This is a genomic window from Nocardioides islandensis, from assembly GCF_015352455.1.
In the GTDB taxonomy this organism is placed as follows: domain Bacteria; phylum Actinomycetota; class Actinomycetes; order Propionibacteriales; family Nocardioidaceae; genus Nocardioides; species Nocardioides islandensis.
This window is the reverse complement of the sequence record NZ_JADKPN010000006.1, coordinates 1-57,062: the sequence shown is the minus strand read 5'-3', so window position 1 is coordinate 57,062 and position 57,062 is coordinate 1. Positions and strand designations below refer to the sequence as shown.

The following is a 57,062-nucleotide window of genomic DNA, read 5'->3' as shown; positions in this document are numbered from 1 at the left end:
AGCAGCCGGCTGGCCATCAGCATGTTGATCAGCGCGGTGTTGGCGACCGCGAAGACCGCCAGGAACGGGAAGATCCGGTCGATCGGGATGTCCGGGGCGCCGACCTTGACCACCTCGAGGAGGACGCCACCCTCGGGTGCCTCCCCCATCTGGTCGGAGGTCAGGATCGCCACGCAGGACACGGCGACGAGCATGTAGATGATCACCGCGATGCCCAGGCCGGTGAGCATGGTCCGGGGGAAGATCCGCTCGGGCTCCTGGGTCTCCTCGACCATGTTCACCGAGTCCTCGAAGCCCACCATCGCGAAGAACGCGATGGACGTGGCCGCGGTGACGGCGAGGAACAGGCCCTTCTCGCCGGAGTCCTCGAACGTCGTGACGCGGCTGAAGTCCGCGTCGCCCTGGGCCATCGCGAAGAAGCCGACGCCGATCACGATCGCCAGCGCGGTGATCTCGACGAGGGTGAGCACGACGTTGAACTTCACCGACTCGCCCACGCCGCGCAGGTTGACCAGCGCGAGCACGATCATGAACGCCAGGGCGATGGCGGTGTTCACGCCGGTGCTGGCCTCCGACCCGATCCAGTCGTTGACGAGCAGGCCGCCGGTGAAGTTCTGGGCGAGCACGTTCGAGGAGGTCGACGCGCTGGCGATGCCCGAGCAGATCACCGCGAACGCCACCAGGAACGTGACGAAGTGGATGCCGAACGCCTTGTGCGTGTAGAGCGCGGCGCCGGCGGCCTGGGGGTACTTCGTGACCAGCTCGAGGTACGAGAGGGCGGTCAGCGTGGCGACCACGAAGGCCACCAGGAACGGCAGCCAGGCGATGCCCCCGACCACGCCGACCAGCTGGCCGGTCACGGCGTAGACGCCGGCTCCGAGGATGTCCCCGACCACGAAGAGCAACAGGAGCTTCGGCCCCATCACCCGCTTGAGGTCCGGTTCCGGGCCGTTGACGTCCCGTTCGGGTGTGGCGGTCTGCGTCGTGCTCATGCGCGGCTCCCTGGTTCCGAGTGACAGGTGGCCACATCGTGACCCAGATCCGGGTGGGGTGCCACCCACCACCCCAGGCGCCCCTCAGTCGAGGTGCCGCACGTCCGCCCAGATCGCCGACCACGACCGCAGCGGACCGCGACACACGGCGACCGGCTGGCCCTGCTCCTCGTTGTCGACGTCGTGCCCGTTGTCGAGCCGGTCGACCACCTCGCAGGAGGTGAACCACGACCGCAGCAGGGCCACCTGCCCGCCGACCACGACGACGACGTCGGTGCCGTCCGGGGGCCGGCCGAGGTCGGCCAGGCTGTTGTGACCCGAGTACACCGCGGGCAGCCCCTCACCGAGCCGGACGAGGGCGCCGGCCTCGCCGTAGTTGCTCGCCAGCACCACTGCCCCGGCGCGCTCGTCCGCCGGCAGCGCGGCGTACGCCGCCTCGACCTGGTCGACGTACTCGGGCCAGCCGACGGAGTCGGCCGCCAGCAGGTTGATGCCCGGCACGGGCGTGCTGCCGAGGACCGACAGCGGGAGCAGCGGCAGCGAGATCACCGCGGAGACGGCCGTGTTGAGCGCCAGCCAGGGCCAGGCGAGCCGGACCCCGGCGGCGCAGCCGGCCGCGAACAGCACCACGAGCAGGAACGTCGGGTAGTGCGGCTGGCTCCCGCCCACGAACGTGAACAGCACGACGACGGCGAACGCCGGCACCAGGAACCGCACCGGCCGCCACTCCGGGCGCCGCCACAGCTCCACGATCCCGCGCACCCACACCCAGACGAGCGGCGGCCCGAGCACGATCAGCAGGAACACCCACATGAACCACCGCACCTCGCCCGCGTTGTGCTCGCTCAGAGCGGCGCCCATCCGCAGCTGCGGGAGGTCGTGGGTGGACTGGTAGACGAGGTTGGGCAGCGTCACCAGGACCGCGAGGAGGCCACCGCCGAGCACGTGCGGCGACCGCAGCCGCGAGCGGGGACCGGCGACGAGCAGCCCCACGACGATGCCGACCAGGAGCACGGCGACCAGCAGCTTCACGTACGCCGCCAGGCCGGCCACCACCCCGGCGACCAGCCACAGCCGCGGCCGGTCGCGCAGCTCGGCCCGCACCACCAGCCAGCAGACCAGCGGCCAGGTCACCAGCTCCGGGGTCGAGGTCAGCAGCACGTGGCCGAAGTTCAGGCAGGCCGCGGTGCCGGCGTACGCGACGGCGGCGAACACCTGCGCGCGCCGGTCGCCGCCGAGCTCGCGGACCAGCAGGCCGAGCACGACCACGGAGGCGGCGGCGCACAGCGTCGCCGGGACGCGCAGCAGCACGACGCTCGCGCCGAGCGCGTGGGCGACCAGCGGGACGAGCGGCGGCTGGTCGACGTACCCCCAGGCGGGCGGGAGCATGGCGAAGTACAGCTCGTCGCGCTCCCAGCCGTAGAACGGCGAGCACGCGGTGAGCACCACCGCGACGACGCCGGCGACCAGCCAGACGCCGCGCGCGAATGGTGCCATGCGGGACTGTCTAGCCGAAGAAGACCTCGGCCTCCGCATATTCGGCGGGGCTCACCAGCTTGAGCTCGCCGGTGCCCTCGATGAGCTTCACCCGCTCGATATTCTTGCCGCGCAGCGCGACCATCACGCCGAAGTCGCCGTCGGCGACCGCGTCGATCGCGTGCAGCCCGAAGCGGGTGGCCAGCCAGCGGTCGAACGCCGTCGGCGTGCCGCCGCGCTGGATGTGGCCCAGCACCACGGCGCGGGACTCGGCGCCGGTGCGCTGCTCGATCTCGGCGGCCAGCCGGTCGCCGATGCCGCCGAGGCGGACGTGCCCGAATGAGTCGAGCTCCTGGGACACCAACGTCATGTCGCCGCCCTCGGCCGGGACGGCACCCTCGGCGACCACGATGATCGGGGCGTACTGCGTCTCGAAGCGCCTCTTGACGTGCTCGCAGACCGCGTCGATGTCGAAGGGCTGCTCGGGAATGAGCACGGTGCTGGCGCCGCCGGCGATGCCGGAGTGCAGCGCGATCCAGCCGGCGTGCCGGCCCATCACCTCCACCACGAGCACCCGGTGGTGCGACTCGGCGGTGGTGTGCAGCCGGTCGATGGCCTCGGTGGCGATGTTGACCGCGGTGTCGAAGCCGAAGGTGAAGTCGGTGCCGGACAGGTCGTTGTCGATCGTCTTGGGCACCCCGACGACGTTCACGCCCAGGTCGGCCAGCTGGGTGGCCACCCCCAGGGTGTCCTCGCCGCCGATCGCGACCAGGGCGCCGACGCCCTCGGCCGCCAGGTTGTCCTTGATGCGCTCCACGCCGCCGTCGATCTTGAACGGGTTGGTGCGGCTGGAGCCCAGGATGGTGCCGCCGCGCGGCAGGATCCCGCGGCACTGCTTGATGCCGAGGTTCATGGTCAGGCCCTCGAGCGGGCCCTTCCAGCCGTCGCGGTAGCCGACGAAGTCGAAGCCGTGCACGGTCACGCCCTTGCGGACCACGGCGCGGATGACGGCGTTGAGGCCGGGACAGTCCCCGCCTCCGGTGAGCACTCCGACCTTCATGTGAGGCCATCTCTCCTTGATTGGATCGTTCCAGGGGCCTGTCGAGCCTAGAGCAGTCACCGGTGCCCTGCCAGGTGTCCCGGCGGGTGGACCGGGGACGCGGCCGGCGGCATGGGGGGCGGAGCCGGTCTGGACCGATCCCGTCGAAATGCCCCGCGATCACCACCGATCTGGCAGTCTTGCGGCGTGGATCCGGGGGGATCCGCTTGGGGATGATCTGGGGGGATCATGTCACTCGTCTGCGCCGTACCGTCGTTCACCGACCTCACGGCCGTCACCGGCCAGGACGTCATCGTCATCGGGTCGGGTCACTCGGCCACCCGGCTGCGCCTGGACCAGGTGCTGCCCGACCGCCGCGGCGGCAAGGTCTTCTTCCGCGCCCTGCTCAGCGGCGCGGAGGGCACGGACGTGCGCAACGGCACGCACCTGAGCCGGGTGGGCGACTACCTCGTCCGTCTCCGGCTCAACCGGATGGAGTCCGAGGACGGCACCCCGCAGTACGAGGCGCACGCCCAGGCCGACCTCGACCAGTTCGAGGGCCAGTTCGACCTGGTCGGCGCTAGGTAGCGACCTCGGCCCGGTTGGTGACCACGCGGTCCGCGTGGTCCAGCCGCCGTCGCATCGGTACCGTCGCCGCGGCCCCGGCGAGCGCGATCGCGGCCATGCCCAGCCACGCCGGCCCGGTGCCGCGGTCGAGCAGCCAGGCGTACAGCAGCGGGGCGACGCCGGTGGCGACGTTCCAGGAGAGCTGGTACGTCGCGAGGTACCGGCCCCTCAGCGCGGCCGGCGGTGACTCCGCGGCCAGGGTCGCGAGCACCGGTCCGGAGATCAGCTCGCCGAGCGTGTAGACCACGGCGCCCGCGAGCACGACGGCGACGGCCGCCACGACGCCGAGGCGTTCGGCGGCGAGCAGGACCACGAACGACGCGGCCGAGCACAGCAGCCCGAGCGCCACGATCCGCGACCGGAGGGCGCCGGTCATCCGCACGACGACCAGTCCCTGGCCGACGCCGATCATGAGCGTGTTGATGACGAACACGGTCGCGGACACCCACCCGGGCAGCCCGAGCATCTCCACGACGTACACCGGGATCGCCACGTTGAGCGCGGCCGACGCCATCGCGTAGGTGAAGTTGGTCCCGACCAGCCACGCGTACCCGCGGTCGCGCAGGACCGTGCTCCACCCGCCGACGACCTCGGACGGGTGCGCGTGCGGCGCGCGCTCGGGCTCGTGTGCGGCGACGCCGGCGAGGAGCACGAAGGAGAGCAGGTACGACGCGGCGTTCAGCAGCGCGACCGCGTAGTAGAGCCACAGCGCGTCGACGGTGAGAGCGGCGCCGGCCACCACGCCGCCCACGGCGAACCCGGCGTTGCGCATCGCGCCGAGGAAGCCGAACCACTTCTCCCGCTCCCCCGGCGGCGAGATGAGCGTGACCATGGGCGAGTACGAGCCCCAGAACGCCGTCCGCCCGATCACCGACGCGCTGACGACGAGCGCGACCGACCAGACGTGGTCGGCGAACGGGTACAGGACGAAGCTCGCGCCCTGCAGCAGGTTGCCCGCCTGGAGCACCGTCTTGGAGCCGAACCGGTCGACCTGCTGACCCACCAGCACGGCGGCCGGAAGGGAGAGCAGCGACGACAGCGAGAGCGCGAGCCCGACCTGGACGAGCGACAGGTGCGTGGTCGCCAGGAAGAAGATCATCGACACCGGCATCCAGATCCCGGACCCGACCGCGTCGATGCCGATCGCCGTCACGAAGCGGCGGTGGTGACCCACCTGCGGGAACCCCAACCCGGACGCCAACCTGTTCAGCACGCTGCCATCGTGCAACCTCGAGTCCGGTCGAGGGCAACCGCTTTGCCGCGGGCCGACGGCACGGTGCCGGTGGCACGGACGGTGACCCTGCCCGTCGCACCGCACCCGGACCCGGTCGCCCAGCCCTCGTCAGGCCGGTGGCGTCGGCGCCGAGGTCAGCCGGAGGTCGATGGTGCCGGTGCCCGTGCCGGGCGCCACGAGCACGGTGTCCCCGCAGCAGAAGGCGTCCGACCAGCCGTTGAGGTCCGGCATGGTGCCGATCTCCCCGAACGTCGCGAGGATCGTGCACCCCTCCGACGTGTCCCCCTCACACGGGTAGGTCAGCGGTCCGGCGTAGGCCAGCCACGGGTCGGAGAGCGTGACGTTCTCCGCGGTCAGGGTCTGGTAGCCCTCCAGGTTCCCTCCCTCGAACGAGGCGACGGCCCAGCGGCCGTCCGGCCGGGCGGCCACCCGGAGCGGTGGGCCGTCGATCTGCAGCTCACCCACGTCCACGAGGCTGTCGACCTCGACCTGCCGGGGAGGGAATGCGCGGGTCCGCGGGAACGAGACGACGCGGTACCGGCCGGTGTACGGAAGGCGATGGACGCCGCGGTTCTCCCAGCCCGTGAACGCCGGCGCCACGAACCCGCTGCGGGGGCCGGTCAGGACGAAGCGCTGCCCGAACGAGTCCTCCGCACCGGGAAAGGCGAGGTGGTCCCTCTGGTCGCCAGGTGCGTGGATGCGAACGAGCCGGCCGGCCCGGCCGTGGAAGGAGACGGTCGAGACCGTCCCGAAGCGCGTGGTGCCCGCCGGAGGGGCGTCGACCGCCGTCGACGCGGGCCGGGCCCGCCGGACCGCCACCCGGCCCGACTGGCCGTGCCGGACGTACACGACGACCCCGTTGCGTGCGGCCAGGCTCTGCGCCAGGGGTGCTCCTCCCCAACGCCACCCGAGGACGCCGAACCCCGCACCCATGACCACGCTGTGCCCGAGGTCGCTGCCACCCTTGCCCTTCGCCACGACGGCGGCCAGGTCGGGACCGGTGACCCCGAGGAACTCGTCGCGCGGGGTGAGGACCCGGAATGCGCGGACGAACCCGCGGCGGTCGCGCACGACCGCGGAGTGGCCGGGACGGAGCGTCTGCACCTGGAGGAGCTCCAGCAGGTACTGCCCCGGTCCCCCGTCGTAGCGGAGGGTGAACCAGCCCGAGGACGGCAGTCTCAGGAAGCCGGCGGGGTCGATGGCGACGCGCGTCGGCGTCTCCCGGTCGTCGAGGAGCTTCAGCTGACGTGAGTTGATGAGCGGGTCGACGTGCACGCCACCCAGGGTCACCCGGTCCCCCTCGCGACCCTGGAAGCGCAGGAAGAGCACCTGGTTGCTGCCGACGGCCACCGGCTTCCCGCCGTAGGTCCGGACGACGTGCTTGTCCGCCGTTCCGTCCCCGCCACCACCGGCCCGCGCGGCGGGACCGGGGGCGAGGACGCCCGTGACCAGGGCGGCGGACGCCACCAGAACCCACGCTCGACGCATGACGACCCCCTCGCTCCTGTGGAGGGTACGACGCCGCGAGCGGCCGCGCAGTCCGTTCCGGGCGAGCCGCACTAGGGTCGCGCCATGACGTTCTCGATCGTGGCCCGCTCCGCCGACGGGGAGTCGTGGGGCGTGGCCGTGGCCTCCAAGTTCCTGGCGGTCGGGTCGGCCGTCCCCGCGGCCGTGGCCGGTGTCGGCGCGATCGCGACCCAGGCCGACGCCAACGTCGCGTACAAGGGGCAGGCGCTCGCGCACCTCGACGACGGGGCCACCGCGTCGGTCGCCCTGCAGCGGTTGCTGGAGGAGGACCCGGGCCGCGACGCGCGCCAGGTCGGGCTGGTCGACGTGGACGGCGGAGCGGCCAGCCACACGGGGCCGGCGTGCATGGAGTGGGCCGGGTCGGTGACCGGGGACGGGTACGCCATCCAGGGCAACATCCTGGCCGGCGAGGAGGTCGTGCAGGCCATGGAGGCGGCCTGGCAGAACAGCGACGACGACGCTCCCCTGGCCCGCCGGCTGCTGGCGGCGCTGACCGCCGGCGACGACGCGGGAGGCGACAAGCGCGGGCGGCAGTCGGCCGCACTGCTCGTCGTGCGCGAGGGAGCTGGGTACGGCGGCGGCGACGACATCGCCGTCGACCTCCGCGTCGACGACCACGTCGACCCGGTCACCGAGCTCGCGCGGCTGCTGGACCTCAACGACCTGTACCTGACCGCCTCGACCGAGGAGGAGAAGGTCTGGCTCACCGACGAGCAGAAGCGCGAGGTCGACGAGAAGGTCACGGCGCTCGGCTTCCCCGACCTCAACGCGTGGGTCGGCACCGAGAACTACGAGATGCGCGCCGACCCCGACGGTGAGTGGCTGGACGAGCGGATCCTCGAGATCCTGCGTGACAGCGGGTCGTCGGAGGCCTCATGAGCATCCTGGCCATCGACGCCGGCACGACCGGCGTCACCGCACTGGTCGTCGACGAGGCGGGGTCGGTGGTGGCCAAGGGCTACCAGGAGTTCGCGCAGCACTTCCCCCAGGCGGGCTGGGTCGAGCACGCGCCGGAGGAGATCTGGCAGGCGACGCTCGAGGCGGTCCGGGCGGTCCTCGGCCGCGTCGACGCCTCGCAGCTGCGCGGCGTCGGCATCACCAACCAGCGCGAGACCGTGGTGCTCTGGGACCGGGAGACGCTGGGCTCGCCGCGACGCGCGATCGTCTGGCAGGACCGCCGTACCGCCGCCATCTGCGACCGCCTGCGCGCCGACGGCCACGAGGCGCGGGTCGCCGAGCTGACCGGGCTGCGGCTCGACCCGTACTTCTCCGGCACGAAGCTCGTGTGGCTGAAGGAGAACGAGCCGCACACCTGGGCACTCGTGGAGTCGGGGCGGTACGCCGTCGGGACGGTCGACTCGTACCTGATCGCGCGCATGACGCGAGGTACGTGGCACGTCACCGACGTCTCCAACGCCTCGCGCACCCTGCTGTTCGACCTGGCGGCGGGTTCGTGGTCCGACGAGCTCTGCGGCCTGTTCGGCGTACCTCGCGACGCCCTGCCCGACCTGGTGCCCAACTGGGGCGAGGTCGGCTCGACCGAGCCGTCGGTGTTCTGCGACCTGTCGCTGCCGATCGCGGGCATCGCCGGCGACCAGCAGTCGGCACTGTTCGGGCAGACCTGCTTCGACCCGGGCGACGCCAAGTGCACCTACGGCACCGGCTCCTTCATCCTCACCAACACCGGCACCTCCCTGGAGCGCTCCGACGCGGGACTGCTGTCGACGGCCGCGTGGCGGTCGCCGTCCGGCGAGCTGACGTACGCGCTCGAGGGCGCGATCTTCGTGACCGGCGCCGCGGTGCAGTGGCTGCGCGACGGCCTGCAGATCGTCGGCTCCGCGGCCGAGACCGCTGCGGTCGCCGCGACGGTCCCCGACTCCGACGGCGTGGTGTTCGTGCCCGCCCTCACCGGCCTCGGCGCCCCGCACTGGGACCCGCACGCCCGCGGCACGATCCTCGGCATCACCCGCGGGACGACGCGCGCCCACGTCGTCCGCGCCACGCTCGAGGCCATCGCCTTCGAGGTACGCGACGTGCTGGAGACCATGCCGTCCGACTCGACTCCGCTGCGTGTCGACGGCGGCGCGGCCGCCAACGACCTGCTCTGCCAGATCCAGGCCGATCAGCTCGGTCGCGTCGTCCAGCGTCCCCGCATCGTGGAGACGACCGGCCTCGGCGCCGCCTTCCTCGCCGGCCTCGGCGTCGGCGTCTGGGACTCCACCGACGACCTCCGCGAGACCTGGCAGCTCGACCGGTCCTTCGACCCCGCCGCCGACCGCACCGCCGCCGACGCCGCTCACGCCCTCTGGCTCAAGGCGGTCGAGCGGGCGAAGTCCTGGGCCTGAGGACGAGGCGGTCTATCCAGGCCGTCATTCGTTCGGACAGTTCTTGGCGATTCGCACCCCAGACAGGGGCGTCCAGCCCTACCGTCCCCGCATGCGCGGAGGGTCTCGAGGGAGTCGCGTGCCTGCCCTGGACGGCGTACGCGGCATCGCGATCCTGCTGGTCATGCTCGGCCACCTCATCGCCACGCGGTGGACCGACTGGATCTCCACCTCCGGGGTCACCCTCTTCTTCATCCTGTCCGGCTACCTGATCACGGGCCGCCTCCAGGCCGGGCAGCCGCTCGGGACGTTCTTCCGCAACCGGGCCCGTCGCCTCCTCCCGGCGCTCGCGATGATGCTCGCGGTCACGGCACCGTGGTTCCTGGTCCGTGGTCAGGCGACGTGGTGGCAGCTCCTCGAACCCGTGCTGTACGTGCGGGACATCACCGTCGCGCACTTCGGGGCGCCCTGGTCGCCGTGGACGCACACCTGGTCCCTCGGGGTCGAGGAGCAGTTCTACCTGCTGTGGCCCTTCGCCCTCCTCGCCTGGCGGCAACCGCGACGGGGCGTCGTGCTCGTCGGCTCCCTCTCGTTCGTGGCCATGCTCCTGGCGTTCGCCGCCGGCAACGTGTCCCTGGCCCTCTGCTCGCCGTTCACGCAGGCGTGGGCCCTGTGCCTGGGCAGCGCGCTCGCCCTCTACGGCTGGTCGCCGCGGTGGCCGGCCTGGACGTCCGCCGCCTGGCTGCGGTGGTGCGGCATCCGGTCCTACTCCATGTACCTCTGGCACTTCCCGCTGATGGTCGTGCTGGAAGGCTGGATGCCCGACCGGGTCGGGTTCCTGCTGGCGTCCTTCCTCAGCGCCGGCATCGCGGCGCTGTCCTGGAAGTACGTCGAGGCGCCCTTGCTCTCGCGGGGGACGGTGGTCCGCACCCCGGCCAGGACCCCGGTGACCGTCTGACGGAGCTCCCCGGCCCGGGCCGAGCCAACCGACACTCACGCGCCGCTCCTCGCGCGCAGGCGGCCGGGCGGTGGGCCCGTGCCGGTCTGACCCGGACAAACCGACCCTCACTCACCGCCCCTCAGCGCGAGCCCTGGCGGCGGTGAGCCTGACACCCTTCTCGCCGGTCGAACGGTGCCTGGCTCACCGGCGCCCGGCGGTCCGGCGCAGCCGCGGTGAGCCAGTGCCGGTCTGATCCGGACAAACCGACCCTCACGCACCGCCGGTCGCGGAGACCGCCCGAGCTACGACTGCTTCCTCAACCGCCCCACCGCGGACTCAGCTTGCTCGCGCGCCTGCTCGGCCTTCCGCAACTCGGTCCGGGCCTCGGTACGGGCCTCCTCGGCCTCGTCGAGCTCCTCGTCGACCTCCTCGGCGGACTCCTCGAGCTCGACGAGCCGGCGCTTGAGCTCGTCGATCTCGGCCTGGAGCTGCATGGTGCGGGCCTCGAGCTCGGTGACGGCACCGTCGGCCTCGTCGTACGTCGCGCGCGCGGCCTCCTCGGCCGAGGACGCGGCCTCGAGGGCGGCCTCGGCGGCGGCGAGCTTCTTGGCGTCGGCATCGGGGTCGGGGACGACCTTCAGATCGGGTCGGCCCGAGGGCGCGGCCGGCGCCGAGGTCGCCGAGAACCCCAACGCCGCCGGCAGCGCGACCGCCGCGCCGGCCGTCGACTCGCCGACGCCGGTGGCGGCCATCGCGGCGACGAGCAGGCCGCTGCGCAGGGCCTTGGCGCAGTCGGGGTCGAGCATCGCGGCGGTCAGCGAGTCCTCGACCTGGTCGGCGACGGACTGGGTGACCTTGACGCCGAGCGAGGAGGCCACGCCCCGGGCTCGCGCGGTCACGGCGTTCGTCAGTTGACGGCGCTGCTTGGTCAGCTCGCGCATCTCCTTGCCGTCCAGGGAGGTCGCCGCGTCGCGCAGGGCGGCGCCGACGGCGAGCACCTGGTCGACCTGCTCGGTCTCGTGGCGGACCAGCATGTTCACGACCCAGGCCGCCAGGGACGGCTTCTTCAGCGCCTTCACCGGCCCGGCCAGCTCGGTGCCCTTGAGCTCCTTGGCCTTCGCGTCGCGCGCGGGCGTGAAGTCGTTCATCGGCAGCCCGTACAGCTCGTCGGCGATGTCCAGCAGGTCGTCGCTCACGACCGCGACTCCATGAACGCCCGATGGCCGGTCAGCTGCCGGTCGAACAGCCCGCGCAGCTCCTCGTCCGCGATCCCCGTCAACGACAGGCCGCAACCGTCCGCGACGGCCGAACGCCAGTCGTCGTACGTCGTCAGCTCGGTCTCCGACTGGCCGTCGGGCGTGATCGTGTGGGCCAGGCAGCCGCGGACGACGTCGATCTCGGAGGCCCGTCGTCGCTGGACCACCAGCACGCGGGCGAACCGGCCGTCCGGCGGGGTCGACAGCCGCTCGTGGCACTGCTCCACGTCGACGGCGGACGGACCGGGTGAGGTCTCGACCCCGGCGAACGAGCCGTGCTCGTCGGCGACGAACGACCAGCCGTCCTCGCGCACCTCGGTCAACGCGTAGGAGAACCCGCCCTGCTCGTACTCGCCCGCGACCAGCGGCAGCGGCTCCGCGATCGCGTCGCCGAGCCCGACGTCCGGCCACCACTCCCCGGTCGGGTTGTCCGTCGTCGGCAGCCCCGACACCACGAGCACGAGGTGGTTGAGCTCGCCGCTCCACCGGTCGTCGGGGCCGGAGTACACGTGCCCGGCGCGGCGCGTCACGGCGTACCCGAGCTCGACCAGGGCCGTCTCGAGGGCGCCGTTCTGGTGGAAGCAGTACCCCGCCCGGCCGACCTGGCTCACCCGCGCCAGCGAGTCCAGCGGGTCCACGGAAGGTGGGCGGCCGAGCAGGATCTCGAGGTTCTCGTAGGGCACCGCCGCGAGGTGCCGGCGGTGCAGCTCGCCGAGCTCCTCGACGGAGACGCCGGGCCGCTCGTCGTACCCGAGGAAGGCGAGGTACGCCGCCACCAGCTCACTCGTCGTCATCGTCGAGCCCCTGCTCGATGGCGTACCGCGTGAGCTCGACGCGGTTGTGCATCTGCAGCTTGCGCAGCGTGTTCTGCACGTGGTTCTGGACGGTGCGGTGCGAGAGCACCAGCCGGTCGGCGATGGCCTTGTACGACATCCCCTTGGCCACCATCTTGAGGATCTCGGTCTCGCGCTCGGTCAGCTCGGGCACCATCGGGTCGCGGGTGGCCGGCTCCGAGAGGCGGCGGAACTCCCCCAGCACCAGGCCGGCGAGGCCGGGCGTGAACACGGTGTCCCCGGCCGCCACGCGCCGCACCGCGTCGACCAGCTCGCCGCTGTGCGCGGACTTCATCAGGTACCCCGTCGCCCCGGCCTTCACGGCTTCGAGGACGTCGTCCTGCTCGCCGGACGCCGACAGGATCAGCACCCGCGCCGACGGGTCCTGCTCGAGGACGCGCGAGGTCACCTCGACGCCGTTGGGCCCCGGGATCTGCAGGTCGAGCACCACGACCTGCGGGCGGGCCGCCGGGAACCGCGCCAGCGCCTGGTCCCCGTCGGCGGCCACCGCGACGACCTCGAACCCCGCGGCCGCCAGGTCGCGCTCGACCGCGTCGCGCCACATCGGGTGGTCGTCGACGACCATCACCCGCGTGCGCGGCTCGGCCGTGGGCTCCGTCATGGCGGGCACCCTAGTCGGGCGAGCCGTCGAGCGGCCTGAGGTAGCGCCCTCGCCGATGGATCAGCGGATCGTCCTCCCCGACGGTGACCTCCTCGACCACGGCCGTGACGAGCGAGGACCAGCCGACGGGCGTGGCGGACTCCAGCTGTACGCCGGCCCACGTGGCCACCCGGGTCAACCGCGGCCCCCATGGGCTGCTCGTGAACTCGGCCTGCCGGAAGGGCCCACCCGGCGCCGGTGCCGTCCCGGCGAAGGCGTCGGCCAGGTCGCGGTCGTCCCACGTGAGCACGGCGACCACGGCCCGGCCGGTCGCCTCCAGGACGTCGGCGAACGCGCTGTCCGGGTCGACCAGCGCCAGCAGCCGGGCCGGCTCGCCGTTGGCGACCAGTACCGAGGTGACGGTCAGCCCCGCCCACTCGAAGACGTCCTCGCCCTCCCCGGCGGTCCACAAGGTGACCGCCCCGCCCAGGCGACCGCGCAGCCGGCGTACCGGGTCGGCCTCGGGGTCCCGGAACGGGTGCGAGGAGTGGATGGTCACCACCCGAGGCTAGGGCTCGCAGTGGTCTGATCCACCCAGGGGAGGGGGTGACGTACCCCCTCCCCGCCTCGCATGATGGCGACGTCGTTGGGGGACGACAGTGCCGGGGGGCTGGTATGACGCAGTGGCAACGCGGTCGCGTGGCGTTGCTCGCTGCCCTGGTCGGTCTCGGCGCGTTCGTCGCGTTCGCCCTGAGCGCGTCTCACACCAAGGTGAGCGTCGACGTGATGGCGGCCGACTACTCCGCCTGGACGATCACCCGCACCGGCTCACCCAGGATCGACTCAGGTGACCTGTACGCCGGCTATCCGCTGCGCCACCAGTTCGTCCGGGAGACGTCGAGCGGCCACGAGGTCGTCGGCCGCTCGCCCGGGGTCGTCGCGGCCGCGCTGCCGGCGTACCGGGCCTTCCACCCCGGCGCCATGACCGTCGTGCCGGGTGCCCTGACCGCCGCCGCGCTCACGGCCCTGGCGCTGACGCTGTTCTTCCTCCTGCTCGCCCGCGACCTCGCCCGCCAGACGGCGGTGTTCGCCAGCCTGGCGCTGGGTTTCAGCACGCCGGTCTGGAGCGTGGCGGCCAACGGCATGTGGCCGCACACGCTCACCGTGCTCGGGATCCTCGGCCTGGCGTGGGCGGCGCGCAGGGAGCGGTGGTGGCTCGCCGGAGCCTTCGGAGGCGTCGTGCTGTGGGGACGTCTGCACGCGGTGCTGATCGTGGTCGTCGTGGCCGTGCTCGTCGCGCTGTGGCGCCGAGACGTCCGGGTGCTCACCCGCCTCGCAGTGCCGTCCGTGGCGGCCCTCGTGGCGATGTGCGGCTGGAACGCCTGGGTCTACGGCTCCTGGAGCCCGACCGCGGCGTACCAGACCTCGCAGTTCTCGCGGTACGCCCTCGAGCACGGGCTCAGCGTCGTCAACCAGCTGGGCTTCTGGGTCTCCCCGGACCGGGGCCTGCTGGCCTGGACGCCGGCGCTCGTCGTCCTCGCCCCTGCGGTGGTCCGCTCGTGGCGCGACCTGCCGGACTGGTCACGGGCGCTCGTGTGGGGCGGCCTCGCGTACACCGTCATGCAGGGGGTGCTGGACGGCTTCACGGGCGGGGCCGGCTTCTACGGCTACCGCCTCGGCCTGGAGATGCTCGCGTGCCTGGCGCCGGCCGTCGCCCTGTCCCTGGCGCGGACCCGACCACTGGAACGCCGCGTGCTCGGGCCGGTGCTGGGCATCCAGTTCTTCGCGATCGCGACCGGCTCGGTCGTCGAGCGCTTCTACCTCTCCGCGCCTCGCGCCTGGACGGACAACGCCTTCGCCCACGTGATCAGCGAGGCCGGCCTCGTCGGCTACGCCCTGGTGGCGTTGGCCGCCGCGATCGGCGTGTTCGCGGGCCATCTGTGGGCCCGCCGCTCCACGCCGATGCCGACGCCCACGCCGGTTCAGGCGCGCGGGACCGTCAGCTCCCACTCCGTACCGTAGCTGCCTGTCGTCAGCTCGGCGTGACCGCCGAGGTCCTTGATGCGACCTCGGATGGACTCGGTCACGCCGAGGCGGCCGTCGGCGGCCGCCGCGTCGAGCCGGCCGGCGGGGATGCCGGGCCCCTCGTCGCGCACCGAGACCACGACCCGCTCGGGGAACGCCTCGAGCAGCACCCACGACCTGGCGCTGCGGCCGACGTGCACCAGGGTGTTGGAGATGCACGCCGACACCGCGGCCACCACCTCGTCCACGACGTCGGCCTTCATCGGTACGGCGACACCGGGCAGCGACACCGTCACGTTGCCGTGCTCCTCGAACCGCGCCAGCTCGACCGCCAGGTCGACGGAGTCGCCGAGCTGGGGTGGCGTCATCGAGTCCTGCGCCCGGATCAGCCCACGCAGCCGGGTCTCCTGCTCGCCGGCGAGCCGGCCGAGCTCCGCCGCCTCACCTCCCAGCTCGGCACCCCGCCGCTGCACGAGGGCGAGCACCTGGAGGACGCCGTCGTGCACGGCACGGGCCAGCCGGGCCCGCTCGGCCTGGGCGGCCGCCGTGCGCTCGACGGCCGCGACGGCCATCCCCGACCGCTGCAGCGAGTCGGCGACGTACCCGACCAGCGGACCGCCGATCATGAGCAGGAACAGGTTGCCGTAGTTGCTCTGGGTGATGTGGTCGCGGGAGGCCACGTCGGCGCAGACCAGCACCAGGGCGGCGACGAGGCCGCCGACCACCCGCCACTGGATCGACCACACCAGCATCGCGCCCATCACCCAGAAGCCGCCGACGGTCGCGTTGAAGTCGGCGCCCTTGAGCCACGGCGAGACCACCAGCCCCGCCACCGCGAAGGCCAGGTCCACGACGAGCAGGAGCGGCGTACGTCGACGCGGCTCGGCGTACGCCCACAGCGCGAACACCGTCCAGGCCACCAGCACCACGACCACGACCACGGCCGCGGTCGGGTGCTCGAAGGCGTCGCGCCGGTAGACGTTGAGGCCGATCATGTTGGCCAGCAACAGGGCCCGCAGCACGCCGAGGGCCTTCAGCAGGCGACCCCGGACCGCCCGCGCTGCCGGGTCGTCGTACGTCGCGAGCAGCCCGGCGGGACTTCTCAGGACGCCTTCTTCTGCTGCGGCTTCTGCTCCGCCCCGGCGACGGGCAGCTCGGTCGCATCCTTCTTGGCCTTCGCGGCCAGCTCCTTGGCCTTCGAGGCGTATTGGTCGACGTACTCCTGGCCGGAGAGCCGCATGATCTCGTACATGATCTCGTCGGTCACCGAGCGCAGGATGTAGCGGTCGTTCTCCATGCCCTCGTAGCGGCTGAAGTCGAGCGGCTTGCCGAACCGCACGAGCGGGCGGGTGAGGCGGCCGAAGGTCTTGCCGGGCGGCGCCACCACGTCGGTGCCGACGACGGCCACCGGGATGACGGGGACCTGGGTCTCCAGCGCGAGGCGGGCCACGCCGGTCTTGCCGCGGTAGAGCCGGCCGTCGTGCGAGCGGGTGCCCTCGGGGTAGATGCCGAAGAGGTCACCCTCCTCCAGGATCTTGCGGGCCGACGACAGCGCGCCCTCGGCGGCCGAGCCGGAAGCCCGGTCGATCGGCACCTGGCCGGATCCGGAGAAGAACAGCTTCTGGAACCAGCCCTTGATGCCCGGCGAGGTGAAGTACTCGGCCTTGGCCACGAAGGTGACCCGCCGCGGCAGCGTCAGCGGCATGAACATCCAGTCGGAGTACGACAGGTGGTTGCTGGCGAGGATCGCGGGACCGGTGTCCGGGACGTTCTCCGCGCCTTCGACGACGGGGCGGAAGATCAGTCGCAGGAAGGGACCGAGCGCGATCCACTTCAGGAACCAGTAGAACAACCGCCGCCTCCTCCCGTGAGCCCCCGGCCGGCCGACCACCAGGAAGCCTAGACCCGTTGGTGCACAATGCCGCCCATGGCGCCGTCCACCCCACTCCCCGAGATCGCTCGCGAGACGCTCTCCGCACCGGCCCGGCCCGAGCTGACCGGCGGTCGCCGGATCGGCGTGCTGCTGAGTCACGGCCTCACCGGCAACCCGACCTCGATGAACCCGTGGGGCCGGTACCTCGCCGACCAGGGGTACGCCGTCGAGGTGCCGCTGCTCCCGGGCCACGGCACCACGTGGGAGGACGCCAACAAGACGAGCTTCGCGGACTGGTACGGCGTCATCAACGCGACCTTCGACAGGCTGCGCGCCGACGTGGACGCCGTCGTCGTCGGCGGCCTGTCCATGGGCGGCGCGATCGCGCTCCGGCTGGCGGCCGACCGGGGCGACCAGGTCGCCGGCATCGTCGTCGTGAACCCGGCGCTCGCCAGCCGCCGCAAGGACCTGCTGGCACTGCCGCTGCTCAAGCACGCCGTGGGCGGTTTCCCCGCGATCGGCAACGACATCAAGAAGCCGGGCGGCAACGAGTACCCGTACCCCAAGACCCCGCTCAAGGCGCTCCACTCGTTCGTCCAGCAGTGGAAGCCGCTGATCGCCGATCTGCCCCGGATCACCCAGCCGCTGCTGGTCTTCCGGTCCGTCGACGACCACGTCGTCGACTCCTCCTCGGTGCCGATCATCACCCGCGAGGTGTCCAGCCGGGACGTGACCGAGCGACTGCTCGAGAACAGCTTCCACGTGGCCACCCTGGACAACGACGCACCGCTGATCTTCGAGGAGTCGGCGGCCTTCGTCGCGAGGGTCACCGCCGACGTACGGTAGTTCCGTGACGGGGCCCAGGGACACCCACGGCGAGGACGCCGCCTGGCGCGACATCGTGGACAACTACGGCGACCGGCCGCTCCTCGAGCCCGAGCCCACGCCGCCCGCGCCCCAGCCCGACGACCAGCCCGACGACCACCCCGAGCTCGCCACGGACGACCCGTGGCTCGAGGAGCGGTTCGTGCCGCCGCCCCCGCCGCCGCTCCCGCGCCTGCCGTTCGACCGGCTGCTGGCCTGGTCCGGCGTCTTCGTCTCGCCGCTCATCCTGCTGGTCGCCACCGTCCTCCAGCTCCACCTGCCGACGATGGTCGCCTGGCTGCTCGTCGGCGGCTTCCTCGGCGGCTTCGGCTACCTCGTCGCCCAGATGCCCCGCGGCCCACGAGACCCCTACGACGACGGAGCCGTGCTCTAGGGCTCGGTCGGCCACTCGGTGGTTGAGGTGCGAGGAGCGCCAGCGACGAGCCTCGAAACCACTGCTCGACGAGGGGTGGTTTCGAGGCTCGGCCGTGACCGGCCTCGCACCTCAACCACCGATCTGACGTGCCAGCAAGGCGGCACCCACCAGGCCGGCTTGGGGACCGAGTGCCGCCGGTACCAGGGGCGGGATGACGCGGTCGGCGGCGCCGACCAGCGAACGAGCCAGCGCGGCGCGGGCGGGGTCGAGGAGCAGGTTGCCCGCGGCGGAGACGCCTCCGCCGACGACGAGGAGGGCGGGGTCGAGGGAGGCCACCAGGTTGGCGAGCCCGACACCGAGCCAGTCGCCGACCGAGCGGAACGCCTCCAGCGCGACCGCATCCCCCTCGGCCGCGGCGGCGGTGACCATCGCGCCGGTCAGCGCGCGGGGGTCTGCGTCGGTGATGCGGGTGAGGACCGGCGACGCGCCCAGGCGGGCGCGGGCGTGCCGGACGAGGGCGTTGCCGCTGCAGTACTGCTCCCAGCACCCGCTCCGGCCGCACTGGCACGGCAGTCCGCCGGGCACGACCTGCTGGTGACCGAACTCCCCCGCCATCCCGCCGACCCCGCGCCAGAGCTGGTCCCCGAGCATCAGCGCGCCACCGATGCCGGTGCCCAGCGTGACCAGGACGGTCGAGGACGAGCCGCGCCCGGCGCCGTACTCCGCCTCGGCCAGCGCCGTGCAGTTCGCGTCGTTGTCCATGATCACCGGCACGCCCCACCGTTCCGACAGCACCGCGACCACGTCCTCGCCGTGCCACGGGAGGTGCGGCGCGAAGAGCACCCGGGTGCGGGTGGCGTCCACGAACCCGGCCGCCGCGAGGCCCACGGCCTGCAGGGGCTCGTCGCCCACCGCCTCCATGACCGCCTCGGTCAGGGCGTTCTCGACGAGGTGGGCGGGCACGCGGCGTCCCGGGGTGAAGCGCAGCGCCGTACGCCGCACCTCGCCGTCGGCGGTCACGGCACCGGCCAGCACCTTGGTGCCGCCGATGTCGACCCCGACGATCACGCCCGGGTCACCGGTGCCTGGCCAGGTCGGCCGCGCCGATCAGGCCGGCCCGGTTGCCGAGCACCGCCGGACGTACCTCGGCCAGCGGACGGTGGCCGCGCCCGGTGAGCTGGCGGGCGAACGCCGCGCGGATCGGGTCGAGCAGCAGGTCGCCGGCCGCGCTGACGCCGCCGCCGATCACCACCACGGCGGGGTCCAGCACGGCGGCCAGCGACGCGATGCCGTCGCCCAGCCAGGTGCCCAGGTTCGCCAGCTGCTCGACGCAGAACGGGTCGCCCGCCTCGGCGCACTCGGTCACCAGCGGGCCGGTGATCGCCGCAGGGTCCCCGCCGGCCCGGTCGAGGAGGGTGCGCGCGAACGGCGAGCCGGTGGTCGCGACCGCGCGCGCCTCACGGACCAGGGCGGACCCGCTTCCGTAGGACTCCAGGCAGCCCCGGTTGCCACACCCGCACAGGATCCCGTCGGGCACCACGCGCATGTGGCCGATCTCGCCGCCCACCCCGTATCCGCCCCGGAACAGCCGGCCGTCGTGCACGATGCCGCCGCCCACGCCGGTGCCGACCGTGACGAGGAGCAGGTCGTCGAACTCCTCGCCGGCGCCGTAGCGGAACTCGCCCCACGCCGCGGCGTTCGCGTCGTTCTCGACCACGAACGGCAGCGGCACCCGCTCCTCGAGCTCGCGGCGCAGGTCCAGGTCGCGCCATGCCAGGTTCGGCGCGAACATCACCACGGAGCGCCCCTTGTCGATGTACCCGGCCGCCCCGACGCCGACGGCCTCCACCGCGTGCCGGCCCGACAGCTCGACCACCAGGCGGGTGATGGCCTCCTCGATCGCGGCCACGTCGGTCGCCGGCGAGACGACCCGCAGCTCCTCGAGGACCTTGCCGTCCTCGTCGACGACGCCGCCCAGGATCTTCGTACCGCCCACGTCGACGCCGATGGTGAGGCTCATGCGTCCTCCTCCGGCCAGTCCTCCGACACGTCGATGTGCTCCACACCGGGGTCGCGCCCGTCGGCCGGCGAGCTCGAGAGGTACGTCGTCGCGGCCTGCGCCAGCGACGAGATCGCGCTGGCCAGGTGCTCGCGCACCTCGGGCGAGGCGGACCGCACGACCTGGATGCCGCGGCACAGCGGGCAGTAGCGGCAGTCCTCGCCGTTCGCGAGGTGCTCGTTCACGTCGTGGGTCAGGACACCCCAACCGTCACCCAGGCCGTCGACCCAGCCCGGTGTCCCGTGCTCGCGGGCCCAGTCGCCCATCGCGCCGAGCAGCTTGGCGGCCTCCTCGGCCACCGTGCCGACCGGCTCGTGACCGGGCTGGCTACCGGGCTCGTTGCCGGGCTCGTCGGGGGTCTCGGTCATCCTCCGACTCCCTCGCTGGTCCCTTCGCTGGCATCCACGAACCGCACCTGCAGCTCGCCGTCCTGCACCCGAGCGCCGGCAACCCGGTGCCGCGCCAGGCCGGCGGGCACCGTGAGGAGACGACGATACGACCCGACGGTGACGACCAGATCGTCGCCATGGCGGGCGAGATCGACCTCGGCCCGCGTGACGCCGGGAAGCGCGAGGTGGAGCACCGCGCCGCGCGGGTCGCGGGTCAGCCGGAGCGGCCCGTCGCCGTCCGGCACCGCGAGCGGGTCGGCGCCGCCGTACGCCTCCTCGGCCAGCGTCGTCAGGGCGCGTACGCCGACGGGCTCGGCGGGCCGGTACTCCGACCGCCACACGGGCAATCCCGCGAACGACTCGGCGACCTGCTCGAGCACCTCGTCCTGCGCCACGACCCAGCCGGCCCGCCAGTCGTCGGCGCCGCCGGCCGGGAAGAGCCGGTTGGCGACGACGCCGTCGACCCTGTAGCCGAAGAGGGAGAGCGTCGTGTAGGACCGTCGCGCCTCGGCCAGCACCACGGCCTCGGGGGTGAGCACCAGCCGGACCGTCGAGCCCGGGCCGGTGAGCAGGGTGCGCACCTCGGCGAGCTCGGCGTGCAGCCGCTCGACGGCGTCGAAGACCGAGTCGCCGGGCATCGGCACGCCGGCGGCCCGCGTGAGCACCGGGCGCAGCGCCTTGACCACCCGGCGCTCGACGGGGAGGACGCGCTGCATGTACCAGCCCAGCGCCTCCGGGAGCGCGAGCAGCCGCAGCGTCTCGGCGGTCGGCGCGCAGTCGACGACGACCACGTCCCAGCGACCGGACGCGGCGTGCAGCCTCAGCTCGAGGAGCGCGAGCACCTCCTCGGCGCCCGGCACGACGGTCAGCTCCTCGGCGGCGACCGGGTCCACTCCGGTGGCGTCGAGGACGGACAGCAGGTACCGCTGGATGGCTGCCCACGACTGCTCGAACCGCAGCTGGGCGTCGACCTGCTGCACCCAGAGGCGCTCGGCGACCTCCGTGGGCTCCCTGAGCGGACCGGTGATGCCGAAGGCGTCGCCCAGCGAGTGCGCGGCGTCGGTGGAGAGCACCAGGGTGCGCTCGCCGGCCGCGGCGGCGAGCGCCGCCGTACCGGCGGCCAGAGTGGACTTGCCGACGCCGCCCTTGCCGGTGAAGAGGAGGACCCTCACCGGCTCAGGCCAGCGACTCGACGCGCTGCTTGAGGCCCTTGAGCGCGGCGTCGATCAGGATCTTCTCGCCCTTGCGCTTGATCATGCCGATCAGCGGGATCGAGACGTCCAGCGCGAGCCTGTAGGTCACCTCGGTGGTGCCGTCGCCGCGGTCGTCCAGGATGTAGGAGCCGTCCAGCGCCCGCAGCATCTTGCCCTCGGCCAGGGTCCAGGAGACGTCGCGGTCGCCGTTCCAGATGTAGGCGAGGGTGTACTCGTCCCTGATCGGGGCGACGTCCAGCGCGAAGAACACCTCGGCGGCGCGGCCACCGGTCCCCGCGGAACGGACGGTCGCCACCTTCACCCCCTTGGCCCAGGCGGGGTACGCCGGGAAGTCGGCGATCACGTCCATGACGGCCGCCGGGGTCGCGTCGATGACGATCGACGAGGAGGTCTGCTCGGCCATGGCCCGGAGGCTAGCCGATGGCACGGGGGCTCCCGAGCGGTAGCCTCGCCCGCGGATCAGCCCCCGAGCCCGAAGTCCCCAGGAGGTTGCCGGCTTGCGCGAGTACTCCACTCCCCTGACGGTCGCGCTACCCGCGACGGGCAACCTCACCGACGACGTCGTGCGCAACGCCGAGGAGGCTCCCGACGCGGCGGTCCTCACCCGCCGGTCACCGGGGTCGGAAAACTGGGAGGACGTGACCGCAGCCCAGTTCCTGGCCGAGGTTCGCGCGGTCGCCAAGGGGCTGGTGGCCTCGGGCGTCGAGGCCGGTGACCGGGTCGCCCTCATGTCGCGGACCAGGTACGAGTGGACGCTGGTCGACTACGCGATCTGGTTCGCCGGGGCGGTGTCGGTGCCGGTGTACGAGACCTCGTCGGTCGAGCAGGTCGGCCACATCCTGCGCGACTCCGGCGCCCGCGCCGCCGTCGTCGAGGGGCCGTCCCACCTGACCAGGATCGCCGAGGTGCGCTCGGACCTGGACGAGCTGCGGCACGTCTGGTCGATCGAGGACAACGCGGTCTCGGTGCTGACCAACCTCGGCGCCGACGTCGCCGACGCGGACCTCGAGACGCGCCGTACGACGGCCACGCCGCTCGACCTCGCCACGATCATCTACACCTCGGGCACGACCGGCAGCCCCAAGGGCTGCATGCTCACCCACGGCAACTTCATGACCGAGCTGGGCGTGGCCGTGCCCGAGCTCGACGAGCTGTTCGCCGTCGACGACGCCGCGACGCTGCTCTTCCTCCCCCTCGCGCACGTGTTCGCCCGGATCATCGAGGTCGGGGCGGTCAAGGCCCGGGTCCGGCTCGGCCACAGCGCGGACGTCCGCAACCTCGTCCGCGACCTCGGCCAGTTCCGGCCGACGTTCGTCCTGGCCGTGCCGCGGGTGTTCGAGAAGGTCTTCAACACCGCCGCCCAGCAGGCCACCGCCGACGGCCGTGGCCGCATCTTCGAGCGCGCCGCGGAGGTCGCCATCGCGTGGTCGCGTGGGCTGGACTCCCCCCGGGGCCACGCGTCGCCGGCCGTGCGTGCCCAGCACGCGGCGTTCTCCCGGCTCGTCTACGGGCGCCTGCGCACCGCCCTGGGCGGGCGGTGCCTGTACGCCGTCTCCGGTGGCGCGCCGCTCGGCGAGCGGCTCGGCCACTTCTACCGGGGCATCGGGCTGACCGTCCTCGAGGGGTACGGGCTGACCGAGACGACGGCGGCCCTGACCGCGAACACCCCCGGCGCGGTCAAGGTCGGCACCGTCGGCCGGCCGCTGCCCGGCACCTCGGTCCGGGTCGCCGACGACGGCGAGCTGCTGTTCCAGGGCGGCCAGGTGTTCGCGGGGTACTGGCAGGACGAACCCGCCACGGCTGAGGTGCTCGAGCGGGACGGCTGGTTCCACACCGGCGACATCGGCGAGATCGACGACGAGGGCTTCGTCCGGATCACCGGGCGCAAGAAGGAGATCCTGGTGACGGCCGGCGGCAAGAACGTCGCGCCCGCCGTGCTCGAGGACCGGCTCCGCGCCCACGCCCTCGTCGACCAGTGCATGGTCGTGGGCGACGGGCGGCCCTTCATCGCCGCGCTGGTGACCCTCGACGAGGAGGCCCTGACGGCCTGGGCGACCGCGCATGACAAGCCCACCAAGGTGGCCGACCTGGTCGACGACGCGGACCTCCGGGCCGAGCTCGACGAGGCCGTGGAGGACGCGAACAAGGCCGTCTCCCGGGCCGAGTCGATCCGCAGGTACGCCGTCCTGCCGGTCGCGTGGACCGAGGAGGGCGGCCAGCTCACGCCGAGCCTCAAGCTCAAGCGCGACGTGGTCATGCGCGAGCACCGCGAGGACGTCGCGGACCTCTACGGCTGAGCATCCGTCTCGCCTGTCGATCCGCCAGACGGACGCGCGCGCACATTCTTTACGAAAAGCCCTCCCGGCCCGAAGCGCGCCTTTACGATTCCAAGCGGCGAGCCGGAACGGTCGCCTAATCCCCACTCAACAGCACAGACGTTCGCTCAACCACTCGCAAGCCTCATTCCAGCGCTGGGGGGTGCTGGGTCGACCGCCAGGCCACCGAAAGGGTCACAGCCGATGGATCGCCGCAGGGTCCTCCTGATCATCGCCGCAGTCGTCGCCGCTCTCGGCACGCTCCTCGTCTTCCTCTACGTCCGCAGTGCGGATGCCCGCGCGCAAGACAGCGTGGACGCCGTCACGGTCCTCACCGCCGCCCAGCCGATCGAGTCCGGTGAGAGCTACCAGGCCGCACTCGACGCCGGCAAGATCGTGCCCAAGGGTGTCGCTCGCAGCCAGCTGCTCGCCAACGTGCAGACCAGCCCGGACGCCCTCAAGGGCACCGTGGCGCTGCAGAACATCCTCCCGGGCGAGCAGATCGTCGCCGACAAGTTCGGCGCGAACGCCGCCGACGCGGCCTCGCCGCTCGGCATCCCGGCCAAGATGATGGCGATCTCGGTCAACCTCACCGACCCCGACCGCGTGGCCGGCTTCGTCAACCCGGGCTCGGAGGTGGCGATCTTCGTGACGTCCACCAACGCCGCCCAGACGAGCGCCGACCCGAACGCGCCCGCCGCGGTGGCCGCCAAGACCAAGCTGCTCCTCGACCGCGTCACCGTGCTCGGCGTCGGCAGCACGACCCCGGTGACCACCACGACGACCGCCGAGGACGGCACCCAGCAGACCGAGCAGCTCCCGCGGACCCTGTTGACGCTGGCCCTCACCCAGGATCAGGCTCAGAAGGTGATCCTCGCGTCCAAGACGCTGGACGTCACCTTCGCCCTTCTGACCAAGGACAGCACGGTCGCCGAGGGTCAAGAGACCACCAACACCGACGTGCTCCCCTGACCTCTCCACCACTCCGGAAGGTAGTCCATGCCCGTCATCGTCGATCCCGACGGCGGTAGCGTCCGCCGGCTCCTCGGTGCGCTCCCTCCCGGGTGCCAGTCCGTCGACTCCACCGACAGACTGCTGCCCTGGTTGGCCCAGCACACCGACGAGTACGTCGTGGTTCTCGGCCCGAACGTCCGGTTCGACGACGCGGTCGCGGTCTGCGAGGGCCTGCGGGTCAGCAGGCCGATGACCGGAGTCGTGCTGGTCAGGGAGAGCTTCGACACCCAGACCCTCGCCCGGGCCATGCAGGCCGGGGCGAGGGAGGTGGTCGCCCTCAACGACCTGGACAGCATCGCCGGGGCCGTGACGCGGGCGCACCAGTTCTCGGTGGCCCTGCGCGGTCCTTCGGCCTCCGAGCACCACGGCACCGTGATCTCGGTGTTCTCGCCGAAGGGCGGCGTCGGCAAGACCACCATCGCGGTCAACCTGGCGCTCGCGCTCACCGACAAGGGCAACCGCCAGGTGTGCCTGGTGGACTTCGACCTCGCCTTCGGGGACGTGGCGATCACGCTCCAGCTCTTCCCGACCCACACCATCGAGCACGCCGTGGGCTCCGAGGACAACGTCGACGTCGCGCTCCTGGACTCGCTGCTGGCCCGGTACCAGGACTCCCTCAAGGTGCTCCCGGCGCCGAGCCACCCGGACGTCCGCGACCGGATCAGCCCGGCTCTCATCAGCCAGACCCTGCGGACGCTGCGCACGATGTTCGACTACATCGTGGTCGACTCCGCGCCGGCGTTCGACGAGCAGACCCTGACCGTCCTGGAGGACACCGACGAGTGCGTGATCATCGCGACGCTCGACGTACCGACCCTCAAGAACGTCAAGGTCGCCCTCGACACCCTCGAGATGCTCAACATCGGGCGCGGGCACCGGCACCTCCTGCTCAACCGGGCCGACGACGCCGTCGGCATCGACGCGCAGAAGGTGGAGTCCATCCTCGGCATGGACATCTCCACCCAGATCACCACCTCGATCGACATCGCCGCGTCCACCAACTCCGGCGTCCCGATCCTCACCTCGTCCCCCAACCACCCCTCGAGCGCGGCCATCCGCAACCTCGCCGCCATGTTCACCGGTGAGCCCCTCTCCCCCGCGTCCGGCCCCGGCCGGCACCTGGAGGAAGAGGGCGAGCGCCGGTCCCGCATCTTCAGGATCAGGAGGTAGGCCATGAGCAGCCTTGCCGAACGCCTTGCCGCCGCCCGCCGTCAGGCGGAGGCGAGCCAGGCGACCACCCCGACGGCCGATCCCGCCGCCGAACCCGCCGCCGAGAACGGCGCGCCGGGTCCCGCGGCCAGCAACGGCTCGACGGCCACCGACCCCGGCCCCGCTCCTGGCGGCGCACCGGGCGCCGCACCGGGCGGTGCGGCGGGCGGTGCCCAGTCGGCCGGTCCTGCCCCCGGCGCCGCGAAGGAGTACACGTCGACGGCCGCCGAGGCCGACGCCCGTCGCCGTGCCGCCCAGAAGCCCGCCGAGCCGACCTCGCGCCGCCGCGGGGCCGGCGCCGAGACCGAGCGGATCGAGGAGCTCAAGGGCCACGTGCACACCGAGCTGGTCAAGCAGCTCGGCCCGCACCTGTACGCCGCCGACGTCGACCAGGCCGACCTGGAGAGCCGGGTCCGCCAGGTGCTCAGCGACGTGCTGTCGCGCCAGGAGCGCCCGATCAGCAACGCCGACCGGCAGCGGATCACCCAGGAGATCAGCGACGACATCCTCGGCTACGGCCCGATCGAGCCCTTCCTGCGCGACTCGGACGTCACCGAGGTCATGGTCAACGGCCACGACTCGATCTACCTGGAGAAGGACGGCCGGCTGACGCCGGTGAAGGCGCAGTTCGCCGACGAGGCCCACCTGCGCCGCACCATCGACAAGATCGTGTCCCGCATCGGCCGCCGCGTCGACGAGTCCAGCCCGATGGTGGACGCCCGCCTCCCTGACGGCAGCCGTGTCAACGCGGTCATCCCGCCGCTGGCGATCGACGGGTCCTGCCTGACGATCCGCAAGTTCGCCACCGACCCGCTGACGGTGCACAACCTGATCGACTTCGGGTCGATCTCGGACAAGACCGCCGACTTCCTCGACGCGTGCGTCCGGGGACGTCTCAACATCATCGTGTCCGGGAGCACCGGCGCCGGCAAGACGACCACCCTCAACGTGCTGTCGTCGTTCATCCCCGGCGACGAGCGGATCGTCACCATCGAGGACGCCGCCGAGCTCCAGCTGAAGCAGGACCACGTGGTGCGCCTGGAGTCCCGCCCGAACAACATCGAGGGCAAGGGCGCGGTCACCATCCGCGACCTGGTGAAGAACTCCTTGCGTATGCGCCCCGACCGCATCATCGTCGGTGAGGTCCGCGACGCCTCCGCGCTCGACATGCTCCAGGCCATGAACACCGGTCACGACGGCTCGATCTGTACCCTCCACTCCAACGGCCCGCGCGACACGCTCGCCCGCATGGAGACGATGGTGCTGATGGCCGGCATGGACCTCCCGGTCCGCGCCATCCGTGAGCAGGTCGCCTCCGCGGTGGACCTGATCGTCCACCAGACCCGCTTCAAGGACGGCTCGCGCCGGGTCACCCACGTGACCGAGGTGGAGTCGATGGAGGGCGACGTGATCACCCTCCAGGACATCTTCGTCTACGACCACTCCGCCGGCTTCGACCACCAGGGCCGTGCCCTCGGTGGCCTGATCCCGACCGGTCTGCGGCCGAAGTTCCTGGAGAAGATGACGCACTCCAACGTCACCGTCGACCCGCTGATCTTCTCGCGGGGCGCTCGATGACCCTGCAGCTCACCACCCACGTGACCGCCCACCTGTCTGCCTGGGCCATCACCGACATGCCGGGCTGGGCGTTGTACGCCGGCCTCGGCGCGCTCGGGCTCGGGCTGCTCGGCGTCCTCACCATGGCCATCCCCTACGAGCGCGAGATGACCGCCGAGGAGCGGGTCAGCCGCTACACGCAGGGCGTGAACCCCGGCCTGGTCTCGGCTCGACCCGATGACCAGCTCGCCACCGCGAAGTCGGCGGCCGCGAACGTCCTCAGGCGCAACAAGGGCCTCGAGATGCGCATCGCCGCGCGGCTCGAGAGCGCCGGCAGCCAGCTCAACGCGTCCGAGTGGCTGCTGGTGCACACCGGCATCATGCTGGCGGCCGGATTCCTCGGCACCCTCATCGGCGGCGGCAGCCTCGGCATCGGCCTGCTCTTCCTCGCGTTCGGTGCCATCGGCCCCTGGTTCTACCTCGGCTTCCGCCGGCGCCGCCGGTTCAAGGCGTTCGCCTCGCACCTGCCCGACACGTTGCAGCTGATGTCCGGCTCGCTCTCCGCGGGTCTGTCGCTGGCCCAGTCGGTCGACACCATCGTCAACGAGGGCGTGGAGCCGATCGCCTCGGAGTTCCGCCGGGTGCTCGTGGAGACGCGGCTGGGCGTGGGCCTGGAGGTCGCTCTCCAGGGCGTGGCCGAGCGGTTCCAGAGCAAGGACTTCGAGTGGGTCGTGATGGCGATCAACATCCAGCGTCGCGTCGGTGGCAACCTGGCCGAGCTGCTGGACACGGTCGCGGGCACGATCCGCGAGCGCGAGTACATGCGTCGTCAGGTGGCCGCCCTGGCCGCCGAGGGCAAGCTGTCGGCCTACGTGCTCGGCGGCCTGCCGCCCGGCTTCCTGGTCTACCTGATGCTGACCAAGGGTGACTACGTGAACGTCATGTTCACCCGGCCGCTGGGACTGTTGATGCTCGGCGGCGCAGCGGTCATCCTCTCGGTGGGCGCATTCTGGATGAGCCGGATCATCAAGGTGGAGGTCTGACATGACGATGCTCTTCGTCATGGGCGCACTGCTCGTCTTCGTGTCCCTGGGCCTGGTGGCCTCCGCCCTGCGCGGCACCACCACCGCCACGGGTGTCGCCCGCTCCCTCGAGCTGATCGAGGCGATGACGACGGCACCCAAGGAGCTGACCCGCGAGCTGGAGAAGCCCTTCGGCGAGCGCGTCCTCGCGCCGCTGCAGAACAGGTTCGTCGGCCTCGGCCGACGCCTGTCCGGCGCCGACAGCGCGGACCGCATCCGACGCAAGCTGGACCTCGCGGGCAACCCCCCCGGCTGGACCGTGGAGCGGGTGCTGAGCGGCAAGGTGCTCGGGGCGATCGGCGGCTTCCTGGGCGGCGTGATCTTCTCGTTGGTCTTCGACTCGCCGACGACCAAGATCGTCGTGATTGCGGGCGTGGCACTGGCCGGCTTCTTCGCCCCGGCGATGTACCTGTACCAGAAGGGCTACGACCGGGCGAGCCGCCTGCAGCGCGAGCTGCCCGACGCGATCGACCTGCTCACCATCTCGGTCGAGTCGGGCCTCGGTTTCGACGCCGCCCTCCAGCAGGTCGCCCACAACACCCAGGGTCCGTTGGCCGACGAGTTCTCCCGCGTGCTGCGGGAGATGCAGATCGGCTCGTCGCGGTCCGAGGCGCTCCGCGCTCTGGCCGAGCGCACCAGCGTCGTCGAGCTGCGGTCGTTCGTGAGCTCCATGGTGCAGGCCGACGCCTTCGGCATCCCGATCGCCAACGTGCTGCGCGTGCAGTCCTCGGAGATGCGGGTCAAGAGGCGTCAGCGGGCCGAGGAGAAGGCGCAGCAGGTGCCGGTCAAGATGACCATCCCGCTGATCTTCTGCATCCTCCCCTGCCTCTTCGTCGCGGTCATGGGCCCGGCGGCCATCCACATGATCGACAGCTTCTCCGGCAAGTAGAGCCGACCGAGCGATCACACATGACGGGGCCCACATGAACGGGCGCAGCACGAGGCAGTACGCCTTCCTGGCTGCCACCACCCGGCTGTTCGCGCTGATCGCTCTCATCACGGCGAGCGTGCTCGCCAAGGACAGCGCCGCCGCCCTGACCATGGTCAGCATCGGCTGCGTGTGGCTGGCCGCCACCGCGGCCGAGCGGATGCCCATCCCCCGCCTGGTGGCGATCCCGATCGAGGCGGCGCTGGTCGGCGTGGCCTGCGCACTGGCCGTGCCGGACACCCTCCAGGTGCTCGCGGCACTGACGTTCCCGCCGTTCACCGCGGGGCTGCGCCGCGGCACGCGCGGCGCCGTGGTGTCGCTGGCCTGCGAGCTGCTCGCCCTCAGCCTGGTCTCGATGGTCTCCTACGGGACGATGAGCGCCGAGGCCAGTCGCACGACGCTCACGTGGGTGATCTTCAGCGCCGGCCTCGGCCTGATCGGCGGCTTCATCCACGCGACGTACCGCGAGCCGATCGACCCGTTGGACTCCTACCGCGACGCCCAGGCGCTGATTCGCGAGCTGATCGGGCTGTCCGACGGGCTGAGCCGCGGCCTCGAGCCCGTGACGATCTCGGCGGGCATCGCCAACGCCGTGCACGACGAGCTCCCGGTCCGCGGACTCGTGGTGCACGTGCCGCGGTTCGAGCAGCTCACCCCGATCATCAACGACCACGGTGGGTCCGCCGAGCAGCAGGCGGCCGCCGAGGACATGGCCGCCCGTGCCTTCCACCAGGGCGTCCTGCTGATCGACGAGTCCGCCTTCGCGCTGCCGCTGAGCAGCGGCGCCGGCACCGTCGCCGTCGTCTCCGGCTTCCTCTCCCCCGGCCTCGACCCGGTGGCGCTCGGCCTGTCGCGCACGCTCGGCGAGCTGGCCGAGCGCCTGGAGCCCGAGGTGGTCCACCTCGACACCGCCCTGCTGTTCGCGGCGTTCCGCGACGCGGCCACGGCCGAGGAGCGCCGACGGCTCGCCCGCGAGATGCACGACGGCGTCGCCCAGGAGATGGCGTCCCTCGGCTACCTCGTCGACGACATGATGGCCGAGGCGACCTCACCCGAGCAGGCGCTGCGCCTCCAGGTGCTCCGCGAGCGCCTCAGCAGCGTGGTCGGCGAGGTACGCCAGTCGGTGCGCACGCTTCGCACCAGCGTCGGCGAGAACGAGTCCCTCGGCCAGGCGATCGGCTCGCTGGCCCGTCATCTCAGCAGCACCTCGGGCGTCCCGATCCAGGTCACCCTGGACGAGTCGACCCAGCGGCTGCGCCCCGAGGTGGAGGCTGAGCTGATGCGCATCGCCCAGGAGGCGATGAACAACGCCGTCCGGCACGCCGAGCCCTCGGTCATCGAGGTGCAGTGCACCGTGGCGCCGCCGCGCGCCGAGATCGTGGTGTCCGACGACGGGCACGGCGTCCGCGGCCGGCGGGAGGACTCCCACGGCCTGGAGATCATGGCCGAGCGCGCCCGCCTCATCGAGGGGGACCTCTCCGTCGACGCCCGAGAGCCGCGGGGCACGGTCGTGTCCGTCACGGTCGGCGGGCCACGTACCGAGCGCCAAGGCCGACACAACGCCGCCAACCAGGCCCCCCGGCAGAACCCGTCCGGGTCGGGGCGTGTCCTGCAACGGTGACCCGACTCCCACAGCCAGGCTGGAGACCATGACCGCAGCTTCTCCCGAGGACGACGTCCGCGTCCTCGTCGTCGACGACCACGAGCTGATCCGCCAGGGTCTGGTCGGCGCGTTCTCGCGCGAGCCCGGCATGCAGGTCGTCGGGGAGGCGGACACCGTGGGCTCCGCCCTCAAGTCGTACGCCGAGCAGCGACCGCAGGTGGTCGTCACCGACCTCCAGCTCCCCGACGGCACGGGGCTGGACATCATCCGTGCGATCCGCAAGGAGAACCAGCAGGCGGGTCTGGTCGTGGTCACCATGCACTCCGGCGACGAGCAGATCTTCGCGTCCATGGAGGCCGGCGCCTCGGCGTTCGTCGGCAAGGACGCCCCCAGCGCCGAGGTGGTCAAGGCCGCCCGCCACGCCGTGGTCTCCCCGCGGTCGTTCCTGTGCGCCGGGCTGGTCGGCGCGATGATGCGACGCGCGTCGGCGGAGTCCACCCGGCTCTCCGACCGCGAGCACCAGGTGCTGGTGCTGCTGGCCGACGGCCTGGGCGCCGGCGGGATCGCGCAGAAGCTCTACCTGAGCGAGTCGACGGCGAAGTCCCACATCGCCCGGATCTACCAGAAGCTGGGCGCCAACAACCGGGCGCAAGCACTGGTGACGGCGATGCGGATCGGCCTGCTGTCGAGCCTGCCGAGCCGGGACCTGAGCGACTGACCGGATCCCGTCCTCAGGTCCCCAGGAAGGGCCCCGTCGACGCCTCTGTCCGAGAGCCCCTGGATTGAGGTATCACCGCAGGTCAGAGGCCAATTTCGTGATTCTCCTGCGAGCCGCCGCCAGGCCAGGGAACCATAGTCCGAAAGGACTACTCGACAAGGAACGTTCACCCGATTCGGGGGGCGCACGAGTCGGGGAAACTTTTGTCCGGAGGCCTCCGGCCTTCTCGACTCAAATCCCCTTCCTCATAGGAGAACAGAAATGCTGGACTACCTCCGCATCGTGCTGAACGCCCGCCTCGCCAAGATGGACGAGCGCGGCGCGTCTGCCGTTGAGTACGGCCTGCTGATCGCCGGCATCGCCGCCCTCATCGTCCTGATCGTGTTCGTCTTCGGTGGCGCCCTGAACCAGATCTTCCAGGACACCTGTGACTCGGTGACCCAGAGCTCCACGGCCACCTGCTGACCCGAAGCAACACCTAGAACCACACGCTGTGGCCGCGAACCTGGGCGACCAGGTTCGCGGCCACGGCCTCATCAGGAGACGATCATGACCATTCCCTGCCCCCCAGAGCGGGACGAGCGCGGCGCCTCGGCCGTGGAGTACGGCCTGCTCATCGCCGGCATCGCCGCTCTCATCGTGGCGATCGTGTTCCTCTTCGGCAGCGGGGTCAACGCTCTGTTCGACGACACGTGCGACTCGATCATGCAGAGCGCGATTCCCTCGAACTGCATGTAACGCTTTCTCAGCGGCCGGCCCGCTGGTCCGACAGCCACCCGGCGACCGCGATCCTCTCACGCGTCGTCGGGTGGCTGCCGAACCAGAACTGCGACCACGCCGGCGTCGCCAGGTCCGACAAGGACCGCAGCGCCAGCTGACGCTGCACCGCGACGAACGCGTCCGGGTCGCGTGTCGCCAGCAGGGCGTCGACGTCGGCCCGGGTCTCGATCCGCCGGCTGATGCCGTTCTGCACGGGACTGGCCAGCAGTCCCGCCACCGCCACCAGGGCCAGGACCCTCGGCACCACCGCCGGGTCCCAGGCCCTTCGTGCATTTCCGGGCGTCTCCCGGCCGCGCTGTGCGCCGGGCTCCTCGCGGCGCCCGGCCAGCACCAGGCCGAGCAGGCCGAGGCCGAACACCGCCCCCGCGGCTCCCAGCAGAGAGCCCGTCAGCACGTCGTCGTGGCGGGCGTGGCCGAGCTCGTGGGCGACGACCGACAGGACCTGGTCCTCCGGCACGTCGTTGACCAGGTTGTCGTAGAGCACGACCCGGCGCGTCCCGCCGAAGCCGGAGACGTAGGCGTTGAGCGTCGTGGTCCGCCGCGAGGCGTCCGCCTCCAGCACGTCGTCGACGTGCACTCCCTCCTCGTCGGCCAGCCGCAGCACCCCGGAGCGCAGGGACCCGTCGGCCAGCGGCGTGAAGTGGTTGAACAAGGGCTCGACGACCACCGGGTAGACGAACGACCCGAGCATGACCAGCACGGCGGCGATCCCTCCGGCGACGGCCGGCCACCACGTCCGCCACCGGCGCGCCGTGCCGACGACGACCAGCAGCACCAGACCGGTGCCGACGACGTTGACCACCCACGACACGGCCACGTCCCGCAGCCAGTCCGGCCAGGCCTGTGTGGACAGCCCGTACTCCACCCGCCGGCGGTAGCCGACCCAGGCGAACGGCAGCGTCACCAACCGGCCGACCAGGTTGAACGCGGCGACGCCGAGCACCACCTTGACCCACCACCAGCCGGGCAGCCGGCCGACCAGTCGCAGACCCGCCCGCGTGAAGCCCAGCCAGCACGTCACGGCGAGGGAGACCACCAGCGAGACGTACCCCAGGATGCGTGCGGGTGCCGAGTAGTCGTGGGCGCGGGCCAGCTGGGCCGGCGTCAGGATCGTGTCCGCCGCGGGCAGCGTGGTGGGACCGCCTCCCGGCACGGGGTGCCAGGGGACGAGCGCGGCCGCGAGGACGACGAAGGCGAGCGCCCCGACAGCGGTGACGACGGCGGCCACCCGTCGTTCGTGAGCGGTCACCACCCGACCCAGTCTGTCAGCGGGCTGGTACCCGGCCCGACCCGGCCAGGTCCGCCAGCCGGCGCTGCCAGAGCCGTGTCAGCGCCGTCTCGCTCAGCCCGAAGCGTCGCTGCAGGGTGGCCCCGAGTGGCCGGCCGGCGTCGACGTCGTCGTACAGACCCACGAGCCCACGCTCGCCGCCCCGCTCCGCGAGGAGCACGCAGGCCAGCCAGGCACTCTCGTACGTCGCCCCCAGATGTGTCGTGGCCGTGTCGAACTCCGCGGCCCCGGGCAGGGCGTCGGGCACGCCGTCGCGGCGGACCTGACGGATGATCTGGGCCGCGCTGGTGGTGACCGGGAGGTCGACGTCGCGCAGCGCGACGTAGTCGGCGAACCCCTCGAGCAGCCAGGGCGGCACCGTGCTGCGGGCCGCGTCGGTGGCCACGTGCGCCGCCTCGTGGCTGAGCACGACCTGGGCGCCGGTCGGGCGCAGCATGTCGAAGACCTCGGGGTTGACGAAGACGTGCACCGGGGAGTCGCCGGTCGTCGACCCGTCGACGGGTGCCGTGACGGCGGCGATCGCGGCGGAATGGCCCGGCTCCGCGTCGATGGCGCGGTCGACCCCGGCCTCCGAGGACGGCACCTCGACCACCAGCCGCGCGTGCCACCCGGGCAGCACGCGCCGGACGACCCGTACCGCGGTCTCCGAGAGCCGCAGGTAGCGCAGTGCCTCGGCGCGCACGGTCGTGCCGTCGCCGGCCGCCACCACCAGGACGCCGGGACCCTCGCGCACCACGACCGGCCCGGAGAGCCAGACCGGCAGACGGCCGGTGTCGGCGCCGCCGAACCCGGCGACCGCCACTCCCCCGCTGTCCACCGGTGCGAAGTCGACCGTCACCTCGGCGCGCGCCGGCTCGGTGCCCGAGTCGTCGGCGTAGCGCCACGTCAGGTCGACGGCGGCCGACCAGCGGCCGTCGGCCCCCACGCCGCCGGTCTCGTCGACGTACCTGAGCCGCGGCTGGATGCCGAGGGCCTCGGCGTTCCCGGCCACGGCCGCGAGGAGGTCCTCCGCGTCGGAGTCGCCCGGGGGCGCCAGCGCGGCGGCCGCGTCGGCATCCCCCTCGGTGAGCGCCCGGCCGAGGTCCTGGAGGGCGACGGCCGCGGCGGCCGGCTCGGCCTGCGGCGCGGACGGGCCCGGAGGCAGCGCGACGTAAGAGGAGTCATGCAGCAGCGCCCAGGCTCCGACGCCGACGAGCGCGGCCGCCAGCGCGAGGCCGGCCACCCATCGACGTGGGCGACCGGCCTGCGGTGACGGATCAGCCAGGACGGACCGCGCCGGCGTACGGCATCGAGAAGACGCCGGCCACGAGGACGCCCGCGCCCGGGTTGGCCGCGTGCACGATCAGGCCGTTGCCGATGTAGATGGCGACGTGGCTGATCGGGCTGTAGTAGAAGACGAGGTCACCGGGCTGCAGGTCGCTGGACGACACGTGCGCACCCGAGCCGAACTGGGCGCTCGAGGAGTGCGGCAGGCCGACCCCGGCCTGCGCCCACGCCATCATGGTCAGGCCCGAGCAGTCGAAGGCGCTCGGTCCGGCGGCGCCGTAGACGTAGGCGTCGCCGACCTGGGCCAGGGCGTACTGGACGGCGGCCGCGGCACGACCCGACACGGGCACGTCGGTCGGCAGCCGCACGGTGCCGCCACGGGAGGCGAGGAGCTCCTCGCGCTCCTGGTCCTTCAGCGTGGACAGCTGGTCCTTGGCCTCGGCGAGCTTGTCGTCGATGGTCGCCTTCTCGTCGGCCAGCTGCTGCTCGATCGCGGAGATCTGCGCGCGTCGGTCGTCGGTGGCGGACTTGCGGATGTCGAGGGCCTTCAGCTCGGTGGAGTAGTCGGCCAGGAGCTGGGTCTGGATGTCGTTGTACGCCGACATGGTGGTCAGCTGGGAAAGGAACGCACTCGGGTCGTCGGAGACCACGGCCTGGCCGACGGCGGAGATGCTGGTGCCTTCGTACTGGCTGATGATGGAGTCCTGGACCTGCTCACGGACCGTGGCCAGCCGACCGTCCTGACGGTTCTGGTCGGCCTCGAGGGCGTCGAGGTCCTTGCGCAGCTCCTCGAGCTCGACCTTGGCCTGGTTGTAGCGCTCGGAGGCCTGTTCGGCCTCGTGGTAGAGCCGGTCGACGCGGTGCTGGACCTCGTCGATCGTCGGCTCGGCGTGGGCCGGGGACGACGGCACCGAGCCGATCACCACAGCGAGCAGAACCCCAGAAATGGCGGCGGACGTGCGCCTCCGACCGTTCAGCACGAGCGGGCGGTCTCCCTTGTTGTCGTACGCCTACCGGGTGAGCTGACGGATTCGGGCACGACAGGCCCTACCCCTCTTCCGTCACGGCCCCGAAACCGTCACTCTCGGAGGGGATTCACCCCAGGTGGGTTGGTTCCCCGGCTCCCGGCCCCCCTGCGGGGGGCCCGGACTCAGCGCGGCGCCCGCGCGGACCCTGGTGGTCCACTTCCACGAGCACCTGAGCGCCACACACTAGTGCGGCTCTCGCCGACCGTCCAAACTTCAACCGGGGTGTCCGCGATGCGTCGGCGAAACACTCGTGTCGTGAGGCCGCACCGGTCCCCACCGTCACATGCGGCCCATCCGTCCCATGGCTCAGGACGCTCATGCCGACTCGATCTCGGGAGGCACCACGGCCTGCACCAGCCGGAGGGGCGGCACCAGACCGCCCGCGGCCAGCACGTCCAGCGCGCGGCACGCGTCGTCGTCGAAGGTGAGCTCGGGGGGTGGCCCGAGCAGGACCGTCACCACGCAGTCGCCACACGCCAGCCCCCGCACCACGCAGGTGTCGCAGTCGATCCTCGTCGTCATGTCCGTGACTCTGTCACCGACCACCGACAGGGGTCCCCCGAGCGTGGAGGAGCCCCGGACGACTTCCTCCGAACGCCGGTCGCAGGCCCGCCCGCGTCCTTATCCTCGGGCTGTGCACCCGCAGGTCGTCGTCGACGGAGCCGTGGTCGCTCCGGCGACCGACGGACAGTCGGGGACCACGCCCGACGTACCCCCCGACGTACCCCCCGACGTACCGCCCGACGCGGCGTCGACGCGCCGCTCGATGCCGCTGGTGCTCGGGGCGCTGTACAGCGTGTGGGCCGCCCTGGCGTGCGACGCGGTCCTGGACATCTCGCTGCGGGCGGAGCCGATCTGGCAGCCCGGGCGCGGCGCCCTGGTCAGCCTGCTGGTCGTGTGGTGTGTCGTGCTCCTGCTGATCGGGCTCACCGGCCGGATCCGGCGGGCGCTCACCGTCCTGGCCCCGCTGTGCCTGGTGATCGGCGCGGCCAACTGGAAGCGGATGTCGATCCTCGAGGGGCCCGTGGTCCCGAGCGACCTGACCTTCCTCGAGCACCCGGGGTTCCTCGAGGAGATGGTCGGCTGGCGCTGGATCGCCGTCGGCGCCGTGGTCGTCGTCGCCGTCACGGCCCTCGTGCACGTCCTGGGCCGGCTGGCCGGCCGGCGCTTCCAGCCGGTGACCCGCGAGCACCCGCGCCGGCGCGCCTGGCTCGTCCTGCGGGCCGTCCTCGTGCTGGTCTGCGGGCTGGCGCTCGTCCACACCACGACCTTCAACCGGCCGGGCAACCTCTGGAGCAAGCTCTACGACGCCGCCGGCGTGACGTGGGCCGGCTGGGACCAGGTCCAGAACTACCAGCAGAACGGCCTCGTCGGCGGGTTCCTCTACAACCTCCCCGCCGAGGTGGAGCCGCCCGCCGGCTACGACGCGGCGGCGATGAAGGAGATCGCCGACCGCTACACCGAGCGCGCGGCCCAGCAGAACCAGCACGCCACGACCGCACTGGCCGGCTACAACGTCGTGCTCGTGCTCAGCGAGTCGTTCTCCGACCCGACCAAGCTCGCCGGCCTGGAGCTCGGCGAGGACCCGATCCCCCACACCCGCGCGGTCGCGAAAGAGCAGTGGGGCGGGGAGTCGCTGGCCATCGGCTACGGCAACGGCACGTCGACGATGGAGTTCCAGGCCCTCACCGGCCAGGCCGAGGCGCTGTTCGACCCGCGCCTCTCCATCCCCTACCAGCAGATCGTGCCGGGCCACCCCGACTACCCGTCGGCGGTCGGCTGGTTCAAGGACCAGGGCTACCGCGCGGTCGCGATCCACGCGTACTCGACCATGCTCTACAACCGCGAGAACGTCTACGAGAACTTCGGCTTCGACGACTTCGTCCACGACACGACGATGCACGAGGACGCCCACGTCGAGCACAGCCCGTTCATCTCCGACAAGTCGACGTACGACGAGGTCCTCCACCAGATCCGCGCGTCCGACAAGCCCCTCTTCGCGCACGTCGTGACCATGCAGAACCACGTGCCGACCCAGTGGTACGACGACCCGGTGGAGGTCACCGGCACCTCGGGCTCCGAGGCGGCGGCCGTCGGCGGCTTCGCGCGCGGCCTGAGCTACACCGACGCGGACCTGCCCGCGTTGCTCGACGGCATCAAGGCCACCGGCGAGCCGACGGTCGTGGTCTTCTTCGGCGACCACTTCCCCGGCATCTTCTCCTCGAGGACCCGGAACGCGAACTCGGACCTGACGATGCACACCAACCCGATGTTCGTCTGGTCCAGCGAGGGTGCCGACCACAGGGCCCTGCCCGTCACCAACCCGGTCTCCTTCCTGCCCCTCGCCCTCGAGCGCATCGGGGCTCCGCTGCCGCCGTACTACGAGCTGCTCCGCGAGGCGGGCATCCGGCTCGGGGCGCTCGGGCCGGACGGCGTCGTCACCCGCAGCGACACGGTCGTGCCGTACGCCGACCTCGACCAGCGGCAGCAGCAGGTGCTGCGCGACCTGCGGATGGTGCAGTACGACTTCTCGTTCGGGCAGCGCTACGCGCTCGACGAGATGTGGCCGGGCGCCGCCTCAGCGGGCGAGTAGCTCCAGGAACGCCGCCGCGGACACCGGCCGCGCGCCGCCCGCCCGCGCGTCGCGCGCCACCTCCTGGTCGTCGGAGACCACCACGACCGTGCGGCCGGGCGGCTCCGCGGCGACCAGGTCGCGGATGACGTGGTCGGCGATCACGCCCGGTGGGCTGAAGACGACCTTGACACCCCGTGGCGCGGCGACGACCGGGCGGTTGGTCAGGTTGGCGGCGTCGAAGACGACGGTGATCTCGGCCCCGGTGCGGGCCACCATCGGAGCCAGGGCTCCGAGCAGCCGCTGGCGCTGCGCCTCGAGCGACGACTGCTCCCACGCGGTCTTCGACACGTTGTAGCCGTCGACGAGCAACCGGGAGCGCGGCAGGGTCAGCAGCTGCTCGAGCACCGCCGGGTTGCCCGGCCCGAGGATCCCCGCCGAACCGGGCGTCCGGACGTCGCCACCCACCTCGCCGAGCTCGGCCTCCACGCGGTCCCCGGGCGCGCCGGGCACGGCCGGCAGCGCCAGCTCGCGGCGCAGGCCGGTGGCCGCGTCGATCACGGCGTCCAGCAGGAGCCGGGCCCGGACCGTGGCCTCGTCGCGGTCGGCCCGGGCCGTACGCCGCTCGCCCTGCCGCAGCGTCGCCAGCTCCGCCTCGAGCTGCTCGACGCGCGCGCGGAGCCGGCGTACCTCCTTGTCCTGGCCCGACTCCAGGCTCGCCACGCGGCCGCGGGCTTCCTCGGCCAGGCGGAGCGCCTCCTCGGCGGTCTCGCGGGCCTGGCGCTCGGCCGTCCGGGCCTCACCGAGCTTGCGGCGCAAGGTGGCGTTGTCGGTCTTGAAGCCCTCGACCTGGCTGCGCGCCTTGCTGCGGGCGTCCTTGGCGGCCTGCTCGGCGTCGGCCACGCGGGACCTCAGGCGCTCGAGCTCGGCCTGGTCGCGCTCGCCCGCCGACCCGGACCGCCCGGCGCCCTCGACCAGGCCCTCCCAGCCCTCGTCGCGCGCGAGCCACGCACGCGCGGCCACCTCGACGTCGTCGTCGCGCGCGGGGCGGGCCGCGACCTGGACCGCCACCCGCTCGCGCAGGTCGTCGTCCGCCAGCGCGTCCGTGATCGCGCTGCCACCCAGGCGGGCCCGGCGCGCGGGCGCGAACTCCGCCACCCGGCGCAGCGCCGGCGGCAGGCCCGCCACCTGGGGCAGCACCTCCGCGGCCAGGGCGAGCACGCGGGCGCGCACCGGCTCGGGGAGCGCGGAGGGGTGGGTGGACGCCACGTCCTCACCCCCGTCCGGAGGCACCTGCTCGGTGACCACGGCCGTCCTCAGCCGGCCTCGGCGCGCGGCACGGTCTCGATGGCGTCGTCGCGGCCGCACCAGCGGCAGGTCACCGACTCGACGCGCTCCTCGCGCACCTCGGTGTCCTCGACGCTCACCGCGCCCGAGAGGTCGACGTGCCAGAACTCGACGGTCCGCCGGCTGCGTGCCACGTCGAAGCGGGTCAGGTTGCCGCAGCCGCCGCAGCGCCAGCGCTCGTCGGCGCCGGGCAGGTCCGGTGCGCCCATCGCTCCTCCTGACAATCGATCGGGTCCCCAACCCAGGGTAGGCCGCGTGGCCTGCCCAGGATTGTCGGCGACCGCGTCTACCGTCGCGGCCATGGGGCTCCTCGCCGGCGTACGCACCTCGCTCCGGCCCCACGGTGCCCACGAGCGCTGGGAGCCGCAACGCACTTTCGACGAGCTCGGCCGGCCGCTGCGGGAGATGACCTTCTGCGTCGTCGACCTCGAGACGACCGGCGGGTCGGCCGAGGGCGGCTCGATGATCACCGAGATCGGAGCGGTGAAGGTCCGCGGCGGCGAGGTGCTGGGCGAGTTCCAGACCCTGGTCAACCCGCACACCGCGATCCCGCCGTTCATCGCCGTGCTCACCGGGATCACCAACTCGATGGTGGCCGACGCGCCGACGATCGAGACCGCGCTGCCGGCGTTCCTGGAGTTCGCGGCCGGCACCGTGCTGGTGGCCCACAACGCGCCGTTCGACGTCGGCTTCCTGCGCCACTTCGCCGAGGTCCAGGGCCGGCCGTGGCCGGCGTTCGAGGTGCTCGACACCGCGCTGCTCGCGCGCCGGGTGATCACCCGCGACGACGCGCCCAACTGCAAGCTGTCGTCGCTGGCCCGGGTCTTCCGCTCCACCACGACGCCCAACCACCGCGCCCTGGCCGACGCCCGGGCGACCGTCGACGTGCTGCACGGCCTCATGGAGCGGCTCGGCGGGCTCGGCGTGCACACGCTCGAGGAGCTGCAGACCTTCTCCTCGCGGGTCAGCCCCGCGGTGCGCCGCAAGCGCCACCTCGCCGAGCACCTGCCGCACTCCCCCGGCGTCTACCTCTTCCGTGACGAGAGCAAGCGGGTGCTGTACGTCGGCACGTCGCGCGACCTGCGCGCCCGGGTCCGTTCGTACTTCACCTCGTCGGAGACCCGTAGCCGGATGGGCGAGATGGTCGGCCTGGCCAGCGAGGTGCACGGCATCGAGTGCGCGACGCCGCTGGAGGCCGAGGTGCGCGAGCTGCGGCTGATCGCCGAGCACAAGCCGCGCTACAACCGGCGCTCGCGCTTCCCCGAGAAGGTGCAGTTCATCAAGCTCACCAGGGAGCCGTGGCCGCGGCTGTCGCTGGTGAAGAAGGTGCTCGACGACGGCGCCGACTACCTCGGCCCGTTCCGCTCCCGGCGCACCGCCGAGCAGTGCCTGGCCGCGCTGCACGACACCTTCCCGGTGCGGCAGTGCAGCGACCGCCTGGGCCCGCGCACGTCCTCACGGGCACCGTGCGTGCTCGCGGAGATGGGGCGCTGCCTGTCCCCGTGCGACGGCAGCGTCGACCCGTCGACGTACGCCGCGGTCGTCCGACAGCTTCGCGACAGCCTGCTCAGCCGTCCCGACGAGGTGGTCGAGGCGATCAACGAGCGGATGAGCGCGCTGGCGACCACCGAGCGGTTCGAGGAGGCCGGCGTGCACCGCGACCGGCTGGCGGCGTTCGTGCGGGCCGCCGCGCGCACGCAGCGGCTCACCGCCCTGACCCGGCTCCCGGAGCTGGTCGCCGCGCGTCGCGAGGACGACGGGCGCTGGTTCGTCCACATCGTCCGGCACGGGCGGCTGGCCGCGGCCGGCGTGATCCCGCCCGGCACCGACGCCCAGCAGTACGTCGCCGACCTGCGCCTCAGTGCCGAGACGGTGAGCCCCGCCCCGGGCCCGGTCCCCTCGGCCACCGCCGAGGAGACCGAGCGGATCCTGCGCTGGCTGGAGTCGCCCGGCGTGCGCCTGGTCGACGTGGACGGCGAGTGGACCTGCCCGGTGGCCGGCGCGACCCGCCACCTGGCCCTGCACGACGCGGTCAACCAGAGCCGGCTCACCCTGGTCCCCTTCGCCGACCGGCGGTCGATCTCGCCGGTGCACCAGCCGGCACGCTGATCCGGCGCTTTCCGCCTTCACGGCGACCCGTTCCCCTACCGTCGAGCCATGGCCGGCTCCCCTGTGCGCACGCTGCTGCTGCGCGTCGTCGGGCCGGCCCTCCTCCTGCTGGCCGGCCTGGTCGTCGTGGGCCGCACCAGCGCGATGATCGGCAACTTCGGCCTCGGCTGGGACGCACACGCCTACTACGTCGCGTGGGACGGCGGCCTGTACGACGCCGCGCCCGGCAGCCTCGACGCCTACAACTACAGCCCGCTGTTCGCCCAGGTCGTCTGGCCGCTCACGTTCCTGCCGTGGCCGGCCTTCGCGGCTGTCTTCATCGGCGCCGCCCTGGCCGGCGTCGCCTGGCTGCTGCGACCGCTCCCAGCCGTCGTCGCGGTGGCCGGGCTGATGTGCTGCGCCTTCGAGATCGCGTCGGGCAACGTCTTCTGGCTGCTGGCCGTGGCCGCGGTGCTGGGCACGACCCGAGGAGCGCCGTGGTGCGCGGCCGCCTTCACCAAGGTGCTGCCCTGCGTCGGGCCGGTGTGGTTCGTGCTGCGCGGCGAGTGGCGGCTGCTGCGTGGTTTCGTCGTCACGTTCGTCCTCCTGCTGGCCGTCTCCGTCATCTCGGCCCCCGGCCTATGGCAGGACTGGGTGCGGTTCCTGCTCGACAACGGCGGCTCGTCTCCGGGCCTGGCCTTCGTGCCGCCGCTGCTGGTCCGGCTGCCCGTCGCGGCCGTCCTCCTCGTGTACGCCGCGCGCACGGACCGCGCCTGGCTGCTTCCGGTCGTGATGCTGCTCGCCAGCCCGGTCGTCGGCACCGGCAACCTGGCTCTCCTGGCCGCGATCCCGCGCCTGGTCCCACGCCGTACGCCGACGGTCCCGGGCCACGGCCGGACCGCGGGCCGAGGTCGTAGGGTGACCGCGTGATCACCGCCATCGTCTTCGTGAAGGCAGACGTCGCCCGGATCCCCGAGGTCGCCGAGCAGATCGCGGCCCTCGACGGCGTCTCCGAGGTCTACTCGGTGACCGGCCAGATCGACCTCATCGTGCTGGTCCGGGTGCGCAACCACGACGACGTGGCGACCGTGGTCGCCGACCAGCTCAACAAGGTGCCGGGTGTGACCTCGACCGAGACGCACATCGCCTTCCGCGCCTACTCCCGCCACGACCTCGAGGCAGCCTTCGCCCTCGGCGTGGACTGAGCCGAGGGGGGACCCAGAGATTCACCCCTGAATTTCGGTAAAGAACCACGGGCGCCCCATCTCTTTACCGATACTGGCGCGGACACCGTCTTTCCCGGGGAGGACCCTCCGTGCCCGTCCACCGCTCCGCCGTGCGTGCCCTGGCGACCACCGTCGCCGCCGCTGCCCTGACCATCGGCGGCCTCGCCGTCACGACCGCGCCCGCGTCCGCGCTCGCCAGCCCCGGCGGCCTGACCAGCAACGTCGCCAACTCGAGCACGGCGATCCTCTCGTGGAGCAAGGTCGCCAAGGCGACCGGCTACGAGGTGCAGGTCGACTCCACGGCCGGCTTCTCCTCCCCCGACTTCGCCCTGAAGACGAGCAACACCAAGGCCGTCCCGACCAAGAACCTGCTGCCCGGCAAGAACTTCTGGCGGGTGCGGTCGCTCAACGGCAGCACGCAGTCGGACTGGGTCGAGGACTCCTTCCAGATCGCCCCGGTCACCACCCCGATCCCGATCGCGCCGGCGGAGGGCGAGCACCTCGCGCAGCCGCAGAGCCCGCCGCTGCTCCAGTGGAGCAGCAGCCAGGGTGCGATCTCCTACACCGTCGAGGTGGACGGCGACGCCGACTTCATCGGCGCCAAGAGCTACACCACCAAGACCACCTCGCTCGTCGTCCCGGACCCGCTGACCACCGGTGACTGGTTCTGGCGGGTCTCCGCGGTCAAGGGCGCGGGGCTGGTCAGCCTGGCCTCCAACGTCTCCAGCTTCTTCATCGACCCGCTGGCCCAGCCGCAGATCACCTACCCGGCCAACGACGTCAACCAGCAGATCGAGGACGTCGTCGTCGACTGGACCCCCGTCCCGGGCGCGCAGTACTACGACGTGCAGATCGCCCTGGACGCCAGCTTCAACAACATCGCCAACTCGATCACCAACGTCCGGAGCACGCGCTACTCCCCGCCGGTGACCCTGAACAGCGACCAGTTCTGGTGGCGCGTCCGCGCGGTCGACCAGGCCGGCCAGCCGACGCCGTGGACGGAGTCGCTGTTCGGATTCAAGCGGCAGTGGCCCGACACCCCTCAGGCGGTGTTCCCGCTCGGCACCGAGGGTGCGCCCGGTTCCACGGGCCCCAAGCCCTACTACCAATGGACTCCGGTGCAGCACGCCTCCAGCTACGAGCTGCAGGTGTCCAAGGACATCAACTTCTCCCCGAGTGCGGCAGTGACCAAGACGTGCGCGACCGCCGCCACGACGTACACCCCTCGCGGGTCCGACTGCTTGTGGGGCGCCGGCACGAAGGTCTACTGGCGTGTCCGCCCGATCGACGGCCCCTACCCGGTCGCCACCGGTCTTCCTGGCCTGTACTCCACCCCTCAGGTGGTGTTCGAGACGTCGCCCGCGACGGCGGCCGGCCCCTGGGACAACCAGGCCCTCGTCACCGGCCTGAAGATCGGGCTCGACGGCCAGGCCGCGACCGGTGCGGGTGGCTGCACGCCGGCCAGCGTGTTCGATGTCTGCGACAACGTTCCGAGCACGCCGACCCTGTCGTGGGACCCGGTGCCGGGCGCCGCGTTCTATCTCGTCTACTACGCGCAGGACGAGAACATGACCACCACCGAGATCCCGAGCATCCCCTCGACGGCCAACACGGTGTTCCAGCTCGCCCTCGGCAACTCCAAGGCGACGCTGCCCGACAGCCAAGCCGGCACGGCGTACTACTGGCACGTCCGGCCGTGCCTCACCCTCGCGAACTGCGGTCCCGACCCGGAGTCGCACGTCACGCTGTCTGACACCCGGGGCTTCCGCAAGGCGTCCCCGGCCATCACCGGCCTGACCTCCAGCGACCCGAGCCAGGGCGACATCACGTTCAGCTGGCAGGACTACGCCGACACCAACGCCGGCACGCTGTGGAACACCGAGTTCGGCAACCAGACGGCCAAGAACTACCGCCTCCAGGTGGACAACGACCCGTCCTTCGCCTCGCCCATCGACACCCGCGTCGTCGACCAAGCGACGGTCACGGCGTACGACAAGCTGTACCCGGACGGCACCTACTTCTGGCGGGTGCAGGCTCTCGACTACGAGGACAACGGCCTGGCCTGGTCGCAGGTCGCAACCTTCACCAAGTCCACGCCGGCGGTCGCCCCGAGCTCACCCGTGGGTGGTGTCACGGTGCCGGGCACGACGCCGTTCCGCTGGGCCGCCCAGGCGTTCGCGTCGACCTACACGGTCGAGGTCTACCGCAACAACGACCTGACGTTCAGCGCGGCCAACCGGGTGTTCACCGCCACGGTCAAGACCGCGGCGTACGCCCCGTCCTCGCCGATCCCGGCGTCGCCGCAGCCGTACGTCTGGCGGGTCCGCAAGCAGGACTCCTCCGGCAACACCGGCCCGTGGTCGCAGACGCAGACCTTCTTCTCCAATGGCGTGGCGCCGAGCCTCCTGCTGCCGAAGGCGAGCACGTGGGTCGGTGCGACCAGCTCGCTGTTCCAGTGGACCGAGGTCCCGGGGGCGGCCAGCTACCTGCTGACCATCGTCAACGGCTCGAGCGTGACCAAGGTGACGACCGTCGCCACGGCCAACGCCCCGAGCGCGCTCAAGTCCGGCAAGTACACCTGGAGCGTCACGGCGTACGACGGCGCCGGCCAGCCGCTGGCGACGAGTGCGATCCGGTCGTTCAACGTCGACGCCACCGCGCCGGTGGTCAAGAAGATCACGCCGACGACCCTCAAGCCGACCTCGACGATCAAGGCGACCTTCAGCGAGAAGGTCCGCGGCATCTCCGGCAAGAACATCAAGCTGCAGAAGCAGAAGGGCTCGAAGTACGTCAAGGTCGCCGCGAAGGTGAAGTCGCTGAAGAAGGGCAAGGTCGCCTCGATCGACCCGAAGGGTCGCCTCGGCGCGGGCAAGTACCGCGTCATCTTCAACGCCGCCAAGATCACCGACGTCCACGGCAACAACCTGGCGGCCAACTCGGTCGCCCAGCAGCTGCGGGTCACGGTCCCGACGAGCAACCAGCGCACGGCGGCGGCGGTCCAGCACCGGCGGCTGCCGGGTTCCGGCACGCTCCCCTGACACGTCGATGAGCGGTCAGGTGAGCCGGGTCACGGCAGTAGTCTCGCGCCGTGACCTGGCTCGCCGACCACTGGCTCGACCTGTTCGGATGGGCCGGCTCGGCGCTGCTGATCGTCTCGCTGCTCCAGGCGCGGGTGCTGCGGTTCCGGGTGCTGAACCTGGTCGCCGGGCTGATGCTGGTGGCGTTCAACGCGCTGGTCGGGGTCTGGCCGATGGTGGCCATGAACCTGGCGACCAGCGCGATCAACGTGTGGTTCATCTCCCGGCTGGTGCGCTCGCGCCACGACGACGCGGCGTTCCAGGTGCTCGGTGTGCCGTCGGACGACGTGTACCTCGCCCACGTCCTGGGCGTGCACAGGTCCGACGTCCTTCGGCACCAGCCCGACTTCTCGTGGGACGGCGTCCCGCGGGCCGACCGGCACCCGTTCCTGGTGCTGAAGGGTGACGAGACGGTGGGCGTGGTGATCATCCGGGCCGACGGCGACACCGCGCACGTCGAGCTCGACTACGTGACGCGGCGGTACCGCGACTTCTCCCCCGGCGAGTTCGTCTGGCGCCGCAGCGGGCTGCTGCACGACCTCGGCGTCCGCCGCGTCGTCACCTCCCCGAGCATGGTCGACCCCTACTACGAGCGCGTCGGCTTCCGCCGTGAGGGCGCGTCGTACGTGCTGGGGGTGTGACCGCGATGACCGTCGACAGCCTGCCTGCCTCCGCGGACGACGCCCCGGCCACGCCACGGGCCCCGGAGGCCGGCGCGCCGCAGCGCAGCCCGTTCACGCTGCTGCTGACGGTGGCGCCGTACATCGTCCTCCTGGGCACGTTCGGCTTCCTCGTGAAGCGGGCCGCCAAGACCATCACCAACAACGACACCTACTTCCACCTGAGGTTCGGCGAGGAGTTCCTGCACGGCGGGTGGTCGCTCCAGCACCCCGGCAGCGTGACGACCTTCGGCACCAACGACTGGGTGCCGACGCAATGGCTGCCCCAGGTCGTGATGGCGCAGATGGAGGACTGGTTCGGCCTGGCCGGCGTGGCCTGGCTGGCCGGCTCGCTCTTCATCCTGCTGGCCGTGACCCTGTGGTTCGTCGCGCGCAGGTACGCCGGCCCGATCCCCGCCGTGGCGGTGGTGGTCGTCGCCCTGCTGGCCGCGTCGCCCGGCCTGTCCATGCGGCCCCAGGTGGTCAGCTACGTGTTCGTCGCGCTCACCACCGCGGCGTGGTTCCGCACCTCGCACGACGGCAAGGTCCGCTGGTGGCTGGTCCCGCTGACCTGGGTGTGGGCGACGGCCCACGGCATGTGGCCGATCGGGCTGGTCATCGGCGCGGTCGCGCTGGTCGGCATCGCCCTCGACCGCGTCGTACCGCGGAGGATCTGGCTGCGGCACCTGCTCGTCCTCGTGCTGTCGGCGGCCGCGACGGCGCTCACGCCGGTGGGCCCGAAGCTGTGGTCCGCCGTCCTGCTCGTCAACTCGCGGGGCACCTACTTCTCCGAGTGGCAGCCGGCGCACTTCACCAAGCCGTACGCCGTCGCCTTCCTCGTGCTGGCGTGCGCGCTGCTGCTCCGGATGATGCGCCGTACCACCCCGGCGTCGTGGACCGAGGCGCTGCTGGTGCTGCTCGCGGGCGGGTGGGCGCTGTACACCGCCCGCACCGTGATGGTGGCGGCCGTCATGCTGGTCCCCTTCGCGGCCAAGGCCGTCCAGGAGCTCGCCCGGCGACGGGTCGCGGTGAGCCGTCGCGAGGTCGGCGTCGTGCTCGCCGGTGCCGCCCTGAGCCTGGTGACGCTGGCCCTCGTCGTCCCGCAGACCGCCGACGAGCCGCCCCCGGACGCCGACTGGTACGCCGAGCTCGACGCGCTGCCCGCCGGGACGGTCGTGCTGAACGACTGGACCAAGGGCGGCTACCTGATGTGGCGCTTCCCTGGCCTCGACCTGGTCAGCAACGGCTACGGCGACATCTTCACCGACCAGGAGCTGGAGCGGAACTTCCGCATGGACGCCACCCAGCCCGGCTGGCTGAGGTACGTCAGGCAGACCGGCGCGGAGTACGCCCTGCTCGCCCCGGGCTCCTACCTCGAGGCCGAGCTGATGGACATCGCCGACTGGCGGCTGGTGCACCGCGGGGACTTCGTCGACCTGCTGGTGCCGCCCGACGACTGGCCCGACAGCGCTCCCGGCTGAGCCTTCGACGCGCAACCGGACCGCGCCGTTCGGGGGTGGGACGACGCGGTCCGCAGGCATTTGAGCACGGGAGAAGCACGCTCCCCCCGGCTCCCGGTGCCCACCTCCAGTTTGGCGCAGGTGCGAGGACCAAGCCAGGGCGGGCACCGGGAAGTTCGAGGGCGAGCGACCGTCCTACAGGTCCGCGGGGCGGAGCACCACGTCGATGCCGTGGGCGATCTGCTTGTTGCCCTTGTTGATGTCGGCCACGATCACCGACGCGTTGGCGTTGTCGGGGTCCTTGTCCACCAGCGTCACGACGCCGTGCACGACCTTCACCTTGAGCTTCACGCCGGCGGCCGTCGTCAGCTTGGCGCCGTCGGCCTGGATCGCCTTGGCCGCCGTGATCGTCATGCCCGGGACCACGTGGTAGAGCAGCACCGTCTCGACCGTGTCGATGCCCAGTGAGGCCACCTTGGCGAACACCTTGGACTCCGACGAGTACGACGTCCCCGTCAGGTCCGCGACCAGCCGCCGGAACGCACGGTCGGTCGGGGCGAACGCCGTGAGGCGCTTCGTGCCGTCGGCGAGCAGGGCGACCGGGCTGTTCGGCTTCGCGGCCAGCACGGCGTACGCCGCGGCCTCGACGATGTCGAAGTCCCCACCCTTCTTGTCGAACTTCTGGCCATCGGCGGCGAGCACCGACGCGAGGCTGGTGGTGCCCAGCCCCCGCGCGGGAGCGGCCTGGGCGGGCGTCGAGGCGGCGAGCACGGCGGTGGCCGCCAGCACGCCGCCAACCGTCGCGGAGGCGACGACGGAACGGATCCTCATGTGCTGTCTCCTTGGGTTGTCCAATGTTTGTCCAAGGTTAGCGCGCTCGTCCGGGCATGGGAAGCCCCTGGTTCGCCGGGGTGCCAGAAATCGCGCGATCGCAGCCGTTTGGCAGGTTTCGGCGCCGCGGATCTGCAGAACGGCCGCGATCGCAGCCAAACCGGCACCCGCAGCCAAACCGGCACCCCCCAGCCCGGCACCCCCAGCCCCGCACCGCCCGCGGGCAGGACCGTGGGTCAGGCCGAGGTGGCGGCGACCCAGCGCTCGAGCGTCGCCGCGGCGGCCCCCGAGTCGACGGCGTCGCGGGCCCGCGAGAGCCCGGCGGCGATCGCCTCCTCGGCGGGCGTGGCGGGGTCGTCGTACACCGCGAGGGCCGCGCCGGCGTTCAGCAGCACGGCGTCCCGGACCGGGCCCTGCTCCCCCGCCAGCAGCCGGCGTACGACGTCGGCGTTGTGCGCCGCGTCTCCACCGCGCAGCGCGTCGGGGTCGCTGACGGCCAGGCCGAGGGCGACGGGATCCACGGAGACCGTCCGTACCTCGCCGTCGTGCACCTGCCAGACCGACGACGTGGTCGTCGTGGTGAGCTCGTCGAGCCCGTCGTCGCCGCGGAAGACCCACGCGTCCACGCCGCGCGCGGCGAACACGCCGGCCATCACCGGGGCCATCCGCGGGTCGGCGCACCCCACCGCCTGCGCGGCCGGCCGCGTCGGGTTGCCGAGCGGGCCGAGGATGTTGAACGTCGTGCCGACGCCCAGCTCGCGGCGGGGCGCCGCGGTGTGCCGCATCGCCGGGTTGAAGGCCGCGGCGAAGCAGAAGGTGATGCCCGCCTCCTCGGCCACCGCGGCCACGCGGTCGGGCGACAGGTCGAGGCGGATGCCGAGGGCCTCGAGCACGTCCGCGCTGCCCGACTGCGAGGACGCGGACCGGTTGCCGTGCTTGACGACCTTGGCGCCCGCGCCGGCGGCGACGATCGCGGCCATCGTGGAGATGTTGACGCTCATCGACCGGTCTCCCCCGGTGCCGACGACATCGAGGAGACGGCCGGGTACGTCGATCGGCGTCCGCGCGGCGTACATCGCGTCGGCCAGGCCGGTGACCTCCTCGACCGTCTCGCCCTTGGCCTTGAGCCCGATGGCGAAGCCGGCGATCTGCGCCTCGGTCGCCTGGCCGGCGAGGATCTCGCCCATCGCCCAGGTCGTCTGGTCCCCGGACAGGTCGGTCCGGGCGACGAGGGCGGCGAGGACCTCGGGCCAGGTGGTCATCGGGGTCCCCTTCCCGTGACTAGTCGGTGGGGACGGCCGGTACGCCGGCCACCCGTGGCCGGAGCAGCCCGACGACCGCCTCGGCGAGCCGGATCGGGTCGATGGGGTGCGGGACCGCGGCCTCGGCGCGCGACCAGGTGGCCAGCCACGCGTCCTGCGGGCGGCCGGTCAGCACCAGGATGGGCGGGCACTGGTAGATCTCGTCCTTGAGCTGCTTGGCGATGCCCATCCCACCGGCCGGCACGGCCTCGCCGTCGAGGATGGCCAGGTCGATGGCCCCGCCGTCCATGTGCTGGATCACGACCGGCTCGGTCGCGACCTCGACGTACGTCAGCTCCGGCAGGTCGGGGTGCGGCCGGCGGCCGAGGGCCAGGATGACCTGCTGGCGGGTGTTGACGTCGTCGCTGTAGACCAGCACCTTCAGGGGCTTGTCGCTCATCTTTTGGGGTCCCTGTTCGAAGCGGAGCGAAGCGAGCATTCGAATGGGGTAATCACGGGCGCATGCTACCCAGCGTCGCGCCGTTGTCCGGCCCTGGCCTCCAGGAGGTCCAGCCGGCGGTCCTCGCGCTCGGACTCCTTCATCGAGGCGCGCACCCACTGGACGAACAGGACCCCGAAGACCATCAGCGCGATGAGGTCGCCGGAGCTCCACAAGATGCCGCCCGCGAGGTGCTGGTCGTCCGCCGGGCTCGGCAGCCAGGAGCCGAGGTCGCCGCGGTGGAGGTTCGGGTACCAGTCACCGCCCAGCAGCTCGGTCTGGCTCATGATCGTGACGCCCAGGAACGCGTGGAACGGGAGGGTGAGGAGCACGAGCAGCATCCGGAACGGGTACTGCACGCGGCCCGGCACCGGGTCGACGCCCACGATCGGCCAGAAGAACAGCGAGCCGACCACGACCAGGTGCACGTGCATCAGCTCGTGGACGAACGCCGACTGCAGCGAGGCGGAGTACCAGCCGGAGAAGTACAGCGCCCACGGCGAGACGACGTAGAGGAGCAGCGTCAGCGGCGGGAACGTCAGCACCTTCGCCACGCGCGAGTGCAGCACCGCCAGCAGCCAGCGCCGCGGCCGGTGCGGGAGGGTGCGCAGCGCCAGCGTGACCGGGGCCGACAGCGCCACCAGCAGCGGCACCACCATCGACAGGATCATGTGCTGGACCATGTGCACGCTCAGCAGCGTGGTGTCGTACGCCGCCAGCCCGGACTGGGTGGCCAGGACGAAGACCAGGATGCCGGCCGCGAAGGCGACCGTGCGGCCGACCGGCCAGTGGTCGCCGCGGCTCGCCAGGCGGCTCACGCCGGCGGCGTACAGGCCCGCCGCCGCGAGGGTGAGCAGGGCGAGCACGACTGCCAGCTCCCACCCCGTGAACACCGTGCCGAGGGTGAACCGCGGCAGGTAGTCGGAGGAGTGGAGCGGGACGACCGGCACATCCCGAGGATAGGCGTCCGAGACACGGCCCCCCGGGGGTGGTCACAGGCAGCCCTATCGACATAATGAGCGGGTGGCGACAGCTCAAGCGATCCCGGCCTCGCGGCTGCACGGACATCACGACCGGCCGAGCATGGTCAGCGTCGGCACCATCATCTGGCTGTCCAGCGAGCTGATGTTCTTCGCCGCGCTGTTCGCGTCCTACTTCACCATCCGCGCGGTCAGCCCCGAGCTGTGGCAGCTGAACACCGAGAAGCTCAACGTCCCGTTCGCGTCGGTCAACACCACGATCCTGGTGCTGTCGTCGCTGACCTGCCAGCTCGGCGTGTTCGCCGCCGAGCGCGGCCAGGTCAACCGCAGGGGCGGCCTGCTCGACGTCGGCAAGTGGGGGCTGCGCGAGTGGTTCATCCTCACCTACGCCATGGGCTCGATCTTCATCGCGGGCCAGGCCACCGAGTACGTCTCGCTCGTCCAGGAGGGCACCACCATCCAGGACTCGGCGTACGGCTCGATGTTCTACCTCACGACCGGGTTCCACGGCCTGCACGTGACCGGCGGGCTGGTGGCCTTCCTGTTCGTGCTGGGGCGCACCTACATCGCCAAGCGCTTCACCCACGAGCAGGCCGTCAGCGCGATCGTCGTGTCGTACTACTGGCACTTCGTCGACGTCGTGTGGATCGGACTGTTCTTCACGATCTACGTCATCCAGTAGGCAATCCGCTCAGGCCTGCGTGACGAACCACCCACCTGGACACCACCCGAGGACCCTCACCGTGCGCCTTCTGAATCGATCCGCAGGTCGTCTGTCGCGGTACCGCCGCCGCCCCATCGCCGGGCTCGCGGTGCTGATGTTCGGCCTGCTGCTGACCGGTTCCCTGTACGCCGCCTTCTCGCCCGCCCAGGCCGGCCAGGCCGAGTCCGACGAGGCGCTCGTGGCCAAGGGCCGCGACATCTTCATCGTCGGCTGCTCGACCTGCCACGGCCTCAACGGCGAGGGCATCAACAGCTCCCGCGACGGCAAGATCCTCGGCCCCAGCCTCATCGGCGTGGGCGCCGCGGCCGTCGACTTCCAGGTCGGCACGGGTCGCATGCCGCTGGCGCAGCCGGGCTCGCAGGCGCAGCGCAAGCCTCCCGTGTACACCCCCGACGAGGTCGAGGCGCTGGCGGCGTACGTCGCCTCGCTCGGCGTCGGCCCGGCGATCCCCGACGAGTCGGACTACTCGATCGCCGGCCTCTCCGAGCAGGAGCGCGAGGAGGCCATCGTCCGCGGCGGCCAGATCTTCCTGACCAACTGCACGGCGTGCCACAACTTCGAGGGCTCCGGCGGGGCGATGCCGCGAGGCGGCTACGCGCCCAAGATCCGCGGCGTCGACCCCAAGTACATCTACGAGGCGATGCTGACCGGCCCGCAGGCCATGGACACCTTCTCCAACGGCAACCTGTCGCCGGAGGAGAAGCGCGACGTCATCGCCTACCTGCAGTCCCTGGAGGACCAGCCCAGCTACAGCGGGTTCGGCCTCGGCGGCATGGGTCCGGTGAGCGAGGGCCTGTTCGCATGGCTCTTCGGCATCGGTCTCTGCGTCGCCTTTGCCGTCTGGATCGCCGCCCATACCACCCGGTCGAGCAAGAGTAAGGTCGAAGCGTGAGCACCACCCAGGAACACCTTCCGGCTGTCCCTGAGGGGGACGAGCCGATCCCGAACCCGGGTCTCCCCGCTCACCAGTGGCGTCCCACCGACGTCGACACCCGCGCCGAGAAGCGCGCCGAGCGCCAGGTCGCCGCCCTGTTCGGAGTGGCGACGCTCGCGCTGGTGGGGTTCTTCGTCTCCTACTTCGTCTTCCAGGTGGGCGACAACTGGGACACCATCGCCGGCTTCGGCGCGTCCAACGTGATGCTCGGCGGCACCCTCGCGATCGCGTTCATCTGCATCGGCGTCGGCCTGATCCACTGGGCCCGCAAGCTGATGACCGACCACGAGATCGTCGAGCTGCGGCACCCAGCCTCCTCCAGCGAGAAGGACCGCACCGAGACCGTCGGCATGGTCATGCAGGGCATCGACGACTCGGGGATCGCCCGCCGCCCGCTGGTGCGCAACTCGCTGCTCGGCGCGCTCGGCCTGGTCGGCCTGGCCCCGATCCTGATGCTGCGCGACCTCGGCCCGCTGCCGGGCGACAAGCTCTACCACACCATCTGGAAGCCCGGGATGCGCGTCGTGCGCGACGTGGTCTACACCCCGATCAAGGTCTCCGACCTCGAGATCGGTGACCTGGTCAACTGCGAGCCGGAGGCGCTGGCCAACGGCGGCCCCGACGGTGAGCCGCTCGAGGGCGTGGAGCTCCAGATCGCCAAGTCCAAGGGCGCGGTGATCCTGCTGCGCATGGAGCCCGACGACATCACGCCGTGGAAGGGCCGCGAGAACTGGTCGGTCCAGGGCATCGTCGCCTTCTCGAAGATCTGCACCCACGTGGGCTGCCCGATCTCGCTGAACGAGCGGACCACCCACCACCTGCTCTGCCCCTGTCACCAGTCGACGTTCGACCTGGCCGACAACGGCAAGGTCATCTTCGGCCCGGCCGCGCGACCCCTCCCCCAGCTGCCCATCGAGGTGGACGACGAGGGGTACCTCGTGGCGCAGAGTGACTTCACCGAACCCGTCGGACCCAGCTTCTGGGAGCGTGGTTAGACATCATGAGCATCGACACCAGCAAGGTCGCCGACACCAACGCCACCACCCCGGCGAAGGCGTCCAAGCCCAACCCGGTCGGAGCGGCCGCCGGCTGGGCCGACGACCGGCTCGGCCTGGCCACGGCGATGAAGAAGCAGGTCCGCAAGGTCTTCCCGGACCACTGGTCCTTCATGCTCGGCGAGATCGCCCTGTGGAGCTTCATCGTCCTGCTCCTGACCGGCGTGTTCCTGACGCTCTGGTTCACCCCGAGCATGGGCGAGACGACCTACGAAGGCTCCTACAACCAGCTGCGCGGCATCCAGATGTCGGAGGCCTACGCCTCCACGCTGAACATCTCCTTCGACGTGCGCGGCGGCCTGCTGATGCGCCAGATGCACCACTGGGCGGCCATGTTGTTCGTGGCCGCGATGATGGTGCACCTGCTGCGGGTGTTCTTCACCGGCGCGCACCGCAAGCCGCGTGAGCTGAACTGGGTGATCGGCTGCCTGCTGCTGATCCTGGGCACGCTCGAGGGCTTCACCGGCTACTCGCTGCCCGACGACCTGCTCTCCGGCACCGGCATCCGGGCCGCGGACGGCTTCATCAAGGCGACGCCCGTCGTCGGCACCTACATGTCGTTCTTCCTCTTCGGCGGGGAGTTCCCCGGCGAGGCGATCATCCCGCGGCTCTTCACCGTGCACGTGCTCCTGATCCCGGGCATCCTGCTGGCCCTGGTCGGCGCCCACATGCTGCTGCTCGTCTACCACAAGCACACCCAGTGGCCCGGCCCCGGCCGGACCGAGCAGAACGTCGTCGGGTACCCGCTGCTCCCGATCTACGCCGCCAAGGCCGGTGGCTTCTTCTTCGTCGTGTTCGGCGTGATCGCCCTGATGGGCGCGTTGTTGTCGATCAACCCGGTGTGGAAGTTCGGCCCCTACGACCCATCGAAGGTGACGGCGGGCTCGCAGCCCGACTGGTACATGGGCTGGCCCGACGGGGCGCTGCGCATCATGCCCGGGATCGAGACCCATATTTGGGGCACGACCTGGTCGTGGAACGTCCTGCTCCCGATCCAGGTCCTGCCGATGGTGATGTTCACCCTGCTGCTGTTCCTGCCGTTCATCGAGTCCTGGATCACCGGCGACAAGCGCGACCACCACATCCTCCAGCGGCCGCGCAACGCGCCGACCCGGACGGCGACGATGGTGGCGCTGATGACGGCGTACGGCCTCTTCTGGGCCGCCGGCGGCAACGACATCATCGCGATCAAGCTGCACCTGTCGATCAACCACATCACCTACTTCATGCGGTTGATGGTGTTCCTCGGCCCGGTGATCGCGTTCTGGATCACCCGGCGCTGGTGCATCTCGTTGCAGCGGCACGACAACGACATGCTGCTGCACGGCTACGAGTCGGGCATCATCATGCGCTCCGCGGACGGCGGCTACAGCGAGCGGCACCTCCCGCTCAGCGAGAGCCGTGCCTACACCCTCACCGCGCGCGGTCGTGACGAGGTCTTCACCCCGGGGACGGGCGTCGACGAGAACGGCGTCGCCGCCCGTGGCGGTCGCCTGGACAAGGTGCGGGGCAAGCTGTCCGCGCTGATGTACGCCGACAACGTGCAGAAGCCGACCCGCGCCGAGCTCGAGGAGGCTCGGCACCACGCCGAGCACGAGCACGCCCTCCAGGCCGGTCTCGACCACCCCGCCTCCGGCCACGAGTTCGACGACCACGCCCTCCGCACCGCCGAGGACGTCCCGCTCCGGGGCGCCCATGGCGAGACGGCCGGCGCGGGCTCCGGCTCCACCTCCGGCGGTGCCGGCGGCCAGCACGACGACACCGACGAGCAGCCGGGTCACTGAGGCTCACCACGAAGGCCCCCGCCCGGGTACGGGCGGGGGCCTTCGTGATGGTCGGTCGGGGCCTGCCGGACCGCCGCCAGCAGCTCGGTCTGGGGCAGGGTGAGCTCCTCGGACGGCTCCGGCTCGACCTGGGTACGGCGTTCGAGCA

The 57,062-nt window shown here is 71.8% G+C and carries 54 protein-coding genes and 1 riboswitch (1 of these 55 running past the window's edge); of the genes, 28 read left to right on the top strand and 26 right to left on the bottom strand.

Annotated features, from left to right (window positions below; genetic code table 11):
- The 3 genes from ISU07_RS11620 to ISU07_RS11610 form a co-directional block, all read right to left on the bottom strand.
- Positions 1 to 992, bottom strand: the 5' portion of a protein-coding gene (locus tag ISU07_RS11620; RefSeq protein WP_194706968.1) for an APC family permease. It extends 463 nt beyond the left edge of the window; the window shows 992 of its 1,455 coding nt (coding positions 1–992); it begins with the start codon at positions 990 to 992; its stop codon lies off the left edge, out of view.
- Between the two features lie 84 nt (positions 993 to 1,076).
- Positions 1,077 to 2,489: a glycosyltransferase family 39 protein gene (locus ISU07_RS11615; protein ID WP_194706967.1), complete on the bottom strand. Its 1,413-nt coding sequence runs from the start codon at positions 2,487 to 2,489 to the stop codon at positions 1,077 to 1,079.
- A gap of 10 nt (positions 2,490 to 2,499) precedes the next feature.
- Entirely contained in the window at positions 2,500 to 3,528 is a 1,029-nt protein-coding gene (locus tag ISU07_RS11610; RefSeq protein WP_194706966.1) for a 6-phosphofructokinase, read from the bottom strand.
- A 228-nt stretch (positions 3,529 to 3,756) separates the two neighbouring features.
- Here ISU07_RS11610 and ISU07_RS11605 point away from each other — a divergent pair, with 228 nt between their 5' ends.
- Complete coding sequence (locus ISU07_RS11605; protein ID WP_194706965.1) at positions 3,757 to 4,095, top strand: hypothetical protein; 339 nt, start codon at positions 3,757 to 3,759, stop codon at positions 4,093 to 4,095.
- Here ISU07_RS11605 and ISU07_RS11600 read toward each other — a convergent pair.
- Both ISU07_RS11600 and ISU07_RS11595 read right to left on the bottom strand, forming a co-directional pair.
- Complete coding sequence (locus ISU07_RS11600; RefSeq protein WP_323742561.1) at positions 4,088 to 5,347, bottom strand: MFS transporter; 1,260 nt, start codon at positions 5,345 to 5,347, stop codon at positions 4,088 to 4,090. The two genes, ISU07_RS11605 and ISU07_RS11600, sit on opposite strands and share 8 nt — an antisense overlap.
- 129 nt (positions 5,348 to 5,476) lie before the next feature.
- Positions 5,477 to 6,856, bottom strand: a complete 1,380-nt coding sequence (locus tag ISU07_RS11595; RefSeq protein ID WP_194706963.1) for a hypothetical protein — start codon at positions 6,854 to 6,856, stop codon at positions 5,477 to 5,479.
- Positions 6,857 to 6,940: 84 nt separating this feature from the next.
- On the opposite strand from ISU07_RS11595, the gene ISU07_RS11590 reads away from it, so the two are divergent.
- From ISU07_RS11590 to ISU07_RS11580, 3 genes are all read left to right on the top strand, one after another.
- Positions 6,941 to 7,774: a DUF1028 domain-containing protein gene (locus ISU07_RS11590; protein WP_194706962.1), complete on the top strand. Its 834-nt coding sequence runs from the start codon at positions 6,941 to 6,943 to the stop codon at positions 7,772 to 7,774.
- A complete protein-coding gene (gene glpK / locus ISU07_RS11585; RefSeq protein ID WP_194706961.1) occupies positions 7,771 to 9,240 on the top strand; it encodes a glycerol kinase GlpK in 1,470 nt (489 codons plus the stop codon). The genes ISU07_RS11590 and glpK overlap by 4 nt, the downstream gene beginning before the upstream one ends.
- Before the next feature lie 118 nt (positions 9,241 to 9,358).
- Complete coding sequence (locus ISU07_RS11580) at positions 9,359 to 10,177, top strand: acyltransferase family protein (RefSeq protein ID WP_194706960.1); 819 nt, start codon at positions 9,359 to 9,361, stop codon at positions 10,175 to 10,177.
- A gap of 284 nt (positions 10,178 to 10,461) precedes the next feature.
- On the opposite strand, the gene ISU07_RS11575 is transcribed toward ISU07_RS11580, so the two are convergent.
- Genes ISU07_RS11575 through ISU07_RS11560 form a run of 4 tightly spaced genes read right to left on the bottom strand, consistent with a single transcriptional unit; the run spans position 10,462 to position 13,408 of the window.
- Positions 10,462 to 11,355 (bottom strand): hypothetical protein, encoded by an 894-nt coding sequence (locus ISU07_RS11575; protein ID WP_323742560.1) that lies wholly within the window; start codon positions 11,353 to 11,355, stop codon positions 10,462 to 10,464.
- Positions 11,352 to 12,209, bottom strand: coding sequence for an arylamine N-acetyltransferase family protein (locus ISU07_RS11570; RefSeq protein WP_194706959.1), 858 nt, complete (start codon positions 12,207 to 12,209; stop codon positions 11,352 to 11,354). Before ISU07_RS11570 ends, ISU07_RS11575 begins: the two co-directional genes overlap by 4 nt.
- Positions 12,196 to 12,870 (bottom strand): response regulator, encoded by a 675-nt coding sequence (locus ISU07_RS11565; protein ID WP_194706958.1) that lies wholly within the window; start codon positions 12,868 to 12,870, stop codon positions 12,196 to 12,198. Before ISU07_RS11565 ends, ISU07_RS11570 begins: the two co-directional genes overlap by 14 nt.
- A gap of 10 nt (positions 12,871 to 12,880) precedes the next feature.
- The gene (locus tag ISU07_RS11560) at positions 12,881 to 13,408 is read right to left on the bottom strand and encodes a flavin reductase family protein (RefSeq protein WP_194706957.1); all 528 of its coding nucleotides are present in this window, start codon (positions 13,406 to 13,408) and stop codon (positions 12,881 to 12,883) included.
- A 116-nt stretch (positions 13,409 to 13,524) separates the two neighbouring features.
- Here ISU07_RS11560 and ISU07_RS11555 point away from each other — a divergent pair, with 116 nt between their 5' ends.
- On the top strand, positions 13,525 to 14,871 hold the full coding sequence (locus tag ISU07_RS11555) for a hypothetical protein (RefSeq protein ID WP_194706956.1): 1,347 nt from the start codon (positions 13,525 to 13,527) through the stop codon (positions 14,869 to 14,871).
- Here ISU07_RS11555 and macS read toward each other — a convergent pair.
- Complete coding sequence (gene macS, locus ISU07_RS11550; protein WP_267238926.1) at positions 14,832 to 15,914, bottom strand: MacS family sensor histidine kinase; 1,083 nt, start codon at positions 15,912 to 15,914, stop codon at positions 14,832 to 14,834. The genes ISU07_RS11555 and macS overlap by 40 nt on opposite strands.
- 62 nt (positions 15,915 to 15,976) lie before the next feature.
- A complete protein-coding gene (locus ISU07_RS11545; RefSeq protein ID WP_194706955.1) occupies positions 15,977 to 16,726 on the bottom strand; it encodes a lysophospholipid acyltransferase family protein in 750 nt (249 codons plus the stop codon).
- Positions 16,727 to 16,801: 75 nt separating this feature from the next.
- On the opposite strand from ISU07_RS11545, the gene ISU07_RS11540 reads away from it, so the two are divergent.
- On the top strand, positions 16,802 to 17,593 hold the full coding sequence (locus tag ISU07_RS11540) for an alpha/beta hydrolase (protein WP_194706954.1): 792 nt from the start codon (positions 16,802 to 16,804) through the stop codon (positions 17,591 to 17,593).
- A gap of 4 nt (positions 17,594 to 17,597) precedes the next feature.
- Complete coding sequence (locus tag ISU07_RS11535; protein WP_194706953.1) at positions 17,598 to 18,005, top strand: hypothetical protein; 408 nt, start codon at positions 17,598 to 17,600, stop codon at positions 18,003 to 18,005.
- 111 nt (positions 18,006 to 18,116) lie between these two features.
- Here the strand turns inward: ISU07_RS11535 and ISU07_RS11530 are convergent, their stop codons facing one another.
- From ISU07_RS11530 to ISU07_RS11510, 5 genes are read right to left on the bottom strand one after another with little or no spacing between them, the layout of a single operon-like run.
- Positions 18,117 to 19,055, bottom strand: a complete 939-nt coding sequence (locus ISU07_RS11530) for an ROK family protein (RefSeq protein ID WP_194706952.1) — start codon at positions 19,053 to 19,055, stop codon at positions 18,117 to 18,119.
- 7 nt (positions 19,056 to 19,062) lie between these two features.
- The gene (locus ISU07_RS11525) at positions 19,063 to 20,007 is read right to left on the bottom strand and encodes an ROK family glucokinase (protein ID WP_194706951.1); all 945 of its coding nucleotides are present in this window, start codon (positions 20,005 to 20,007) and stop codon (positions 19,063 to 19,065) included.
- Positions 20,004 to 20,414 (bottom strand): hypothetical protein, encoded by a 411-nt coding sequence (locus ISU07_RS11520; RefSeq protein ID WP_194706950.1) that lies wholly within the window; start codon positions 20,412 to 20,414, stop codon positions 20,004 to 20,006. Before ISU07_RS11520 ends, ISU07_RS11525 begins: the two co-directional genes overlap by 4 nt.
- The gene (locus tag ISU07_RS11515; protein WP_194706949.1) at positions 20,411 to 21,607 is read right to left on the bottom strand and encodes an ArsA family ATPase; all 1,197 of its coding nucleotides are present in this window, start codon (positions 21,605 to 21,607) and stop codon (positions 20,411 to 20,413) included. The genes ISU07_RS11520 and ISU07_RS11515 overlap by 4 nt, the downstream gene beginning before the upstream one ends.
- Positions 21,608 to 21,611: 4 nt before the next feature.
- Positions 21,612 to 22,052: an SRPBCC family protein gene (locus ISU07_RS11510; protein ID WP_194706948.1), complete on the bottom strand. Its 441-nt coding sequence runs from the start codon at positions 22,050 to 22,052 to the stop codon at positions 21,612 to 21,614.
- 94 nt (positions 22,053 to 22,146) lie between these two features.
- Here ISU07_RS11510 and ISU07_RS11505 point away from each other — a divergent pair, with 94 nt between their 5' ends.
- The 10 genes from ISU07_RS11505 (at position 22,147) to ISU07_RS11460 (ending at position 32,813) form a co-directional block, all read left to right on the top strand.
- Complete coding sequence (locus tag ISU07_RS11505; protein WP_194706947.1) at positions 22,147 to 23,946, top strand: AMP-dependent synthetase/ligase; 1,800 nt, start codon at positions 22,147 to 22,149, stop codon at positions 23,944 to 23,946.
- A gap of 222 nt (positions 23,947 to 24,168) precedes the next feature.
- Complete coding sequence (cpaB, locus tag ISU07_RS11500) at positions 24,169 to 24,936, top strand: Flp pilus assembly protein CpaB (protein WP_194706946.1); 768 nt, start codon at positions 24,169 to 24,171, stop codon at positions 24,934 to 24,936.
- Between the two features lie 27 nt (positions 24,937 to 24,963).
- Positions 24,964 to 26,148, top strand: a complete 1,185-nt coding sequence (locus ISU07_RS11495; RefSeq protein WP_194706945.1) for an AAA family ATPase — start codon at positions 24,964 to 24,966, stop codon at positions 26,146 to 26,148.
- Between the two features lie 3 nt (positions 26,149 to 26,151).
- On the top strand, positions 26,152 to 27,765 hold the full coding sequence (locus ISU07_RS11490; protein WP_194706944.1) for a CpaF family protein: 1,614 nt from the start codon (positions 26,152 to 26,154) through the stop codon (positions 27,763 to 27,765).
- Positions 27,762 to 28,787 (top strand): type II secretion system F family protein, encoded by a 1,026-nt coding sequence (locus ISU07_RS11485; protein WP_194706943.1) that lies wholly within the window; start codon positions 27,762 to 27,764, stop codon positions 28,785 to 28,787. Before ISU07_RS11490 ends, ISU07_RS11485 begins: the two co-directional genes overlap by 4 nt.
- A gap of 1 nt (position 28,788) precedes the next feature.
- Positions 28,789 to 29,715, top strand: coding sequence for a type II secretion system F family protein (locus tag ISU07_RS11480; protein WP_194706942.1), 927 nt, complete (start codon positions 28,789 to 28,791; stop codon positions 29,713 to 29,715).
- A gap of 34 nt (positions 29,716 to 29,749) precedes the next feature.
- Positions 29,750 to 31,375, top strand: coding sequence for a sensor histidine kinase (locus ISU07_RS11475; RefSeq protein ID WP_194706941.1), 1,626 nt, complete (start codon positions 29,750 to 29,752; stop codon positions 31,373 to 31,375).
- 28 nt (positions 31,376 to 31,403) lie between these two features.
- Complete coding sequence (locus ISU07_RS11470) at positions 31,404 to 32,075, top strand: response regulator transcription factor (protein ID WP_194706940.1); 672 nt, start codon at positions 31,404 to 31,406, stop codon at positions 32,073 to 32,075.
- Positions 32,076 to 32,336: 261 nt separating this feature from the next.
- Positions 32,337 to 32,540, top strand: a complete 204-nt coding sequence (locus tag ISU07_RS11465; protein WP_194706939.1) for a Flp family type IVb pilin — start codon at positions 32,337 to 32,339, stop codon at positions 32,538 to 32,540.
- Between the two features lie 84 nt (positions 32,541 to 32,624).
- The gene (locus tag ISU07_RS11460) at positions 32,625 to 32,813 is read left to right on the top strand and encodes a Flp family type IVb pilin (protein ID WP_194706938.1); all 189 of its coding nucleotides are present in this window, start codon (positions 32,625 to 32,627) and stop codon (positions 32,811 to 32,813) included.
- Positions 32,814 to 32,820: 7 nt separating this feature from the next.
- On the opposite strand, the gene ISU07_RS11455 is transcribed toward ISU07_RS11460, so the two are convergent.
- From ISU07_RS11455 to ISU07_RS11440, 4 genes are all read right to left on the bottom strand, one after another.
- Positions 32,821 to 34,107 (bottom strand): M48 family metallopeptidase, encoded by a 1,287-nt coding sequence (locus tag ISU07_RS11455; protein ID WP_194706937.1) that lies wholly within the window; start codon positions 34,105 to 34,107, stop codon positions 32,821 to 32,823.
- 13 nt (positions 34,108 to 34,120) lie between these two features.
- Entirely contained in the window at positions 34,121 to 35,365 is a 1,245-nt protein-coding gene (locus ISU07_RS11450) for a hypothetical protein (RefSeq protein WP_194706936.1), read from the bottom strand.
- Between the two features lie 34 nt (positions 35,366 to 35,399).
- Positions 35,400 to 36,320, bottom strand: a complete 921-nt coding sequence (locus ISU07_RS11445) for a C40 family peptidase (RefSeq protein WP_323742559.1) — start codon at positions 36,318 to 36,320, stop codon at positions 35,400 to 35,402.
- Between the two features lie 94 nt (positions 36,321 to 36,414).
- Positions 36,415 to 36,565: riboswitch (cyclic di-AMP (ydaO/yuaA leader) on the bottom strand.
- A 187-nt stretch (positions 36,566 to 36,752) separates the two neighbouring features.
- Positions 36,753 to 36,959 carry a hypothetical protein gene (locus tag ISU07_RS11440; RefSeq protein ID WP_194706934.1) on the bottom strand — a complete coding sequence of 69 codons (207 nt, stop codon included), beginning with the start codon at positions 36,957 to 36,959 and terminating at the stop codon, positions 36,753 to 36,755.
- 112 nt (positions 36,960 to 37,071) lie between these two features.
- On the opposite strand from ISU07_RS11440, the gene ISU07_RS24790 reads away from it, so the two are divergent.
- The gene (locus tag ISU07_RS24790; RefSeq protein ID WP_194706933.1) at positions 37,072 to 39,030 is read left to right on the top strand and encodes an LTA synthase family protein; all 1,959 of its coding nucleotides are present in this window, start codon (positions 37,072 to 37,074) and stop codon (positions 39,028 to 39,030) included.
- On the opposite strand, the gene ISU07_RS11430 is transcribed toward ISU07_RS24790, so the two are convergent.
- Together ISU07_RS11430 and ISU07_RS11425 are read right to left on the bottom strand one after the other, a co-directional pair.
- Complete coding sequence (locus ISU07_RS11430) at positions 39,016 to 40,278, bottom strand: NYN domain-containing protein (protein ID WP_323742558.1); 1,263 nt, start codon at positions 40,276 to 40,278, stop codon at positions 39,016 to 39,018. The genes ISU07_RS24790 and ISU07_RS11430 overlap by 15 nt on opposite strands.
- 47 nt (positions 40,279 to 40,325) lie before the next feature.
- Entirely contained in the window at positions 40,326 to 40,565 is a 240-nt protein-coding gene (locus ISU07_RS11425; RefSeq protein ID WP_194706932.1) for a hypothetical protein, read from the bottom strand.
- 91 nt (positions 40,566 to 40,656) lie between these two features.
- On the opposite strand from ISU07_RS11425, the gene ISU07_RS11420 reads away from it, so the two are divergent.
- The 6 genes from ISU07_RS11420 to ISU07_RS11395 all read left to right on the top strand — a co-directional run bounded on the left by ISU07_RS11420 (position 40,657) and on the right by ISU07_RS11395 (position 48,887).
- Entirely contained in the window at positions 40,657 to 42,465 is a 1,809-nt protein-coding gene (locus ISU07_RS11420; protein ID WP_194706931.1) for a DEDD exonuclease domain-containing protein, read from the top strand.
- Between the two features lie 48 nt (positions 42,466 to 42,513).
- Positions 42,514 to 43,374 carry a glycosyltransferase family 87 protein gene (locus ISU07_RS11415; protein ID WP_194706930.1) on the top strand — a complete coding sequence of 287 codons (861 nt, stop codon included), beginning with the start codon at positions 42,514 to 42,516 and terminating at the stop codon, positions 43,372 to 43,374.
- Positions 43,371 to 43,649, top strand: a complete 279-nt coding sequence (locus ISU07_RS11410) for an Lrp/AsnC family transcriptional regulator (protein WP_194706929.1) — start codon at positions 43,371 to 43,373, stop codon at positions 43,647 to 43,649. The genes ISU07_RS11415 and ISU07_RS11410 overlap by 4 nt, the downstream gene beginning before the upstream one ends.
- Before the next feature lie 110 nt (positions 43,650 to 43,759).
- A complete protein-coding gene (locus ISU07_RS24785; RefSeq protein ID WP_194706928.1) occupies positions 43,760 to 46,708 on the top strand; it encodes an Ig-like domain-containing protein in 2,949 nt (982 codons plus the stop codon).
- A gap of 50 nt (positions 46,709 to 46,758) precedes the next feature.
- On the top strand, positions 46,759 to 47,388 hold the full coding sequence (locus tag ISU07_RS11400) for a YgjV family protein (RefSeq protein ID WP_194706927.1): 630 nt from the start codon (positions 46,759 to 46,761) through the stop codon (positions 47,386 to 47,388).
- Complete coding sequence (locus ISU07_RS11395) at positions 47,385 to 48,887, top strand: hypothetical protein (RefSeq protein WP_194706926.1); 1,503 nt, start codon at positions 47,385 to 47,387, stop codon at positions 48,885 to 48,887. Before ISU07_RS11400 ends, ISU07_RS11395 begins: the two co-directional genes overlap by 4 nt.
- Before the next feature lie 174 nt (positions 48,888 to 49,061).
- Here the strand turns inward: ISU07_RS11395 and ISU07_RS11390 are convergent, their stop codons facing one another.
- From ISU07_RS11390 to ISU07_RS11375, 4 genes are all read right to left on the bottom strand, one after another.
- Complete coding sequence (locus tag ISU07_RS11390; RefSeq protein WP_194706925.1) at positions 49,062 to 49,697, bottom strand: fasciclin domain-containing protein; 636 nt, start codon at positions 49,695 to 49,697, stop codon at positions 49,062 to 49,064.
- A gap of 236 nt (positions 49,698 to 49,933) precedes the next feature.
- Positions 49,934 to 50,959: an anthranilate phosphoribosyltransferase gene (gene trpD, locus ISU07_RS11385; protein WP_194706924.1), complete on the bottom strand. Its 1,026-nt coding sequence runs from the start codon at positions 50,957 to 50,959 to the stop codon at positions 49,934 to 49,936.
- Between the two features lie 19 nt (positions 50,960 to 50,978).
- On the bottom strand, positions 50,979 to 51,398 hold the full coding sequence (locus tag ISU07_RS11380; RefSeq protein ID WP_194706923.1) for an Rv3143 family two-component system response regulator: 420 nt from the start codon (positions 51,396 to 51,398) through the stop codon (positions 50,979 to 50,981).
- A 65-nt stretch (positions 51,399 to 51,463) separates the two neighbouring features.
- Positions 51,464 to 52,387: a cytochrome c oxidase assembly protein gene (locus ISU07_RS11375; protein ID WP_194706922.1), complete on the bottom strand. Its 924-nt coding sequence runs from the start codon at positions 52,385 to 52,387 to the stop codon at positions 51,464 to 51,466.
- A 73-nt stretch (positions 52,388 to 52,460) separates the two neighbouring features.
- Here ISU07_RS11375 and ctaE point away from each other — a divergent pair, with 73 nt between their 5' ends.
- The 4 genes from ctaE to qcrB all read left to right on the top strand — a co-directional run bounded on the left by ctaE (position 52,461) and on the right by qcrB (position 56,914).
- The gene (ctaE, locus tag ISU07_RS11370; RefSeq protein ID WP_194706921.1) at positions 52,461 to 53,099 is read left to right on the top strand and encodes an aa3-type cytochrome oxidase subunit III; all 639 of its coding nucleotides are present in this window, start codon (positions 52,461 to 52,463) and stop codon (positions 53,097 to 53,099) included.
- Positions 53,100 to 53,160: 61 nt separating this feature from the next.
- Positions 53,161 to 54,033: a cytochrome bc1 complex diheme cytochrome c subunit gene (gene qcrC, locus ISU07_RS11365; protein WP_407671417.1), complete on the top strand. Its 873-nt coding sequence runs from the start codon at positions 53,161 to 53,163 to the stop codon at positions 54,031 to 54,033.
- Positions 54,030 to 55,070 (top strand): cytochrome bc1 complex Rieske iron-sulfur subunit, encoded by a 1,041-nt coding sequence (qcrA, locus tag ISU07_RS11360; protein WP_194706920.1) that lies wholly within the window; start codon positions 54,030 to 54,032, stop codon positions 55,068 to 55,070. Before qcrC ends, qcrA begins: the two co-directional genes overlap by 4 nt.
- 5 nt (positions 55,071 to 55,075) lie before the next feature.
- Positions 55,076 to 56,914 carry a cytochrome bc1 complex cytochrome b subunit gene (qcrB, locus tag ISU07_RS11355; RefSeq protein ID WP_194706919.1) on the top strand — a complete coding sequence of 613 codons (1,839 nt, stop codon included), beginning with the start codon at positions 55,076 to 55,078 and terminating at the stop codon, positions 56,912 to 56,914.
- The last annotated feature ends 148 nt before the right edge of the window (positions 56,915 to 57,062 follow it).

Coding starts and splice junctions, on each gene's coding strand:
- ISU07_RS11490 (WP_194706944.1), top strand. CDS start 26,152: ATGAGCAGCCTTGCCGAACGCCTTGCCGCCGCCCGCCGTCAGGCGGAG.
- ISU07_RS11425 (WP_194706932.1), bottom strand. CDS start 40,565: ATGGGCGCACCGGACCTGCCCGGCGCCGACGAGCGCTGGCGCTGCGGC.
- qcrB (WP_194706919.1), top strand. CDS start 55,076: ATGAGCATCGACACCAGCAAGGTCGCCGACACCAACGCCACCACCCCG.
- ISU07_RS11460 (WP_194706938.1), top strand. CDS start 32,625: ATGACCATTCCCTGCCCCCCAGAGCGGGACGAGCGCGGCGCCTCGGCC.
- ISU07_RS11540 (WP_194706954.1), top strand. CDS start 16,802: ATGGCGCCGTCCACCCCACTCCCCGAGATCGCTCGCGAGACGCTCTCC.
- ISU07_RS11525 (WP_194706951.1), bottom strand. CDS start 20,007: ATGAGCCTCACCATCGGCGTCGACGTGGGCGGTACGAAGATCCTGGGC.
- ISU07_RS11590 (WP_194706962.1), top strand. CDS start 6,941: ATGACGTTCTCGATCGTGGCCCGCTCCGCCGACGGGGAGTCGTGGGGC.
- ISU07_RS11495 (WP_194706945.1), top strand. CDS start 24,964: ATGCCCGTCATCGTCGATCCCGACGGCGGTAGCGTCCGCCGGCTCCTC.
- ISU07_RS11415 (WP_194706930.1), top strand. CDS start 42,514: ATGGCCGGCTCCCCTGTGCGCACGCTGCTGCTGCGCGTCGTCGGGCCG.
- ISU07_RS11390 (WP_194706925.1), bottom strand. CDS start 49,697: ATGAGGATCCGTTCCGTCGTCGCCTCCGCGACGGTTGGCGGCGTGCTG.
- ISU07_RS11565 (WP_194706958.1), bottom strand. CDS start 12,870: ATGACGGAGCCCACGGCCGAGCCGCGCACGCGGGTGATGGTCGTCGAC.
- ISU07_RS11605 (WP_194706965.1), top strand. CDS start 3,757: ATGTCACTCGTCTGCGCCGTACCGTCGTTCACCGACCTCACGGCCGTC.
- ISU07_RS11440 (WP_194706934.1), bottom strand. CDS start 36,959: ATGACGACGAGGATCGACTGCGACACCTGCGTGGTGCGGGGGCTGGCG.
- ISU07_RS11470 (WP_194706940.1), top strand. CDS start 31,404: ATGACCGCAGCTTCTCCCGAGGACGACGTCCGCGTCCTCGTCGTCGAC.
- ISU07_RS11380 (WP_194706923.1), bottom strand. CDS start 51,398: ATGAGCGACAAGCCCCTGAAGGTGCTGGTCTACAGCGACGACGTCAAC.
- ISU07_RS11520 (WP_194706950.1), bottom strand. CDS start 20,414: ATGACCGAGACCCCCGACGAGCCCGGCAACGAGCCCGGTAGCCAGCCC.
- ISU07_RS11465 (WP_194706939.1), top strand. CDS start 32,337: ATGCTGGACTACCTCCGCATCGTGCTGAACGCCCGCCTCGCCAAGATG.
- ISU07_RS11595 (WP_194706963.1), bottom strand. CDS start 6,856: ATGCGTCGAGCGTGGGTTCTGGTGGCGTCCGCCGCCCTGGTCACGGGC.
- ISU07_RS11615 (WP_194706967.1), bottom strand. CDS start 2,489: ATGGCACCATTCGCGCGCGGCGTCTGGCTGGTCGCCGGCGTCGTCGCG.
- cpaB (WP_194706946.1), top strand. CDS start 24,169: ATGGATCGCCGCAGGGTCCTCCTGATCATCGCCGCAGTCGTCGCCGCT.
- ISU07_RS11475 (WP_194706941.1), top strand. CDS start 29,750: ATGAACGGGCGCAGCACGAGGCAGTACGCCTTCCTGGCTGCCACCACC.
- ISU07_RS11480 (WP_194706942.1), top strand. CDS start 28,789: ATGACGATGCTCTTCGTCATGGGCGCACTGCTCGTCTTCGTGTCCCTG.
- ISU07_RS11510 (WP_194706948.1), bottom strand. CDS start 22,052: ATGGCCGAGCAGACCTCCTCGTCGATCGTCATCGACGCGACCCCGGCG.
- ISU07_RS11610 (WP_194706966.1), bottom strand. CDS start 3,528: ATGAAGGTCGGAGTGCTCACCGGAGGCGGGGACTGTCCCGGCCTCAAC.
- ISU07_RS11570 (WP_194706959.1), bottom strand. CDS start 12,209: ATGACGACGAGTGAGCTGGTGGCGGCGTACCTCGCCTTCCTCGGGTAC.
- glpK (WP_194706961.1), top strand. CDS start 7,771: ATGAGCATCCTGGCCATCGACGCCGGCACGACCGGCGTCACCGCACTG.
- ISU07_RS11485 (WP_194706943.1), top strand. CDS start 27,762: ATGACCCTGCAGCTCACCACCCACGTGACCGCCCACCTGTCTGCCTGG.
- ISU07_RS11420 (WP_194706931.1), top strand. CDS start 40,657: ATGGGGCTCCTCGCCGGCGTACGCACCTCGCTCCGGCCCCACGGTGCC.
- ISU07_RS11555 (WP_194706956.1), top strand. CDS start 13,525: ATGACGCAGTGGCAACGCGGTCGCGTGGCGTTGCTCGCTGCCCTGGTC.
- trpD (WP_194706924.1), bottom strand. CDS start 50,959: ATGACCACCTGGCCCGAGGTCCTCGCCGCCCTCGTCGCCCGGACCGAC.